56 protein-coding genes are annotated in these 57,671 nt (G+C 37.1%); 21 read left to right on the top strand and 35 right to left on the bottom strand.

The window, feature by feature from the left end; all coding sequences use genetic code 11:
* Nucleotides 1-48: 48 nt before the first annotated feature.
* The gene (gene pheA, locus IEV17_RS07520; protein WP_004661904.1) at nucleotides 49-1,158 is read right to left on the bottom strand and encodes a prephenate dehydratase; all 1,110 of its coding nucleotides are present in this window, start codon (nucleotides 1,156-1,158) and stop codon (nucleotides 49-51) included.
* A gap of 192 nt (nucleotides 1,159-1,350) precedes the next feature.
* Here pheA and IEV17_RS07515 point away from each other — a divergent pair, with 192 nt between their 5' ends.
* Nucleotides 1,351-2,295 (top strand): alpha/beta hydrolase, encoded by a 945-nt coding sequence (locus IEV17_RS07515; RefSeq protein WP_004661902.1) that lies wholly within the window; start codon nucleotides 1,351-1,353, stop codon nucleotides 2,293-2,295.
* An 87-nt stretch (nucleotides 2,296-2,382) separates the two neighbouring features.
* On the opposite strand, the gene IEV17_RS07510 is transcribed toward IEV17_RS07515, so the two are convergent.
* Nucleotides 2,383-3,528, bottom strand: coding sequence for an acyl-CoA dehydrogenase family protein (locus IEV17_RS07510; protein ID WP_004661901.1), 1,146 nt, complete (start codon nucleotides 3,526-3,528; stop codon nucleotides 2,383-2,385).
* 249 nt (nucleotides 3,529-3,777) lie between these two features.
* Between IEV17_RS07510 and IEV17_RS07505 the strand changes: the two genes are divergently transcribed.
* A complete protein-coding gene (locus tag IEV17_RS07505; RefSeq protein WP_004661899.1) occupies nucleotides 3,778-4,773 on the top strand; it encodes a glycosyl transferase family protein in 996 nt (331 codons plus the stop codon).
* Between the two features lie 300 nt (nucleotides 4,774-5,073).
* On the opposite strand, the gene IEV17_RS07500 is transcribed toward IEV17_RS07505, so the two are convergent.
* Nucleotides 5,074-5,346: a YeaC family protein gene (locus IEV17_RS07500; protein WP_004661896.1), complete on the bottom strand. Its 273-nt coding sequence runs from the start codon at nucleotides 5,344-5,346 to the stop codon at nucleotides 5,074-5,076.
* Nucleotides 5,343-6,251, bottom strand: a complete 909-nt coding sequence (locus IEV17_RS07495) for an NAD(+) kinase (protein ID WP_034601775.1) — start codon at nucleotides 6,249-6,251, stop codon at nucleotides 5,343-5,345. Before IEV17_RS07495 ends, IEV17_RS07500 begins: the two co-directional genes overlap by 4 nt.
* A 234-nt stretch (nucleotides 6,252-6,485) precedes the next feature.
* Between IEV17_RS07495 and mrcB the strand changes: the two genes are divergently transcribed.
* Together mrcB and IEV17_RS07485 are read left to right on the top strand one after the other, a co-directional pair.
* Nucleotides 6,486-8,894 (top strand): penicillin-binding protein 1B, encoded by a 2,409-nt coding sequence (gene mrcB / locus IEV17_RS07490; RefSeq protein WP_004661891.1) that lies wholly within the window; start codon nucleotides 6,486-6,488, stop codon nucleotides 8,892-8,894.
* 19 nt (nucleotides 8,895-8,913) lie between these two features.
* Entirely contained in the window at nucleotides 8,914-9,483 is a 570-nt protein-coding gene (locus IEV17_RS07485) for a tetratricopeptide repeat protein (RefSeq protein WP_004661890.1), read from the top strand.
* Between the two features lie 9 nt (nucleotides 9,484-9,492).
* Here IEV17_RS07485 and IEV17_RS07480 read toward each other — a convergent pair whose 3' ends face one another.
* Nucleotides 9,493-10,404, bottom strand: a complete 912-nt coding sequence (locus IEV17_RS07480) for a thiamine phosphate synthase (RefSeq protein ID WP_004661889.1) — start codon at nucleotides 10,402-10,404, stop codon at nucleotides 9,493-9,495.
* A 176-nt stretch (nucleotides 10,405-10,580) separates the two neighbouring features.
* On the opposite strand from IEV17_RS07480, the gene hemP reads away from it, so the two are divergent.
* Entirely contained in the window at nucleotides 10,581-10,751 is a 171-nt protein-coding gene (gene hemP / locus IEV17_RS07475; RefSeq protein ID WP_004661888.1) for a hemin uptake protein HemP, read from the top strand.
* Between the two features lie 76 nt (nucleotides 10,752-10,827).
* Here hemP and IEV17_RS07470 read toward each other — a convergent pair whose 3' ends face one another.
* The 4 genes from IEV17_RS07470 to tfpB all read right to left on the bottom strand — a co-directional run bounded on the left by IEV17_RS07470 (nucleotide 10,828) and on the right by tfpB (nucleotide 15,128).
* Nucleotides 10,828-12,162, bottom strand: a complete 1,335-nt coding sequence (locus tag IEV17_RS07470; RefSeq protein ID WP_004661887.1) for a sensor histidine kinase — start codon at nucleotides 12,160-12,162, stop codon at nucleotides 10,828-10,830.
* A 4-nt stretch (nucleotides 12,163-12,166) separates the two neighbouring features.
* A complete protein-coding gene (locus tag IEV17_RS07465) occupies nucleotides 12,167-12,826 on the bottom strand; it encodes a response regulator transcription factor (RefSeq protein WP_004661886.1) in 660 nt (219 codons plus the stop codon).
* 92 nt (nucleotides 12,827-12,918) lie between these two features.
* Nucleotides 12,919-13,284: a NirD/YgiW/YdeI family stress tolerance protein gene (locus IEV17_RS07460; RefSeq protein ID WP_004661885.1), complete on the bottom strand. Its 366-nt coding sequence runs from the start codon at nucleotides 13,282-13,284 to the stop codon at nucleotides 12,919-12,921.
* Nucleotides 13,285-13,370: 86 nt separating this feature from the next.
* Nucleotides 13,371-15,128 (bottom strand): type IV pilus assembly ATPase TfpB, encoded by a 1,758-nt coding sequence (tfpB, locus tag IEV17_RS07455; protein ID WP_034601299.1) that lies wholly within the window; start codon nucleotides 15,126-15,128, stop codon nucleotides 13,371-13,373.
* Nucleotides 15,129-15,358: 230 nt separating this feature from the next.
* On the opposite strand from tfpB, the gene IEV17_RS07450 reads away from it, so the two are divergent.
* Nucleotides 15,359-16,630 carry an MgtC/SapB family protein gene (locus IEV17_RS07450; RefSeq protein WP_004661881.1) on the top strand — a complete coding sequence of 424 codons (1,272 nt, stop codon included), beginning with the start codon at nucleotides 15,359-15,361 and terminating at the stop codon, nucleotides 16,628-16,630.
* Between the two features lie 8 nt (nucleotides 16,631-16,638).
* Here the strand turns inward: IEV17_RS07450 and tsaA are convergent, their stop codons facing one another.
* Complete coding sequence (gene tsaA / locus IEV17_RS07445; protein ID WP_004661879.1) at nucleotides 16,639-17,355, bottom strand: tRNA (N6-threonylcarbamoyladenosine(37)-N6)-methyltransferase TrmO; 717 nt, start codon at nucleotides 17,353-17,355, stop codon at nucleotides 16,639-16,641.
* A gap of 118 nt (nucleotides 17,356-17,473) precedes the next feature.
* Between tsaA and IEV17_RS07440 the strand changes: the two genes are divergently transcribed.
* The gene (locus tag IEV17_RS07440) at nucleotides 17,474-18,253 is read left to right on the top strand and encodes a ferredoxin--NADP reductase (protein ID WP_004661877.1); all 780 of its coding nucleotides are present in this window, start codon (nucleotides 17,474-17,476) and stop codon (nucleotides 18,251-18,253) included.
* Nucleotides 18,254-18,360: 107 nt separating this feature from the next.
* Here the strand turns inward: IEV17_RS07440 and IEV17_RS07435 are convergent, their stop codons facing one another.
* Nucleotides 18,361-18,921: a TetR/AcrR family transcriptional regulator gene (locus IEV17_RS07435; RefSeq protein ID WP_004661875.1), complete on the bottom strand. Its 561-nt coding sequence runs from the start codon at nucleotides 18,919-18,921 to the stop codon at nucleotides 18,361-18,363.
* Between the two features lie 422 nt (nucleotides 18,922-19,343).
* Between IEV17_RS07435 and IEV17_RS07430 the strand changes: the two genes are divergently transcribed.
* A complete protein-coding gene (locus tag IEV17_RS07430; RefSeq protein WP_004661874.1) occupies nucleotides 19,344-20,201 on the top strand; it encodes a heme oxygenase-like domain-containing protein in 858 nt (285 codons plus the stop codon).
* 112 nt (nucleotides 20,202-20,313) lie between these two features.
* On the opposite strand, the gene IEV17_RS07425 is transcribed toward IEV17_RS07430, so the two are convergent.
* Together IEV17_RS07425 and IEV17_RS07420 are read right to left on the bottom strand one after the other, a co-directional pair.
* Nucleotides 20,314-21,324: a sensor domain-containing diguanylate cyclase gene (locus tag IEV17_RS07425; protein ID WP_005215888.1), complete on the bottom strand. Its 1,011-nt coding sequence runs from the start codon at nucleotides 21,322-21,324 to the stop codon at nucleotides 20,314-20,316.
* A gap of 113 nt (nucleotides 21,325-21,437) precedes the next feature.
* Nucleotides 21,438-22,358 carry a LysR family transcriptional regulator gene (locus IEV17_RS07420; protein ID WP_034601773.1) on the bottom strand — a complete coding sequence of 307 codons (921 nt, stop codon included), beginning with the start codon at nucleotides 22,356-22,358 and terminating at the stop codon, nucleotides 21,438-21,440.
* A 291-nt stretch (nucleotides 22,359-22,649) separates the two neighbouring features.
* Between IEV17_RS07420 and IEV17_RS07415 the strand changes: the two genes are divergently transcribed.
* Together IEV17_RS07415 and IEV17_RS07410 are read left to right on the top strand one after the other, a co-directional pair.
* Entirely contained in the window at nucleotides 22,650-23,195 is a 546-nt protein-coding gene (locus IEV17_RS07415; protein WP_004661871.1) for a demethoxyubiquinone hydroxylase family protein, read from the top strand.
* Between the two features lie 179 nt (nucleotides 23,196-23,374).
* On the top strand, nucleotides 23,375-24,577 hold the full coding sequence (locus IEV17_RS07410; protein WP_004661870.1) for an MFS transporter: 1,203 nt from the start codon (nucleotides 23,375-23,377) through the stop codon (nucleotides 24,575-24,577).
* 16 nt (nucleotides 24,578-24,593) lie between these two features.
* On the opposite strand, the gene IEV17_RS07405 is transcribed toward IEV17_RS07410, so the two are convergent.
* The 3 genes from IEV17_RS07405 to IEV17_RS07395 all read right to left on the bottom strand — a co-directional run bounded on the left by IEV17_RS07405 (nucleotide 24,594) and on the right by IEV17_RS07395 (nucleotide 26,998).
* On the bottom strand, nucleotides 24,594-25,214 hold the full coding sequence (locus IEV17_RS07405; protein WP_004661869.1) for a DUF2238 domain-containing protein: 621 nt from the start codon (nucleotides 25,212-25,214) through the stop codon (nucleotides 24,594-24,596).
* Nucleotides 25,215-25,306: 92 nt separating this feature from the next.
* On the bottom strand, nucleotides 25,307-25,924 hold the full coding sequence (locus IEV17_RS07400; protein ID WP_004661868.1) for a LysE family translocator: 618 nt from the start codon (nucleotides 25,922-25,924) through the stop codon (nucleotides 25,307-25,309).
* Between the two features lie 90 nt (nucleotides 25,925-26,014).
* The gene (locus IEV17_RS07395; RefSeq protein WP_004661866.1) at nucleotides 26,015-26,998 is read right to left on the bottom strand and encodes an ion transporter; all 984 of its coding nucleotides are present in this window, start codon (nucleotides 26,996-26,998) and stop codon (nucleotides 26,015-26,017) included.
* 241 nt (nucleotides 26,999-27,239) lie between these two features.
* Here IEV17_RS07395 and IEV17_RS07390 point away from each other — a divergent pair, with 241 nt between their 5' ends.
* Nucleotides 27,240-28,697, top strand: a complete 1,458-nt coding sequence (locus IEV17_RS07390; RefSeq protein WP_004661864.1) for a DASS family sodium-coupled anion symporter — start codon at nucleotides 27,240-27,242, stop codon at nucleotides 28,695-28,697.
* A gap of 46 nt (nucleotides 28,698-28,743) precedes the next feature.
* Here IEV17_RS07390 and IEV17_RS07385 read toward each other — a convergent pair whose 3' ends face one another.
* From IEV17_RS07385 to IEV17_RS07355, 7 genes are all read right to left on the bottom strand, one after another.
* Nucleotides 28,744-29,244: a hypothetical protein gene (locus IEV17_RS07385; RefSeq protein ID WP_004661862.1), complete on the bottom strand. Its 501-nt coding sequence runs from the start codon at nucleotides 29,242-29,244 to the stop codon at nucleotides 28,744-28,746.
* Nucleotides 29,245-29,254: 10 nt separating this feature from the next.
* Entirely contained in the window at nucleotides 29,255-29,836 is a 582-nt protein-coding gene (locus tag IEV17_RS07380; RefSeq protein ID WP_004661860.1) for a hypothetical protein, read from the bottom strand.
* Nucleotides 29,837-29,891: 55 nt separating this feature from the next.
* On the bottom strand, nucleotides 29,892-32,531 hold the full coding sequence (locus IEV17_RS07375; RefSeq protein WP_004661858.1) for a bifunctional aconitate hydratase 2/2-methylisocitrate dehydratase: 2,640 nt from the start codon (nucleotides 32,529-32,531) through the stop codon (nucleotides 29,892-29,894).
* A 259-nt stretch (nucleotides 32,532-32,790) separates the two neighbouring features.
* A complete protein-coding gene (locus IEV17_RS07370; RefSeq protein WP_004661857.1) occupies nucleotides 32,791-33,150 on the bottom strand; it encodes a hypothetical protein in 360 nt (119 codons plus the stop codon).
* Between the two features lie 103 nt (nucleotides 33,151-33,253).
* Entirely contained in the window at nucleotides 33,254-33,736 is a 483-nt protein-coding gene (locus tag IEV17_RS07365; RefSeq protein ID WP_004661856.1) for a DUF4124 domain-containing protein, read from the bottom strand.
* Between the two features lie 130 nt (nucleotides 33,737-33,866).
* A complete protein-coding gene (locus IEV17_RS07360) occupies nucleotides 33,867-38,372 on the bottom strand; it encodes a translocation/assembly module TamB domain-containing protein (protein ID WP_004661855.1) in 4,506 nt (1,501 codons plus the stop codon).
* A 48-nt stretch (nucleotides 38,373-38,420) separates the two neighbouring features.
* Entirely contained in the window at nucleotides 38,421-41,156 is a 2,736-nt protein-coding gene (locus tag IEV17_RS07355; RefSeq protein WP_004661854.1) for an autotransporter assembly complex protein TamA, read from the bottom strand.
* A gap of 162 nt (nucleotides 41,157-41,318) precedes the next feature.
* On the opposite strand from IEV17_RS07355, the gene IEV17_RS07350 reads away from it, so the two are divergent.
* The 4 genes from IEV17_RS07350 to IEV17_RS07335 all read left to right on the top strand — a co-directional run bounded on the left by IEV17_RS07350 (nucleotide 41,319) and on the right by IEV17_RS07335 (nucleotide 45,012).
* Nucleotides 41,319-42,638 (top strand): MFS transporter, encoded by a 1,320-nt coding sequence (locus tag IEV17_RS07350; protein ID WP_004661852.1) that lies wholly within the window; start codon nucleotides 41,319-41,321, stop codon nucleotides 42,636-42,638.
* Between the two features lie 3 nt (nucleotides 42,639-42,641).
* Nucleotides 42,642-43,277: a 2-polyprenyl-3-methyl-6-methoxy-1,4-benzoquinone monooxygenase gene (gene coq7 / locus IEV17_RS07345; protein ID WP_004661849.1), complete on the top strand. Its 636-nt coding sequence runs from the start codon at nucleotides 42,642-42,644 to the stop codon at nucleotides 43,275-43,277.
* A gap of 172 nt (nucleotides 43,278-43,449) precedes the next feature.
* Entirely contained in the window at nucleotides 43,450-44,535 is a 1,086-nt protein-coding gene (gene trmA, locus IEV17_RS07340; protein ID WP_004661848.1) for a tRNA (uridine(54)-C5)-methyltransferase TrmA, read from the top strand.
* Between the two features lie 249 nt (nucleotides 44,536-44,784).
* The gene (locus tag IEV17_RS07335; protein ID WP_004661846.1) at nucleotides 44,785-45,012 is read left to right on the top strand and encodes a hypothetical protein; all 228 of its coding nucleotides are present in this window, start codon (nucleotides 44,785-44,787) and stop codon (nucleotides 45,010-45,012) included.
* A 46-nt stretch (nucleotides 45,013-45,058) separates the two neighbouring features.
* On the opposite strand, the gene IEV17_RS07330 is transcribed toward IEV17_RS07335, so the two are convergent.
* Nucleotides 45,059-45,796 carry a phosphodiester glycosidase family protein gene (locus IEV17_RS07330; protein ID WP_004661845.1) on the bottom strand — a complete coding sequence of 246 codons (738 nt, stop codon included), beginning with the start codon at nucleotides 45,794-45,796 and terminating at the stop codon, nucleotides 45,059-45,061.
* A gap of 171 nt (nucleotides 45,797-45,967) precedes the next feature.
* Between IEV17_RS07330 and IEV17_RS07325 the strand changes: the two genes are divergently transcribed.
* The gene (locus IEV17_RS07325; protein WP_034601293.1) at nucleotides 45,968-46,510 is read left to right on the top strand and encodes a lecithin retinol acyltransferase family protein; all 543 of its coding nucleotides are present in this window, start codon (nucleotides 45,968-45,970) and stop codon (nucleotides 46,508-46,510) included.
* 21 nt (nucleotides 46,511-46,531) lie between these two features.
* Here IEV17_RS07325 and IEV17_RS07320 read toward each other — a convergent pair whose 3' ends face one another.
* Entirely contained in the window at nucleotides 46,532-46,993 is a 462-nt protein-coding gene (locus IEV17_RS07320) for a nucleoside deaminase (protein ID WP_004661841.1), read from the bottom strand.
* A 317-nt stretch (nucleotides 46,994-47,310) separates the two neighbouring features.
* Here IEV17_RS07320 and IEV17_RS07315 point away from each other — a divergent pair, with 317 nt between their 5' ends.
* Complete coding sequence (locus tag IEV17_RS07315) at nucleotides 47,311-47,568, top strand: YjhX family toxin (RefSeq protein ID WP_004661840.1); 258 nt, start codon at nucleotides 47,311-47,313, stop codon at nucleotides 47,566-47,568.
* A gap of 77 nt (nucleotides 47,569-47,645) precedes the next feature.
* Entirely contained in the window at nucleotides 47,646-48,149 is a 504-nt protein-coding gene (locus IEV17_RS07310) for a GNAT family N-acetyltransferase (protein WP_004661838.1), read from the top strand.
* A gap of 99 nt (nucleotides 48,150-48,248) precedes the next feature.
* Here the strand turns inward: IEV17_RS07310 and IEV17_RS07305 are convergent, their stop codons facing one another.
* On the bottom strand, nucleotides 48,249-48,827 hold the full coding sequence (locus IEV17_RS07305) for a YceI family protein (RefSeq protein WP_004661837.1): 579 nt from the start codon (nucleotides 48,825-48,827) through the stop codon (nucleotides 48,249-48,251).
* Nucleotides 48,828-49,053: 226 nt separating this feature from the next.
* Here IEV17_RS07305 and IEV17_RS07300 point away from each other — a divergent pair, with 226 nt between their 5' ends.
* Nucleotides 49,054-49,464, top strand: coding sequence for an OsmC family protein (locus IEV17_RS07300; protein WP_004661836.1), 411 nt, complete (start codon nucleotides 49,054-49,056; stop codon nucleotides 49,462-49,464).
* A gap of 37 nt (nucleotides 49,465-49,501) precedes the next feature.
* Here the strand turns inward: IEV17_RS07300 and IEV17_RS07295 are convergent, their stop codons facing one another.
* Nucleotides 49,502-50,134, bottom strand: coding sequence for a hypothetical protein (locus IEV17_RS07295; RefSeq protein WP_004661834.1), 633 nt, complete (start codon nucleotides 50,132-50,134; stop codon nucleotides 49,502-49,504).
* Nucleotides 50,135-50,270: 136 nt separating this feature from the next.
* Nucleotides 50,271-52,259 (bottom strand): transketolase, encoded by a 1,989-nt coding sequence (gene tkt / locus IEV17_RS07290; protein ID WP_004661831.1) that lies wholly within the window; start codon nucleotides 52,257-52,259, stop codon nucleotides 50,271-50,273.
* Nucleotides 52,260-52,644: 385 nt separating this feature from the next.
* On the opposite strand from tkt, the gene metK reads away from it, so the two are divergent.
* Nucleotides 52,645-53,811: a methionine adenosyltransferase gene (metK, locus tag IEV17_RS07285; RefSeq protein ID WP_004661829.1), complete on the top strand. Its 1,167-nt coding sequence runs from the start codon at nucleotides 52,645-52,647 to the stop codon at nucleotides 53,809-53,811.
* 50 nt (nucleotides 53,812-53,861) lie between these two features.
* Here the strand turns inward: metK and IEV17_RS07280 are convergent, their stop codons facing one another.
* A complete protein-coding gene (locus IEV17_RS07280) occupies nucleotides 53,862-54,119 on the bottom strand; it encodes a hypothetical protein (protein ID WP_034601292.1) in 258 nt (85 codons plus the stop codon).
* Between the two features lie 244 nt (nucleotides 54,120-54,363).
* On the opposite strand from IEV17_RS07280, the gene IEV17_RS07275 reads away from it, so the two are divergent.
* The gene (locus tag IEV17_RS07275; protein ID WP_004661826.1) at nucleotides 54,364-54,546 is read left to right on the top strand and encodes a hypothetical protein; all 183 of its coding nucleotides are present in this window, start codon (nucleotides 54,364-54,366) and stop codon (nucleotides 54,544-54,546) included.
* Nucleotides 54,547-54,589: 43 nt separating this feature from the next.
* Here IEV17_RS07275 and IEV17_RS07270 read toward each other — a convergent pair whose 3' ends face one another.
* The 6 genes from IEV17_RS07270 to IEV17_RS17180 all read right to left on the bottom strand — a co-directional run.
* On the bottom strand, nucleotides 54,590-55,153 hold the full coding sequence (locus IEV17_RS07270; protein WP_004661824.1) for an FxsA family protein: 564 nt from the start codon (nucleotides 55,151-55,153) through the stop codon (nucleotides 54,590-54,592).
* Between the two features lie 200 nt (nucleotides 55,154-55,353).
* Nucleotides 55,354-55,788, bottom strand: a complete 435-nt coding sequence (locus IEV17_RS07265) for a putative hemolysin (protein ID WP_004661822.1) — start codon at nucleotides 55,786-55,788, stop codon at nucleotides 55,354-55,356.
* Nucleotides 55,789-55,903: 115 nt separating this feature from the next.
* Nucleotides 55,904-56,179, bottom strand: coding sequence for a hypothetical protein (locus IEV17_RS07260; RefSeq protein ID WP_004661820.1), 276 nt, complete (start codon nucleotides 56,177-56,179; stop codon nucleotides 55,904-55,906).
* Nucleotides 56,180-56,203: 24 nt separating this feature from the next.
* Entirely contained in the window at nucleotides 56,204-56,365 is a 162-nt protein-coding gene (locus tag IEV17_RS07255; protein WP_004661819.1) for a hypothetical protein, read from the bottom strand.
* Nucleotides 56,366-56,947: 582 nt separating this feature from the next.
* Entirely contained in the window at nucleotides 56,948-57,166 is a 219-nt protein-coding gene (locus IEV17_RS07250) for a cold-shock protein (protein WP_004661818.1), read from the bottom strand.
* Between the two features lie 396 nt (nucleotides 57,167-57,562).
* Nucleotides 57,563-57,671: cold-shock protein (locus IEV17_RS17180; protein WP_227554461.1), on the bottom strand; the 109-nt coding region annotated here is incomplete at its 5' end.

The raw sequence follows: 57,671 nt of genomic DNA, 5'->3' as shown, positions 1-57,671 counted from the left end.
TTGATATGGATAGATGCTTCATACATCTATCCATAGGATCTAAGAGAATTAAAGAACAGCGATTGGATATGACCCGAGGACACGTAACTCTTTCACCATTGGGCGGATTTCTTCCAATGCCGCCGCAACATTTTCCTGACCGATATGTCCTTCTAAATCGATAAAGAACACGTAAGCCCATTTTTCAGGTAAGGCTGGACGCGTTTCAATACTGGTCAAGCTAATTTTATACTTGGCAAATGGCGCAAGAATCTCCAACAAAGCACCCGCGCGGTCATGCGCAGAGATCAATAACGAAGTTTTATCATTACCACTTTGAGGAATCTTTTCACGACCAATTACAAGGAAACGAGTGGTATTTTCAGGGTTATCTTCGATATTACTGTGTAAAATCTCAAGATTGTACATGCTTGCTGCAATATCAGATGCAATCGCTGCCGAATGCCACTCATTGCGAATACGGCGAGCCGCTTCTGCATTTGAATTCAACGCGACACGCTCTACGCCAGGATAATGGGCATCTAACCATTTACGGCATTGTGCCAAGGTTTGCTGATGTGCATAAATCTGCTTAATGCTGTCTTTACGGGTATTTTCAGATACAAGGAATTGATGATGGATACGCAGTTCAACTTCACCAATCACATTCACGGTCGATGATTTAAAGCAATCGAGGGTATGGTTCACAATCCCTTCTGATGAATTCTCTACTGGAACGACACCATAATGTGCGCTGCCCGCTTCAACTTCACGGAACACTTCATCAATAGTTGGCAATGGACGTACCACAGCATCTTTACCAAAATGCTTTAACACAGCTGAATGGGTATAAGTCCCTTCAGGTCCGAGGAATGCAATACTTTGTGGTGCTTCAAGTGCCAAACATGCTGACATAATTTCACGGAATAAACGTGCCATGGTTGCATCAGATAAAGGACCTTGGTTACGCTCCATGACTTTACGTAATACCTGAGCTTCACGTTCTGGACGATAAAACAGCGGATTTTCTTCGGATGCAAACTTCGCTTTGGCTACCGCTTCTGCAAGCGTCGCACGGCGATTAAGTAACTCTTGGATTTGTTGATCAACACTATCAATATCGTTACGAATTTGTTCTAAATTAAGTGAATTCGATGTGTTTTGTCCATCGTTTACCATTGGAATGCAGCCTCAGCAAAATCATCTATAAGAATGGATTACAATTCATCTGTGAATTGATTATCCGAGCTAGTATAACAACACTTTAAGCTATTAAACACGCTGAGTTTTAACTCTTTTTATTACCAAACTTTATTGATAATGATTTTTATTATATATTGCTAATAAAATTTTAATGTTCTCGAATAAATTATGATTAAACAATTTGGTATTTTGGCTTTTTCTCTACTCATGGTAACACCATTGGCTTTTGCACAACCAACGAGTACCAGTACAAACAAGCCGCCGTTAAAAGCACAAACAAATATTCAGCAAAGCTTTGAAATAACCTCAAAATATACCAAACATGATTATTTGATTCAGATCTCTGTTTCTGCTGGTGAAGCTCCAAAGCAAGGTTTTCCAATTCTGTATGTATTGGATGGTAATGCCACATTTGATAGCGCTGCCAATATTGCTAAATCTATGGGTAGTGCTGCCAATCGTTTAGGTTTGAGTCCAGTCGCTATTGTTGCAATCGGCTACCCGCAGCAAAACAGTTTTGATGTAGAAAAACGTGCTTTAGACTACACCCCTAAAGCATCGGCTGAATTTCAAAAACAAGCCAAGTACACTTATGGTGGCGCAGACCAATTCATTCAATTTATAGAGAAAGAACTCAAGCCTGCCATTCAGACCAAAATTAAAGTGAATACACTGCAACAAAGCTTATTTGGTCATTCTTTTGGTGGGCTATTCGTTTTGCATACCTTTATGACACACCCAGAAACTTTTCAGCGTTATATCGCCGCAAGTCCTTCACTTTGGTTTGATAATTATGCGTTACTCAATCGGCAGGTAGATTGGTTAAATAACAAAGCCAATAAAGTACAAAATACAATGCTTATGGCAACAGTTGGGACACATGAGCGACGTAAAGAAACGCAACCAAATGAAGACTCAACACAAATGCAGTATGATTTTTATCAAAATTTTAATAAACAACGCTCAGAAAATTTTTTATTTTGGAAGTTTCAACATCCAGCAGAGCAGCATTTAACTAATCTCTATGCCAGTTTACCCAAGGCGATTATGTTGGCAGGTTGTATAGATCATAAAAGTTGTTCTGCATTATTTGATGAGCCAGTCACTCCTTGATCTTAAAAACATCACTACAAACAAAAAACTGAATCAAATTTCTTGATTCAGTCTGAAATCATTTACTAAATAGAGATGATTTTTCGCTTAAGACTTACCAATCAACCCACGCGCAACGATTTCTTTCATAATTTCATTGGTACCACCATAAATACGTTGGATACGCGCATCAACGAAGAAACGTGAAATTGGATATTCTGTCATATAGCCATAGCCACCAAATAATTGAAGTAAGTTATCGGCTACTTTCATTTGCATATCGGTACTAAAGCTCTTTAATGCCGCTGCGGTTTCTACATCCAACTTGCCTTCATTATACAAAGCAACGTTTTGGTTATAGAAAGCTGCTGTTGCTAATTCATCAATTTTTGCTTGAGCCAATACAAAACGTGTATTTTGAAATTGAGAAATTGCTTGACCAAATGCTTGGCGTTCTTTTACATAAGCTGTTGCTAAATCAATTGCACCACGGATTGCACCCAAAGCAGTTGAAGCAATTGCAGTACGTTCACGAGGTAATTCTTGCATTAAATAAGCGAAGCCAGAACCCGCATTCCCCAATAATTGGTCTTTAGGTACTTTGACATTATCAAAGAACAATTCAGATGTATCTTGTGAATGTAGACCAATCTTATCGAGGTTAGTTCCCTTCTTGAAACCATCCAAATGTGTGTCAACTAACATCAAAGACACACCTTTAGCACGTGCTTGTGGATCAGTTTTGACTGCTAGAACAACAACGTCAGCATGCTGACCATTTGAAATAAAGGTTTTTGAACCGTTTAACACATAATGATCATCTTGCAAAATTGCACTAGTACGCATTGCCTGTAAATCAGAACCAGCACCTGGCTCAGTCATACCAATCGCACCAACAACTTCGCCAGAAACCATTTTTGGTAACCAATATTGCTTTTGTTCTTCAGTCCCGATATGTTGAATATACGGTGCCGCAATTTCAGAATGACAAGAAATCGCAGTTGATAATGCGCAATAACCCGCACGTGCAGATTCTTCAACTAACATTAATGAATAATGGGTTGGTACACCATAACCACCATATTCTTCTGGTACATCTACACAGAGAAAGCCATTTTCACCCAATGCAGACCAAACTGAACGTGGCATAATGCCTTCGCGTTCCCACTGATCATAATGAGGTGCAATTTGCTCGCTCATAAAACGTTTAAAGTTATCACGGAAGAGTTCCAAATCTGCATCGTAAGCTAACATCATTATTTCCTTTCGCTTTCATTGTTTTTAAAAATTCGATTTGCAGCCATGCTAATGATTTTTAGATTGGATGTCATGTTCCGTTTGCATCAAATCACTAGACTGATTCGGTCAATAATTTTGTTTGCACTCGGCAAAAGCAAACGCTAATTGTTTATTGATTAGACAGCTCCTCATATTTTTTTACGCTAAATACGTCACTTTTATGTCATATTCCTTTTATTGTTGGCGAAGATTTCTCATACGATCATGAATACAAAACGAAATATTTATAAAACTGTAGAACATCCCTTTGCTCAGTATGTTCGTATCTTGGGTAAAGGGAAAACAGGTTCTCGTTCGCTCAGTTATGAAGAAGCCTATCAAGCATTTAGCATGATTTTAAAAGATGAAGTCTTGGATGTTCAGTTGGGTGCATTCTTAATGCTTTTACGTGTTAAGGAAGAATCTGTCGATGAACTGGCAGGATTTGTCCAAGCCACGCGAGATCAACTCAACTTTCAACCACTTGATGTCGATCTTGACTGGTCCTCTTATGCAGGCAAGCGTAAGCACTATCCGTGGTTCTTATTGGCAGCATTAACACTGGCTCATCATGGCTATAGAATTGTGATGCACGGCGCATCGGGTCATACCATTAACCGTGTTTATACCGAACAAGTTTTACAATACTTAGGCTATTCTATTTGTGAAAATGAGCAAGATGTTCGCAAACAACTAGATCAACATAATTTTGCATTTTTGCCACTTGAAGCCATTTCACCAATTCTGAGTGAATTAATCTCACTCCGCAATGTGATGGGCTTACGTTCTCCAATTCATACGCTTGCTCGTCTAATTAATCCGTTTAACGCCAAAGCAACTTTACAAGCAATTTTCCACCCTGCTTATCGGACTTCTCATCAACACACCGCTTTTCGTTTAGGCTATCAAAATAGTTCTGTGATCAAAGGTGAAGGTGGTGAGTTCGAGCGCAACCCTGATGCCAAAACTTTAATTTGTGGGATTAAAAACGGCGAGCTATATGAACACGAGCTACCAAAATTAACACCTGACCGCAGCCCAATTGAAGAAGAACTTGATCTAGCAGTATTTAAAGAAGTTTGGCTCGGTGAGCAAAAGCATGAATACGGCGAAATGGCAGTGATCGAAACGATGGGAATCGCTTTGTATACCATGGGTGCTGTGAATAGTTATGATGAAGCAATGATTAAAGCGAAAGCGCTTTGGGACAATCGGTTTTAAACGAAAAAATAAATAAGGTGATTTTTAAATCACCTTTTCTACAGCTAGAATTAAAGTCCATAGTATAAAAATTAGAAAATTGAGATCGTTTATGAAAGCTTATATTATTCTCAGTATATTACTTCTTACTGGATGCGTAGATAGGCCAGAGTATGTCCAGATAGAGAATAAATGTAATTACAAGATCTTAATAAAAGACAATAAAGGTAACTTAACCTCCCTTTCGCCAAACGAAAAATGTAATAAAAAAGCGATGACTTTATTAAAATCATCGCTTTAAATACTACTTGTAGAAATTAATTAAACAAACCGAATCGGCTTAAATTCAGGCTCATTTTTGTGATGATCATCATCACATTCCTCACCGTCTTCTTTCGTACCACGGTCGATATAACCGCTACGCTGTTCTTTTGGTAAATTTTCCATTTCCCATGCATACACGGCTTGCATACAAATTTCACGTTGCTCTTTGGTCAATGCAATACCATTTGGCCATTTACCAATTTCAACAGCAGTTTTCAGACGCTCAACAATTTCAGGATTTAAAATAGCGAGCATTTGTTCAATATTCATGAGTCATCCTGTTGAAAAGATTCAAAATCTTGATTCCAACCCAGTTTAGTACGGCAAGCCATATAAAAATCATAACCAGGTGGATGTAATAAGCTTAGTTTAAACGGATGTTTACGGATATGCACCGTATCACCTACATTTAATGCAACACTATGTTGTCCATCAGCACTCACCATCGGTAAGACACGATTTTCACGGATGGTGATCTTAATCTCACTTTGCCCACCGACAACGATTGGACGAGATGACAAAGTATGTGGGTGCATTGGTACAAGTGCAATCGCATCCATACTCGGATGCAAGATTGGCCCACCGCCTGAAAGCGAATAAGCGGTCGAGCCTGTTGGTGTCGATACAATTAAACCATCACTGTGCTGACGATAGACATATTGCCCGTCAATACTCAGCTCAAAATCAATCATATGAACCGACTTACCTGAGTGTAACACCACATCATTTAAGGCAATTGCATCATAAATGGTTTCGTTATTGGTACGGACTTCCATTTCGAGCAAGAAACGTCGATCTAGTTGAAATTGACCTTGTAGTACCTGATCCAGTTTAAAAATTGCTTCTGCCGGCTTAATATCAGTTAAGAATCCGAGTCGACCACGGTTAATCCCAATAACCGGTGTATTGTATCTGACTAAAGCACGTGCCGCATGAAGTAAAGAACCGTCGCCACCCACAACGATCACAAGATCCACCACTTCACCTAATAAATTACGACTCACGGTCTGACCATAACTATAAGGTACAAGTTTGGCTGTTTCCTGATCAAAAACGGGATTTAAGCCTAAAGTGATCAAATGATCATGAATTAAACATAACGTTTCTACTACAGAATTCTTATCTGGTCGCCCAATTAGACCAATATTTCGAAAGGATTTATGTGAAATTTGCACGAATAACTCAGCTCCACCGCGACTATTGACTATCATATCATTAACAATCAAATTTTCGTTGATGATTGATTAAAAAGTATAAAAATGTCTATTCGTTGTTTTTTTATACGATTAATGTCAACACCTTCTGAAAGTTTTTATTGCATGTTGCTATTTATTCACAGTTTTATGATTGCAAAATGACAATAAGCTATCGCATCATTACCCACATTGTTTCGGTTTTAACGCAAGTCTATGAAGTGTGAACGTGGTATTGGTTTTCTAGCACTAATTTTTTCAATTTTAGTGATTGGTGTGTTTATTGCCTTTAGTATCTATCTGATCCGTTTGGATAATATTATTCGCAATAAATTTGAAGGTCAGCGTTGGGATATTCCAGCCAAGGTATTTGCTCGTCCATTAGAAATCTATGCGAATGCACCCATTACTCAAGATAATTTTGTCCAAGAATTAAAATTACTGGGCTATAAAAATACCACGAACTATGAAAAATCAGGAAGTTACATCATTCAAGGCAACCAAATGTATGTTCATACACGTGGTTTTGACTATGGTGATAGTAATGAACCTGAACAGGTGCTTGAGATTGCTTTCAATCAAGGTCAAGTTGGTGAAATTCGTTCCACTAAACCTTCTAGCACAGGCATTGCTCGTTTAGAACCTCTATTAATTGGTGGTATCTATCCACAACATAATGAAGACCGTGTCCTCATTAAGCTAAATAAAGTACCAAAAACACTAATTGAAGCCTTAATTTCAACAGAAGACCGAAATTTTTATCACCATCATGGTATTTCTATTCGAGGTACAGCACGTGCCTTAGTCAGTAATGCAACAGGTGGTCGACGTCAAGGCGGCTCGACATTAACCCAACAGTTAGTTAAAAATTTCTATCTTTCACCAGAAAAAACGCTCAAACGTAAAGTCAATGAAGCCCTTATGGCGTTGTTGATTGAACTGCATTACAGCAAAGATGAAATTCTAGAAGCCTATTTAAATGAAGTAAATTTAGGTCAAAATGGTAATTACTCAATTAACGGTTATGGCTTAGCTTCACAATTCTATTTTGGTTTACCTCTGAGTGAATTAAATATTTCCCAACAAGCCTTTTTGGTTGGTTTAGTACAGGGTCCAACTTTATATAACCCTTGGCGTAATCCTGAAGCGGCAAAAAAACGCCGTGATGTTGTATTAAACAATATGATGGTGATGGGCTATTTATCCGAAACAGAATATCAAGATGAAATCTCACGTCCTTTAAATATTGTGAGTAAACCAACTTTAGGGCCTGCAAAATTCCCAGATTTCCTTGATATTGTACGTCGCCAATTACGTACAGAATATCAAGAAAGTGATATTACCAATCAAGGTTTGAAAATTTTCACAACGCTTGACCCGATTGCACAGACACAAGTTCAAAATGCTTTTAAAGACTCTGTTGAACGTTTAGCAAAAGCAAATCCAGCACGTTTGAAAAACTTACAAGGTGCTGTGCTTGTAGCCCATCCTGAGAATGGTGAATTGGTTGCTGCTGTTGGTTCAACTCAAGATTTTACAGGCTTTAACCGTACATTAGATGCTAAACGTCAAGTCGGTTCGTTGTTAAAACCTATTATTTATCTAAATGCGATAGAATCCGGACGTTATACGTGGGCGAGTCCGATTGAAGATAGTGCCGTTAATATTCCAGTTGAGGGCGATAAGAGTTGGACACCAAAAAATTATAGTGGTGGTGAACACGGTGTTGTACCTATGCAACAAGCCTTGGCAAATTCATATAACCTATCTGCTGTTCGTTTAGGAAATGAATTTGGATTATCAGCATTTTCAAATAAGCTAAAACAATTTGGTGTTAGTTCAAATATCCCAGCTTATCCATCTATCTATTTGGGTGCAGTAAATATGTCCCCAATGGAAGTACTTGGCATTTATGGTAATTTTGCAACAGGTGGTTTCAAATATCCTCCTCGCTCTATTCGTACTGTTGTTGATGCAAAAGGACATTTGCTTGAACGTTATAGCTTAAATGTTCAACAAACGATTGATCCTGCTGCTGCCTATATTTTGAACTACGGTTTACAACAAGTTATGCGTTCAGGTACTGGACGATCAGCTTATGGCAGCTTACCTGAAACCTTAAATTTAGCTGGTAAATCTGGCACTACCAATGATACACGCGATTCATGGTTCGCTGGTTATTCAGGCAATCATGTCGCTGTCGTCTGGTTAGGTCTGGACGATAATAAAGTTACTGGTCTCACGGGTTCATCAGGCGCATTACCTGTCTGGACCAATGTAATGAAACAGCTTCGTCAAGAACCCGTCAATCTTCGTCAAACTGACAATGTAGAATGGCAATGGATAGACAGCGCAACAGGTGATTTATCGGCGCAAGGCTGTGATGGTGCAATGTATATTCCCCTACTTCGACAAACTGTACCTCGTCGTGCAACTCTCTGCGGGCAATCACATTATGAGGTTGAACCAACCAATGTGCCATCCGAAGAAGACACTCAGGGGGATCATTACGGTGATGGCAATACCAATTATATTCGAGAAAGTGAAAATCAAATGGACACCGATTTATCCAATCATAATTCTACACGTGTGATTTCGAGCGGTAGTTATAGCGGTGAAAACTAAGTTACAAGGATGATTGGACATGATGAAGAAAATAACGATTGTGATTGGTGTATTGCTGCTTGCAGGTTGTAATTCAGCACCGCCTCCAAATAAAAAAGTGGTAATTAAATTGGGAGAACCGCCAAGTACGTCAAACACGCAGAAAAAGAAAACTGCTCCGCCCGCGTCGAATGTAAAAATTACGCCGTATGAGCAGAAAGAAATAAAGCGTCAAAACGTACAAGTGATTGTACCTGAGCAAAAAGTACAGCAAAAGTTCAATGATGGGAGTCAATTACCAGCATTTAGAACATTAATGCAAAAAACCCAAGTTGCTTATAAGCAACAGCAACTTGCGGAAGCAGAACGTTATGCTCTTCAAGCTCAACGTATTGCTCCCCAAGCGACCGAAACTTATTTGTATTTGGCCCTGATTGCAGACCAGCGCAAACAATATGCGAATGCGGAAGCTTTGGCACGTCGTGGTTTAAGCTATGCGCAAAGTAACTCGATGAAAAAACAACTTTGGTTTATTGTGCTCCGAGCAAGCGAAGCACGTAATCATCCAGTAAAAGCCCAAGAAGCTAAAAAAGCCATTCAAGCGTTATAAAAAGTTTGATCAATCAATTGAACTAAATTGACGAATCCCAGCAAGCCCATAAGCATGATGTTTTTGGGCTTGTTCTAAATCTTCAGGTGCTACACCACCTAAAGCAAAAACTGGAATATCACTTTGCTGAGCTAATGCAGCAAAGTCATTCCAACCCAATACTTTTGCATTTGGATGTGTTTCAGTCGCTTTCACAGGACTCAAAAATACTGCATCACAACCTATATGCTGTGCATGTTGTAATGAAACAGCATCATGACAAGCTGCAATAAAACGTTTACCAACAATCAATTCACCTTTTTTAAGTGCCATTAATTGTGATTGTTTAAGATGAATTGTCTTCACTCTAGACTGTAGAACTATGTTAATATTTTGATAAATATCAGTATTGATTATAATTTTTTGTAATTGTTCATCAGTTAAAAGCTCTAACTGCTGCTCAATCTTTTCAACTTCAGCTATTTGAATGCGCCAATACATTTGAAAGTTATGATGTGGTAAAGCATCAATTTGATCACTGATCTTAATCAAATGAGACCAGATTAAGCGTTCCAGAATTACAGCATTTGCCTTCGGAAAGTTTAAACTCGCTAGTTGATCGCGTTGATACCAAGTCCAAGGTTGATGAATTTGATTGAGCATTTCCTCAGGTACGTGTGCATGAAAAAGATGTAAATTAACAATAACATCTTCATATTCATGACAAATAATATCAAATGCATGCCACTCTTTTAAACCAATGCCTACTTCCTCATAAATCTCTCTACGACAAGCTTGTTCAGGTGATTCCCCTAGTTCGACTTTTCCACCAGGAAATTCATGTTTATTACCTTGATGTTGATCTGCTTGTCGCCAACCCACTAACACTTTAGATTTATGCAATAAAATTGCGATCGCAACGTCAACAATAGCTTTTGCCATAACAGTTTAATATCTCTATTTTTTTCACAACAATTTTAATGAATTTAACAACAATTTCACATGCTAAAAACATCAATAATCAATGATTTTGTAAATTCTTGAAATTTACGTTGACAGGTCTATTCGATAATGATTATCATTTAAATCATTAAAAAACACACCACGGAGCATAACAAATGAACGCACCATTTAACCTATTTACACGTAGTACAGATGCAGCTCAATCATTGCCAATGTTGCATTCCAATAATCTTTTTGCCTTAGGTCGGGAAATACGCATAATGCATGCGGGTGAAGAATACCGCTTGCGTTTAACTCGTAATAATCGTCTGATTTTAACGAAGTAATATAATAACAACCGCATAATAATAAACGTGGGAATAGCAGTATGTCAGCGCGTACTGCTTTTTTTGTTTGATCAAATTAGACCGTATTTAATTGAATACTCACTTTGAGTCCACCATATTCAGATGGTGAAAATACTATTTTACTATGATGTAATTCTATGATTTTTCTGCAAATTGAGAGTCCTAGACCAGAGCCTTGAGTTTTAGTCCCTAAAGCACGATAAAAACGTTCACCCAAGCGCTCAAAAACCTCCTCTTTCAATCCTTCTCCCTCATTCTCTACAATTAGTTCTAAATAAGATTGTTTCTTTAAAGTAATGTAAACATGCCCATTTTCTGGCGTATAACGAATTGCATTATCAACAATATTTCGAATACAAGTAAAGAGTAACTGTTGATTGGCAAGAATTGTGTGATTTTCATTTCCAATAAATTCTAGATGTAACTGAATCGACTTTTGATTAGCAAATAACTCTAAAGCTTGAATAACTTCATCAATAACTGTATGTAAATTGATACATGTTTTAGGCAAATTTTCAGCATGTTCTGGGTCTAACCGCGCCAACAAAAGTAGGTTTTCCAAGGTCTGAATGCCTAGATTTACATCTTGCTGCATTTGTCTAAAATCTGTAGCATGCTCAGGATATTTGCGTTGTAAAAGTTGTAAACGCATTTGAATAGCGGACAAAGGAGAACGTAATTCATGCGATGCATCGGCTGTAAATCGTTGCTCTGCCTGCAACGATTGATCTAAACGGCGCAATAAATTATTGAGTTGCGTTATCATCGGTTGTAACTCTTTTAACTCAACAACACTGGGCTGAATCGGACTTAGATCATTCGCATTTTTTGCTGATATTTTGGTAGATAATTGATGAATAATTTTGAATTGACGTTTAATCAAGAAATGTAAAATAATCCATTGCAGTAGCCACACCAGTATTAAAATGAATGAGTAGCTCATAAAGCTATGAAGTAACTCATTAAACCGCTCATCTAATGCTTGTAATACCATAACCTCTAAATTGGAATTAGGCTCATCGACAATATAACTACGCCATAACTTTTGATCTTGCCAAATCAAGCCATAATGATCAGCAGTTTTAAAGATGAGCTTGTAATACGATTGATCAAGATGAAAATCTTTAGACTGTGTTAATACCTGTTGGTGATTACTCAGACGGTATTCAATATCGAACTGATCACTTAACTCATCAATCTGCTGACCAGAGGTTTTAGTTAAATCAGAGATCAACAACATATCAGAAATCTCATCCATGATTTCATCTTGCACTTGCATGGTTTGATAAATTGAAATCACTACAAATAGTAGCAATGCCATGCAACCTGCAACAATCGAACTGATTAACGAGGTCTTTAGCAGTTTAGTTTGCAAAGACACGACTTTCATAAGCTTATTCCTGATCCATTCGATAACCTAAACCACGAATGGTTTTGATATAGTGCCCACCAATTTTTTTACGAATCTGATATATAAAAACCTCAATTGCATTACTTTCAATTTCGTCCCCCCACGCATAAAGGGATTCTTCAAGTTGTTCCCGAGTTACAATATGATTAGGTTTTAGCATTAATTTATGCAAAATTTGAAATTCTTTAGCAGTTAGATTAATTGGCTGTTCGGCTTTGGTTAGTGTTTTTGTTTGTGGATCAAGCTGTAAATCTGAAAAAATCAAATATTGCCCCGCTCGGGCTTGATGTTGGCGTAACTGAGCACGCACTCGGGCAGACAATTCTTCTAAGTTAAATGGCTTAACCAAATAATCGTTTGCGCCTAAGTCTAAACCTTCGACTCGATCCTGAATATGATCTCTTGCAGTAATAAAAATAACGGGGGTTTGCGCATTTTGACGGCGAATTACTTTAACAATTTCATCGCCAGAGGCTTGAGGTAAACCACGATCTAACAAGAGACAATCATAATGATGTTGTTCTATTGCCAAAATCGCGTGATCGCCACGTTCTACCCAATCCACATTATAACCATCCATTTCTAACCAGTCTTTAATGCTTTCTGCCTGTGAAGCATCGTCTTCCGCTAGTAAAATGCGCATAAATGATTGTTCTCTTTCTATTTTTAGAATTTAATTAAAGGATAAACAAAAAACCACATGAGCGTCATGTGGTTTTTATTAGTAGTTACGATTTAAAACTGAACTTGATCGACATCGACTTCAACACGCTTAGTCGGTTTATAGTCAATATCAATCTCACCAATAATAGTGACTGGCGTTTTAGCTGAAATAGGTTTTCCTTGCCATAGATCATCATCAATATCGACCGTAATCATCCCCGTCTGATCACTAAATTGATACTTCTCATCTCCAGTCGCTTTGACTACATAACCTTTCAATTGCACTGGGGTATCGTCTTTTAACGTCAATGCTTGTTTTACTGTGATTACCTGAGTTGGAGCGAGAGCCTGTTGGTTAACTGCACCACTGTTTGCAATTGCAAATGTTGTGGTACCCACTAAACCAGCAATCACCATAACTTTAGAAAAGATATTCATATTTGATTCCTCATCTTCGTTGCTTGATTTCTATAGAGTCATTAAAACAAATGAAGATGAGGTGAATCTGAAGATCAATAATTTGCTTAACTCAAAGGGACAACACGCAATACTTCTTCTAACGTGGTTGCACCTTCAATGACTTTGCGTGCACCTGCAATCCGCAGTGGCTCAACACCCTCTTTCTTGGATTGTGCTTTCAGATCATTCAGTGTGCCATGAGCACTAATAATAGACTTTAACTCTAAACTTACTGGCATAAATTCATAAATACCTACACGGCCTTTATAACCTGTATGGCGACATGCTTCACATCCAACTGCTTTATACATCGTCGTTGGCATATCCATCATATAATCGAAAGTAAGATGCTCCCACTCTTGTTCATTAATTGCCGTTTCTTGCTTACAAAGCGGGCAAAGTCGGCGCACCAAACGTTGAGCTAGAACACCTAAAATCGTTGCTGCAGTTAAAAATGGCTGTACGCCTAAATCATGTAAACGGGTCAGACTTGAAGGTGCATCATTAGTATGCAAAGTCGAAAGAACCAAATGTCCTGTTAATGCTGCTTGAATCGCCATATTTGCAGTGTCATGGTCACGAATCTCTCCAACCATGATAATGTCAGGATCTTGACGCATCAGTGCGCGAACACCATCGGCGAAACCAAGTTCGATATTTGGATTCACCTGCATCTGGTTAAAACTTGGTTCCAACATTTCAATCGGATCTTCAATGGTACAAACATTCACTTGTTCTGTTGCTAATTGCTTTAAAGATGAATATAAGGTTGTCGTTTTACCTGAACCTGTTGGCCCCGTCACCAAAATAATCCCGTGGCTATGTTGTGTTAGTTGCTGCCAACTCTGTAATAAATGCCCTTCAAAACCCAATTGTTGAAAACTACGTACTAAGACTTCTGGGTCAAAAATACGCATGACCAGCTTCTCACCAAATGCCGTAGGAAGTGTAGAAAGACGTAACTCGGTTTCTTGACCTTTCGGTGTTCGCGTTTTTAAACGTCCATCTTGTGGTTTACGTTTTTCCGCAACATTCATGCGACCTAAAATTTTAATACGGGAAATCACTGCTGTAAGTGTATTGGCAGGCATATTATAAATTGTATGTAATACACCATCGATACGAAAACGCACCTTGCCTTTGTCTTTGCGAGGCTCCAAATGAATATCACTTGCACCCTGCTCAAACGCGAATTGCAATACCCAATCAACGAGTTTCACAATATGCTGGTCATTGGCATCAGGGTTTTGTGTATCGCCTAATTGCAGTAAAGCTTCGACCCCCTTATTGTCACGGTCAAAAGCACTTGTGCCTTGAGAAGAACTCACCGCTCGACTAACTTGATAATATTCAATCAAATAACGTTGTAGCTGTTCTGGATTTAATAGCACAGCTTCAACTTTTTTGGGACTCAAACTTCTTTCTAAATTATTTTTCCATTCCATCATAAATGGCTGATCTGTACCGATTAAAATACGATCAGAGTGAACTTCTACTGCCAAAATATGATTTCGGGCTGCAAACTCTTGAGACATAACACTGGTTAATGCCGTCACATCCGCCTTTAGAGGATCAATTACAAACAAAGGAACATGCGATTTTTCAGCCAACCATAGACATAGACGATTGAGTGTTAAAATGGTTTCTGGATTTAATTGATCTTTCAGATTAAATTTTGCAACCCACTGTAAAGGATGCCACTTCAATTCATCTTTTTGACGATGTGTTGTTTGTACTAATAATTTATCCCGTTCATTGATTCGTCCATCTTTTTGTAATTGTTCTAAGCACCAAAAAATATCGATTTGAAAATTAAACGTCATTGTTATACCCCAAGCTATTTCTATAATATAACAGAGATTTATTGAAATCTCCCAGATCATTTCATGACTCAATATTGATTAAATGCACTTTAAAAAACATATAGATGACTTAGCCATAAAAGCAAAAAGGGTTAAGATAAAGCGATGCATTTATGCAATTTTAAAGTATATAAATTCAACTAAATTTTGCCCAAACAATAACGATGATCCTCTAAGCGAAAGGATATGACATGACTGATTTACTTGATTTATCAATACAAAATACGGCTTTGAGTCAGTTAATGATGATCTTTGCTGTATCGCTCGGTTGTGGATTATTGATCGGCTTAGAACGGGAACAAAGCAAAGCGAAGCATAAGACCAAAACCTTTGCTGGTTTTAGAACCTTTGCAATTAGCTCTCTTTTAGGAACACTGTGCTTTTTATTTAATTTAGAAATAGGAATTACGGGGGCAATTTTAATTGGTGCTATAAGTATTGCATCACTTAAAAGTCAACCCGATGATCCTGGTGTGACTACTGAACTTGCACTCATAATGACCTATTTTATCGGTGCTGTTTGCATATGGAATATCAATTTAGCTGCTGGGCTTGCAGTGACGCTGACCATTCTACTTTTTGCGAAACAATCACTTCACGGGCTCGCAAACCAGTGGATTAATGAAAGTGAATTAAGGGATGGCGTGCTACTACTGGCTTTAATACTGATTGCACTGCCCTTAGTACCTAACCAAGCATTTTGGGGACCAGTATTAAATCCCTATACAATTTTGAAATTATTAAGCCTCATACTATTTGTACAAGCATTAGCACATTTTGCCAAAAGACTTCTATCATCAAAAAATGCAATCGTATTTTCTGCTTTGGCATCTGGTTTTGTCTCAAGCACAGCAACTATCGCAAATCTGGGTATGGAAGTTCGTAACAATGGTGCGAACCCTCATGTAAATGCTGGTGCTGCCTTGATGTCCTGCGTGTCTACGCTTATTCAAATGCTCATTATTGTTGCAAGCATTAGCTTGGCTTGGTTCAAAATCATATTTTTGCCAACTATCATTTCAACCATCGTTCTATCTATTTGGGCTTTATATTTGATGCGGACATCTATTGGCGATGGTGAAACAATCGCAACCAATGATAGCAGCCGCATGTTCAGCTTCAAAAATGCCATCATTATTACTTTTGCCTTATCAGCAATTCAAGCCGCGGTATATGCTCTCAACCTTTGGCTTGGTAGTTCAGGTCTGATTTTAGGTACATTAATCGCATCTCTTTTTGAAATACATGCGGCGATTGCTGCAATCGTTGTCCAAGCAGAGCCTGATACCGTTCAGGCAACAACACTTATGATTGCATTAATGATTGGACTCGCTGCTCATGCTTTAGCGAAAAGTATCAACGCTGCGCTAACAGGAGGGTATAAATATGCTCTTTCTTTTATTCCAGCCCAAATCATACATATGACTGTACTAATTATCATGCTCTGGATGCAACAGCACTAATATGGATGCTAATTGATAGCGTCAAGCTTTAATATGTTGATCTTGTCATCATTAACATTAAAGCTCACATCGAACGTGGAAAACTTCATTTTATAAATTCGACTCGCATCATCATGATAAGCAGGCCGTGGATCTAAAGATAGGACTTGTTCTAACTCGTCAAAGATTTTCGACTGAGTATCATTCTCTTGAATTAACTTGTGCTTAATTGATTGTGCTAATTCGCTCCATAGAACACGCTTTCGAATCGGCTCCTCTTGCGCATAGCCACTGACTGCATTCATCACTGCATCTGAATAATGGATATAAGGTTTAATATCCAAAATTGGAGTTTTATTGAGTAAATCACTTCCCATCACATATATTCGAACACTCTTGGCATATTTTTCAACACGTAAAAAGCGAACGACCGACAAACCTATAGGAGATGGGCGATACATACTCCTCGTTGCAAATACTCCAATTTTTTGATTACCTCCTAATCTAGGCGGACGCACTTGTGGACGAAATTTAGACATTTGATTCAAGGAGTTATCAGTATTTTTATTATCATGGAATTGCCACAATAACCATAAATGACTGAAGTCTTCAATTCCCTCAAATGCCGAAAGATCATTATAAGGTTCTGACAACTCTATATAGGACTCTACCTGCACCAAATTTGGCTGTCGTGGAATACCAAATTTCTCCTGATAAGGAGAATGCATATAACCGATGATCGGCATGACCACAGAATTACTCATCACTTTTTCTTATAAACACAATTAAATATATTCAGTTTATAGAGAATGATTTTAGATTAGAATAGCAATCTGTTTCTTTTAACTGTGATCGAGACCTTTAATGGCTGCTTTTAACGTTGAACGCATTACTCATGTTCACCACTGGAATGACACGCTTTTCAGTTTTAAAACCACGCGCGATACAAGCTTACGTTTTAAAAATGGTCAGTTTGTCATGATCGGACTTGAAGTGAATGGTAAGCCTTTAATGCGTGCGTATTCGATTGCGAGTGCGAATTATGAAGAAGAACTCGAATTCTTCTCAATTAAAGTACAAGATGGTCCTTTAACATCTATTTTACAAAAAGTAGAAGTGGGCGATGAAATCCTTATTTCTAAAAAACCTACAGGTACTCTTGTACATGATGATTTATTGCCAGGTAAAAACCTATATCTGTTATCTTCAGGTACAGGATTAGCACCATTCTTGGCTTTATTACGTGATCCCGAAACATATGAAAAATTTGAAAAAGTGATCATGGTTCATGGTACGCGTTATGTATCAGAGCTTGCATACCAAGATTTAATCTTAAATGAACTACCAAACCATGAGTTCTTTGAAGAATTGGGTATCAAAGATAAATTAATCTACTATCCAACTGTGACACGTGAACCTTTCCATACCCAAGGTCGCGTTACAACCGCAATTGAATCTGGTCAATTATTTGAAAAAATTGGTTTGCCACGTTTCAATCGTGAAACTGACCGTGCAATGCTTTGTGGTAGCCCTGCATTCCTAAAAGACGTTGCAGCATTACTTGATCAACATGGTTTAGTTGAATCACCGCGTATGGGTGTAATGGGTGACTATGTTATTGAACGTGCATTCGTTGAAAAATAAATAGAAACAAACTACTACAAATAAACCGAGGTTATAAACCTCGGTTTATTTTTTATAATAAATATTTTAAAATTCTAAATAAACTATTTAGCAATATTAAATACTAATCAAGCTGCATCTAAATTAATCAATTTTTCAATATAATACCAACACTCTTCTATTTGTGTATGGTCTTTATTTACTTTAGCATAAGCAGTCATACCATCTAAAATATTAATATACATTGAAGTTAGTACATGAGGCTGAAAAACTTTAGCTTTTTCAAAAAAACCTTCTAATAATTGCATTAACCATTCTCTATATTCAATGATTGGTCGAATAATAGACGGATATTGTTGTAATACTTCAAGTGATGCTTTTTGAAACATACAACCATGAAAATCATCGGAATTAAACCAAGCTACATGCCAAAAATAGACTGCCTTAATTTTGCCTAAATAATCATCTTCGTTAAGTATACTAAGTTCTTTTTCAATCGCTTCTTGAATACTCTTATTACGCCTAGACAAGCACTCCTCTATGAGGTTCTCTTTTGAAGGGAAATACTTATAAAAAGTCATCTTGGCAACGCCAGACTCACTGATAATTCGGTCTACCCCTACTGAGCTGTAGTTATAGCGGTTAAAAAGATTCAGAGCCGTTGCAATAATATCTTCTTTTTTTGACATTTTATTATCCTTTTTAAATTTTATCAAAAAGCTTAATTAATTATTTAGACATAGTTAAATGCTGGAAGTTTCTGGCACCTATGTATATTTATATTAAGCGAATTTCTTATATATACCCTCATATAAATTAAGCAAAAAACTTATGATTAACAAGCTTATTTGTAAAAAAAAATTTCTATTTAAAAAAAATTAAAATATATGGTGAATTATATCACCTTTTTACATCAGTTAAGTTAATTAATAATCTTTCTTATTATTTTTTAGATTGTTTAATAAATTGATTTCACAAAAAAATCATTTTATATTTAGGTCATCCAATAAAAAGATATTTGGTTGAACTAATAGTTATTCAAAAGCAACCAAAGCAAATCGACACTATATAATTGGAAAAGCAATAATATTAATTCATTGAGTACAAGACTATGCCAAAAAAATTTGAAAACTTTAACGACCCTAGACAGAAAGCTATAGACGGAATGAAAAATAGTATTTCTGAAGAATTATGGAACAAGAATTTGAATTTTCTGAAAGAGTTAAGAGCAGAGATTTCAAATCATCCTGTTTCAACTCATCCAGCAATTCAGATGCTAAATGATGGTGTAATTGATAAAGAAACATTGAAGCACATTCATTTAGAATATCGTCATGCGATTGTTCAGGTGTTTACTGATGCATTGCTCATGGCACAGTTCCAAACGAAGCAATTAGAGCCGCGTTTGCTATCTGGCTCTAAAATGTATCCTCGCTTCTTACTTAATCTCAATATCTTAGATGAGTTTGGCTTCCGTCCAGGTTTTGATCAGGATGGTTACTATGCTGGAAATCCAGAGTATGCACACTATCCTCTCTTTGAAGATGTGCTGGATGACTTTGAGTTGACTCAATCTGAGCGTAATGATTACCAACCGTCCCTTATTGCTCAACAAGTACGCAACTACTTAGAAAAATCTTTTGACCGTTATCAGGCAGTTTCAGCTCTTCTAGCCGTTGCTGAAGAAGAAGTAATTTTATTTAGCCCAGCTTTACGTCAAGCAACCAATGCTGTTGGATTTGATGTAGATAGTGGATATTACTACGTTCACGGTGTATCGCATGATGAAACAGCCGAAGCTGCTGATGATGATCATGAAGATGATTTATGGTTCGTGCTTGCTCAAGCTTGCGTTGAATCTGATTACAGTGCGATTCGCCAAATGTGCTTAGAATATTGTGACTTATGGCAGCAATTTTGGGATGAACAAATTGCTTATCAATATGGTACATATAAAAAGTTGGCTTAAGCATCAGATGATCGGGCTACAAGATATTTTGTCTTTAGCCCGTTTCACTATAAAAACACATTCATTCTCAATAATTTAATTAATACTAATACAGCAAATTAATCATCAATCGTTAAGATAGCGACAATTTACGTTTTTTCTTTTCACCATACATATTCAAATCAGCAACATCAATCAACTGTTGTAACTCTAAACTGTCATGTGGGTATATTGCTAAACCAATACTCGCACCAATTTTTAGATAAATATTTTCAAAACTAAACGGTTGGCTACATGCATCAACCAAACGCACAGTCATTTGTTTAGCTACATCATAATTTTCTACAGAAGGTAGAATAATCGCAAACTCATCTCCACCCAACCGAGCAACTAAATCATTTTTGCGAATGTTCTGTGAAAGTCGTTTGGCAATTTCAATCAGTGCCGTATCACCATACCGATGTCCAAACTGATCATTGATTAATTTCAAACCATCCATATCTACGATCAAAACGGCCAACTGCTCTTTAAATTGTTTTGCTTCTTGCAATTTCAGTCTTAAAGAATCTAAAAATAATGCTCTGTTTGCTAGACCTGTTAAGTGATCTCGTGTTGCAAGCTTATACAACTCTTGGTCGCTGAATTTTGTAGCATGGTACATTGCAGCCGCGATCAAATCTGACATCAATCCTAGAAGAGATAAATCCTTTTCATGAAAAGCATTTATCTGATCAGAATAAATTTTGATTACACCAATCACCTGCTGTTCATAAAATAATGGTACAACTGCCATCGAGCGCAGTCCGACACGCCGACAAGCTTCATGATTAACTCGAGCATCGGTTTCACTATCACGACAATACAAGGTTGTTTTTTGTGAAATACATAAACCTGATAGGCTCTTATTCAATGGCAGACGCAAACCCAATAGATGCTCAGCTTTATTTGAAACAGCTCGATAGACCATTTCATCGTCTTCAGCCAACTCAACAATTGTTCCTGTTGCAGAAATCACCAGTTTTTGAATTTGATTCGCAACTAGCGTCATTACCGCGTGTAAATCGACACCCAATTTTGCAATAGCAGTTTGAGTTTCGATGACAGACATTAATTGTTTGTTCGATAAGGGGGATTGTTTTGGCATTTTTTGAACAAGCGCAGTTGCATGGCTCAATTGTGCGAATTATTTCTCTTAAGTCAAGTTATTGGTTTAATAGACAAAACTGTCTATTAAACCCAAATAAATAAATAATGTTTTTAAACAGTGTAATACAGCGTACGTTTCTGAGAAAATTTTTCCAGTTGTTTGATGAAACCTTCAAAGTAATTCTTCTCCTTATCTTCAGTACGGTAGCCTGCATATAATGTGCGTCTCAATCCTTGAGGCGACACACAGTCTAAACGACGACTGACAACCCATCCCTTTTGTTCATATTCATTAACGACCCAGTCAGGTAAAGCCGCAATACCACGCCCACTGGCAACCAACTGAATTAACATCTGCGTTAAATCAGTCGTTCGAATATGCTTAGGTTGAATATTTGCTGGAATGAATAAATGCGCCATGATGTCTAAACGATGTTTATCAACTGGATAAGTAATCAACGTTTGTTCAGCCAAATCTTCAACTAGGATTTTTTCTTTACGCACCAATGGATGTGTCGTTGATAGTACCAAACGTGACTCGTATTCAAAAATCGGAAAGTATTCAATCCCTTTGAGTGCAATTGGATCAGCAGTGATTAATAAATCGAACTCAGCATTTTGCAATAATTCATGCGGATTAGACTCAAAACCCGCTGCAAAATCTAAATCGACATCTGGATATTGCTGGCGATATTGATTCAATAAAGGCATCAGCCAGTCAAAACAACTATGACATTCGGATGAAAAAATAATTCTCCCCGTTTGTCCATGCACAATACGAGTAATATCCGTTTGTGCTATCTGTACCTGAGGTAACACATCATCTGCTAGTCGAAGTAAACGCTCGCCGACATTGGAAAAACTTACTGGACGACTACGGCGATTAACAACTTCTACACCATACCAATGATCAAGTTCTTTTAATTGATGAGAAATTGCTGAAGGAGTTAGGCATAGATCTGTCGCAGCCGCAACCAATGAACCATGCTCACGCAGTGCAATTAATGTTTTTAAATGACGAAGTTCTAACACAACGATCACCACAATTGAATTTAATTCATCCTATCATGTTATTCATGAGTGTGTCTCACTATGAATTTTATTTTATTATTGTTTAATGAGATGAAATGTACTCACAATTAGAATCATGACTATATCGATTTAAGCTTATGTTCTTATTTATAAAAATTAGCAAAAGCCAATGACTTAATGCAAATGTGGTGAATCTTAAACGTTTTTTATCAGATAATTCAATTATTTGATTGCTCATAGATACCCAAGCACTGTATATTTTCAAAACAATAATAATGATGAAGATAAACCATGAGCATGTACAAAGAAATTGAAACCCAACTAAGAATCATTCATGCGTGTGAAAAAGGAGCAACTGGGGTTTACTACGGTCATAGACTGATTGCTAAGCTATTTTTTAAAGACATGGTTAAAACGCTAGATGAAATGCATCAACATGAAACTGAACATTTTAACTTGTTCGGCTATTTTTTTGCTCAATACAAAAATGCTGTTGTCTTACCCTCTATACTCTGGTGCGCAGGCGGAATAATTTATGGATTATTGATTGGATTGCTGGGTAGAAATGCAATTTGGATCAGTACTGCAAGCATTGAAAATATTGTAAACAAAGAACTAGATGAAGCTGCAATTTTCTTCAAAGAAAAAGATATTGAGATTCATCATGCAGTATTAGATATCCAAAAAGATGAAATTCATCATCAAAAGATTGCTTCTGAACATGCAGACTTTGCTAATAATTTAGCAAAAATTATCAGTTACTTTGCTCAACAATGTGCATATTTAGCAAAGTTTCTTGCCATTTATCTCAAAATATCTGTTCCAACAAAAAAATAATCTTTACAACTGATAAAGACTATAGAAAATACGATCTCTCAAATTCACTCAATTATTTAAATGTATAGCTGAAAGGCTCTACAAAATCTGACAAATATGCACAATCAATACGATAAGCTTAAGATCTAAAGTATCTTGATGGTTATAATTTAGATCTCTCTATGTTCTGATTAAAACAGTTGTTAAATTTATCTCCTCAACCTAATTTCTCTCTTTTTCTCGTTATTTTCTCCTTGGCAGTTGGTAGTTTCTGTATTGGAACGACTGAATTTGTTGCTATGGGGTTGATTCAAGAAATCGCTACTGATTTAAATGTCAGTGTTCCACATGCAGGCTATTTCATTAGCGCCTATGCGCTTGGTGTTATGGTTGGCGCACCAATTATTGCAATTTTAGGAGCTAAAGTACCGCGTAAAACGCTATTACTCAGCTTGATGTTATTTTATGGTTTAGCAAATGCCGCCACTGCCTTCGCAACAACATCTGAAGCTATGCTGATATCTCGTTTTATTGCAGGCTTTCCTCATGGTGCTTATTTTGGTGTAGCAGCATTAGTTGCAGCCGAATTGGCAGGAAAACAACGTAGAGCGACCGCGATTGCACAAGTAATGATGGGACTCACCCTTGCCAATGTGATTGGTGTTCCTATTGCAACTTGGCTTGGTCAGCAATTTGGTTGGAAATCTGGTTTTGAGTTTTCTGCCGTGATTGCTTTTATTACTTTAATCGGTGTCAGCCTTTTCGTTCCTAATATTCCACTTCAAAAGACGGCCAGTATTAAAGCGGAATTGGCAGGTCTAAAAAACATCAATATGTGGCTAACACTTGCCGTGGGTGCAGTTGGTTTTGGCGGTATGTTCTCTGTTTATAGTTATGTGTCTCCAATTTTAACTGAATATACACATGCCGATATTCGTATCGTCCCGATTGCACTAGCCATTTGGGGCGTTGGTATGGTGATTGGAGGTCTCGTTTCTGGCTGGCTGGCAGATAAAAGCCTATTTAAAACGATGATTGGAATTTTGGTGAGTTCTGCACTCGCCTTTGTACTTGCAAGTTTTATGATGTCTAATCTCTATACTGCGATTACAGCCTTATTTCTAATTGGTTTCACTGTGATTGGATTAGGTGGCGCATTACAAACACATTTAATGGACATCGCAGGCGATGCACAAACATTAGCGGCATCATTAAATCATTCCGCATTTAATTTAGCCAATGCCTTAGGCGCATTTCTTGGAGGATGGGTACTTAGCCATAATATGGGTTGGTTAGCACCGATCTGGGCTGGGTTTGTACTGAGTTTAGGGGGATTAGCAATCTTATTAATTGCTCTGGCTTATGCTAAATACACTCACAAAAATCAATCTGCCGTAATTTAACGGCAGATTGATCAGTTTATCGATATGAACTGATCAATTTATTGAGTTGTTGGTTATGCCATTTAGATAAGAATAACAAGGCTGCAATCACTCCTATTAAGGCAAAGAACATATCAGATTGAGTGTCCCACTCATATCCTTGTGTACCAAGAAACTCTTGCGCACCTTGTCCAAGTGCTAATGCAGCTGCCCATTCAATCAACTCATAAGTCGCACTAATGGCTAGCACAATACAGATCACAATAAAACTAAGCATTTTCCCTTTGGCTAAAATCTGATGTCGAATCAAAATTTCCCGTGCAGCTATGGCAGGCACAAAACCTTGCATAAAATGTCCAATCTTGTCATAAGGATTTCGATCTAAACTGAACCATTGAGCGATCTCAAAACCTAAAGGTACACGTGCATAGGTATATGCCCCACCGACGATTAATACCATTGCATGCAAAAAAATTAGGCTATACAAGAGATTAGTTAATGGAAATCTTGAATAAGTTGCAAATAAGATAGGTAAAACAACGAGGACAGGAACAACTTCCATCAACCATGTCGCTCTATCATACGGCTGTAAGCCAGATAAAAGCAGCAACAAAATTAAAATAATAGCTGCTAAACATAGAATCTTTGGTTGATTCATATCAAACTCTCAAATTAATTTTATTTTTAATTACATTAACATCAAAGCAAAAACATATTCCAGTAGATCGCTTGGTCAGGTCAAACATCGAATTAGAAAAAGAAAAATTTTACGGAATCTATACTTGGCTTTATTATTGAAATGACCAAAAGTAAGGCCATAGATCCATTAAAGAGTTGAACTTTTTTCTGATTATTGACAATCTTTTGTAAGCGCTCACCCATGTATGCCCAAATACCTACACATGGGATACTCACTACACCAAATACTGTACCAATAAAAATAAACTCAGCGAGATGGCTATCTACAGTACTATAAGTTGCGATTGCACCCATCGCCATAATCCATGCTTTAGGATTGACCCATTGAGACAGAGCTGCCCCAATAAAATTTAATGGTTTTTCTGGACGTTCATCAGCTTGTACGCTACCCGCACCATAAATTTTATATGCCAAATATAATAAATAGACAATGCCTATTATTTTAAGTGTTTCATACATCACAGCAGATTGACCTAAGGTTGCACCAATACCGAAACCAACTAAACTGACCATGACTCCAAAACCAAAGCCAATGCCCAAAATATGTGGAATACTCTTTTTAAAGCCAAAGTTTAGTCCAGAAGCAGCTAACATAATATTATTTGGCCCCGGTGTAATGGAGGTCACAATCGAATAAATTACAAATGATAAAAAAGTCAGTAAACTCATAAATTCAGATAAAAAATATTTTCAAACTTGCAGACAATATAGCAGCCAAAAAGATTTTTTTTGATTGATTGTTAAAATAATTCTGCCACCTTACTCCGAAAGCTTCTCACCACAATGTGGACAGAAACGATAAGATTTCTTCTCCTGTTCCTGCTCTTCTAAGAATTTTTCTCTCATCAGTTGCATAATGATTTCATGGGTTTGTTCTTTCGGTAATCCAACCTTTTTACGGATGCGTTCTATTTCGTCTTGATTGTGTAATAAATCTAAACCTTTCGCTTGCAGAACTTCCCGAAACTCCTGCTCAAGCCGTTGATTACGTTGATTCAATTCATTTGCTAAACCTGATGCTAAAATACCCGCGGGTAATGCTGCAATACCAACACCTAAAACAGTAATAAATGCACCAAGTATTCGACCTAAATTGGTCACTGGTGTCACATCACCATAACCCACTGTCGTCAATGTGACTACCGCCCACCACATAGCTTGTGGAATCGAACTAAATGCTTCTGGCTGAGCTTTATTTTCAACGACATAGATTGCTGATGCAGTCATGACAATCATAATCACTAAAATAAAAATAACGGCTTGGAAAGAACCTTTTTCTCGTTGAATTACCCTTAACAATATCTGTAATGAAACAAAATATCGGGTCAGTTTGAGTAAGCGGAATAAACGTAGAACTCGTAAAAAACGTAAATCGATATGAACAAAGAAATTAAGATATGCAGGTAAAATCGCCATTAAATCTATAATTGCCCCGCCACTTTTCATCCAACGAATACGCTGCTTCCATGCAGCCTCGTCTGGATTTTTTTCGACGATACTCCATAATCTTAATAAATACTCTCCACTAAAAATCAGGATTGAGATATTTTCAAATACGTCAAAATAAGGTTTGTACAACTTATAAATTTCATTAATCGATTCAAGGAGAACAGCAGCAACATTACCAATAATGAGAATAATTAATAAATAGTTAATACAAGCACTTATTGTACTTTTGTAGTCATCGTTATGAAGGTTATTATAAATAAAAAGTCGCAACCGTTGCCATGAAAGTTGAGCCATACCGTACAGATCATGATGTAAACTAAGCTAAAAATGTAACATGTTGCTTAACGATTTGATAAGTGATTTTGAGCAAAGACAATAATTTTACTTATCAATCAAAATAACGCTCTATACACAAAATTACCTTTGAACTTTTCTCTTTGGCTTTTAATAATCAATCTTTAATGAAAATTTTTTAAATGCTCATTTATACACAACTATAAATTTTATTAAACCCATGACAACAAGGGGAATTCACGTGGGATTCAAGCCTATTCCAACCCTTATTTCTTTATTCATTTCGCTCCTCATATGGTTCATTATTCCAGTTCCTTCTGGTGTCGATCCGAATGCATGGCATTTGTTAGCAATGTTTGTCGGTGTCATTGCCGCGATTATTGGTAAAGCCATGCCAATTGGTGCAATTGCGATTATTGCTATTACCTTAGTCGCCGTGACGGGTGTCACCAATGATAGTCCTAGCGGGGCTATCCAAGACGCACTCAGTAGTTTTGCTAACCCTCTGATTTGGTTGATTGGTATTTCGATCATGATTTCCAAAGGTTTGCAAAAAACAGGATTAGGTGCACGCTTAGGCTATTTGTTTATCGCGGTTTGGGGCAAGAAAACCATTGGTATTGGGTATAGCATGGTGCTGTCTGAACTGATTCTTGCGCCAGTGACACCTAGTAATACGGCTCGTGGTGGTGGGATTATTCATCCAATTGTACGTGCGATTTCCACCAGTTATGACTCAGACCCAGCCAAAGGCACTGAAGGTCGTATGGGGAAATATTTAGCTTTAGTGAACTACCAAGCCAATCCAATTACTTCTGCGATGTTTATTACCGCAACTGCCCCTAACCCATTAGTGGTTGATCTGGTGGCGAAAGCAACCAACAGTCAGATTTCCTTGAGCTGGAGTACATGGGCACTGGCGATGTTATTACCCGGTTTAATTGCCTTAATCATCATGCCTTTGATTATGTACTGGATGTATCCACCTGAAGTCAAAGAAACACCCAATGCAGCTCAGTTTGCGAAAACCAAGTTAAAAGAAATGGGCCCTGTCAGCAAAAATGAAATCATTATGCTCGGTGTATTTGGGATTTTACTGCTGTTATGGGCGGGTATTCCTGCCATGATCTTTGGCTCAGCTTGGGTGGTTGATCCAACCACAACTGCCTTTATTGGCTTAGGATTGCTGTTGATTACAGGTGTACTGACTTGGGAAGATATCCTGACGCAAAAAAGCGCATGGGATACTATTACGTGGTTTGCTGCTTTGGTGATGATGGCAACTTATTTAAATAAGCTCGGTTTAATCACATGGTTCTCAGGTGTGCTTGAAACAGGGATTGGTCATTTAGGTCTCAGCTGGATGCCTGCCTGTTTATTACTGATGCTCGCCTATCTATATGCACATTATATGTTTGCAAGTACAACAGCACATATCACCGCCATGTTTGCAGCCTTTTATACAGCGGGACTGGCATTAGGTGCCCCACCGATGTTGTTTGCCTTAATGATGGCAGCGGCTTCTAGCATCATGATGACCCTAACTCATTATGCAACAGGTACATCGCCTGTGGTATTTGGCTCAGGTTACACCACATTGGGTGAATGGTGGAAGGCAGGCTTTGTCATGAGTGTCGTCAATATCATCATTTTTGTGGCGATTGGCGGACTTTGGTGGAAAATGTTGGGTTATTGGTGATTAAATATGAGGAACATTCTGTACGAATAGAAATGTTCCTCTAAATTTAAATACCCAAATGTAGAACATACAAACTATTATTGGAATGAATGATCTTCTGCATAAGTTCTGCCAATATTTCAAATTGTCCTATCACGTCACTCTTTTGCATAATGATTTTTTCATAACCTGCTGTTTCTCGTAAAATACGATCAACATTTTCATTTGGGTCAATCACATCATCATATGCATGAACAAAAGTATATATACCTGTTAACGTTAAAATTTTTGGTGATAACTTTAATAGATTAACTAGACTAGAAAACAATTGAAATGCTTCTTTGGCCCCATCTCCATCAATCACTGTTACACCATAATAATTTAACCCAGTATGTTTTATTTTTAAACTTGGATTATATGTAGGTATCCATTTTAAAAAATCATTAAAATAAATAATAAGATCATCATGAATTGAAACATCATAAGAAACCTTACCGACTAGCCTGCAGCAATCATCATAAGAAAATTCATTTTTATTCAATAAAACAAAATCATGTAGTAGTGGCATAAATAGAACCTCAGTTTAAATGGTAGTTTTCTCTATCGATCAAAGCTTTCCACTCTTCATGGCTATAAAGTTTAAGATTCTTCAGTTGAGTACCTACTAATAAAAAGCGATCGTCCCATGTTAATACTTCCCTACTGTCGTCTAATTTTTTATTTGAAAAACAAGGAAATAAAATTGGATTAAAATATATTAATCCAATTTCAAGTAAATGCTTAATCTCTTTCGGGTTCTCAGGTATAGAGTGAAGTACGGGTATATTTTTTATTAATTTGCAAGCAATTTCATGAGGCTCAGAATCTAAATCATCCAAATACCATTTTTGGTCATCACACCTCCATAAATAAGCAGTAAAACCATTTTGCTCAATCAGTAATGTCTCTGTAATTGCATTTGGTTCCTCATACCAAACAGAAAATGCTAAAGTTTTTGTCGGAATAATTGAAAATTTTGGCGGTTTTAAATAAGGATAATCCTTTAACATTAAAGAAAGTAAATCTTTAATTGCTATTTCTAGATCCTCAACCTTCTGCTTTTTATGGATAATGTTAACTAGTTCAGAAATATTATCTTTTATCGTCAAAATACTTTTCATTTTATAAAAAATAAGGGCTGATTACTCAGCCCTTATTTTTAGCTAAATCAACAAATTAAGTCAATTGAGCAGCTTGAATTTTCTTAGTATCAACTTGATCAGCTTCTTTAGTATATTCGCCCATCTTGTCGAAGTTTAAGTATTTGTAGATGTCAGCAGCAGCACTGTCGATTTGCGACGCGTACTGTTGATATTCTTCTGGGCTTGGTAATTTACCAAGAACCGCAGCTACAGATGCAAGCTCAGCAGAAGCTAAGTAAACGTTTGCACCTTGACCTAAACGGTTCGGGAAGTTACGAGTAGAAGTCGATACACATGTAGTGTTCGGTGCTACACGTGCTTGGTTACCCATACACAATGAACAGCCCGGCATTTCTGTACGCGCACCAGCACGACCATAAATGTTATACAAACCTTCTTCCATCAATTGATGCTCGTCCATACGCGTTGGTGGAGCCAACCATAAACGAGTAGACAATGAACCGCTTGGTACTTTGTCAAGTAACTGACCCGCAGCACGGAAGTGACCAATGTTGGTCATACAAGAACCGATGAATACTTCATCAATTTTGTCGCCTTGAACGTCAGAAAGAAGTTTCGCGTCATCTGGATCGTTCGGGCAGCAAAGAATTGGTTCTTTGATGTCAGCAAGATCGATTTCATAAACTTTTAAGTATTCTGCATCAGCATCCGCTTTTAACAAGCTTGGGTTGTCTAACCACTTCTGCATGTTTTCAGCACGGCGCGCCATTGTACGAGCATCGCCATAACCTTCTGCGATCATCCACTTCAACATGGTGATGTTAGAACGTAGGTATTCAGCAACTTTCTCTTCAGAAAGTGTGATTGAACAGCCAGCAGCAGAACGCTCAGCAGATGCGTCAGAAAGTTCAAATGCTTGCTCAACAGTCAAGTCATTTTCCATTTCTGATAAATCGATCTCAAGGATGTTACCAGAGAAGATGTTTTTCTTACCTTTCTTCTCTACAGTTAAGTCACCAGCTTTGATCGCATAGTAAGGAATCGCATGTACAAGGTCACGTAAAGTGATACCAGGCTGCATTTTACCTTTGAACTTAACAAGTACAGATTCAGGCATATCAAGTGGCATAACACCAGTTGCAGCTGCAAACGCAACAAGACCAGAACCCGCTGGGAATGAAATACCGATTGGGAAACGTGTATGTGAGTCACCACCAGTACCAACAGTATCTGGAAGTAACATACGGTTTAACCAAGAGTGGATAATACCGTCACCTGGACGTAAAGATACACCACCACGGTTCATAATGAAGTCAGGTAATGTATGGTGAGTTGTGACGTCAACTGGTTTTGGATACGCAGCAGTGTGACAGAAAGACTGCATCACTAAGTCAGCTGAGAAGCCCAAGCACGCTAAGTCTTTTAACTCGTCACGAGTCATAGGACCAGTTGTATCTTGAGAACCAACAGTTGTCATCTTAGGTTCACAGTAAGTACCTGGACGGATACCTTGACCTTCAGCTAAACCACATGCACGACCAACCATCTTCTGAGCTTGTGTAAAGCCTTTACCAGTGTCAGCAGGTTGTACTGGAGTACGGAATAAAGTAGAAGGTGCGAGACCTAATTCTTCACGCGCTTTCGCAGTTAAACCACGACCAATGATCAAGTTAATACGACCACCAGCACGTACTTCGTCTAAAAGTACAGGCGTTTTAAGCTCAGCTTCTGCAATTTGTGCACCGTCTTTGAATGCAGTAACTTTTGCAGCAGTATGATCAATTTTCAATACAACTTCGTCACCCATGTTCATGTTAGCAACGTCGATTTCTACAGGTAATGCACCTGCATCTTCCATTGTATTGAAGAAAATTGGAGCGATCTTAGAACCTAAGCACACACCACCATCTTTTTTGTTTGGAATGTGTGGAAGTTCGTCACCGAAGAACCAAAGTACAGAGTTAGTTGCAGATTTACGGCTTGAACCCGTACCAACAACGTCACCAACGTAAGCAACTTGGTTGCCTTTCGCGATCAATTCTTTGATTTGGTTTAATGGACCAACTTCACCTGGTTTTTCAGGATTGATACCGTCACGCTCGTTTTTCAACATTGCATTTGCGTGTAATGGGATATCTGGACGGCTCCAAGCGTCTTGAGCTGGAGACAAGTCATCAGTATTCGTCTCACCTGTTACTTTGAACACAGTGATTTTGATTTCTTCTGGAACGTCAGCACGACTCGTGAACCATTCTGCTTCAGCCCAAGATTGTAAAACAGCTTTAGCCGCAGCATTGCCTGCTTTTGCTTTGTCTGCTACATCATGGAATGCATCAAATACAAGAAGAGTTTTCTTTAATGCTTCTGCAGCTAATTCAGCAAGCTCAGCATTGTCAAGAAGTTCAACTAAAGGAGCAACGTTATAACCACCAAGCATCGTACCTAGTAAGTAAACTGCACGCTCTTTAGTTACAAGTGGAGAAGTTGCTTCGCCTTTTGCTAGAGCAGCCAAGAAAGCAGCTTTAACATACGCAGCTTGGTCAACACCTGCTGGAACACGGTTTTCAAGCAAATCTACTAAAAATGCTTCTTCGCCTGCTGGTGGATTTTTTAATAAAGTTACAAGTTCAGCAGTTTGAGCATCATCAAGCGGCTTCGGTGGGACTCCGAGTGCGGCACGTTCTTCAACGTGTTGGCGGTAAGCTTCTAGCACAGTGTTATTCCTCTTTTTTAAAAAATTACTTGTAAGTTCCAGCTTGCTACAAGCTTTACAAGTAATATGGACAGCAAAATTTTACTAGACTTCGCGTTAAAAGTTAATGCAACTACCGTATTTCTACGTGATGCCCATTATTTTATAGCGAAATGTTCGTCTCTTTTGAATACCGCTTTGGTCTTAGATCAAAGCTTAATAAAACAACAAATTACATGCATAAAAAAAGACAACTGATGTTGTCTTTCTAATGAACCTATTAAAATGATTTATACTTTGGTAGCTGGTCATGTGGTGTAGCCAAGCATTGTTCAGTAAATTTCTGTTTCAACTGTTCACGTTCTGCATCAGGGTTCGCCTTCAGTCGATCGATTGGCATTGCATATACCGTTTCAATAATTTCAAAGATAAATTTACGTGTTGTTTCATCTTCAATTTTATCTGCATGTTCTTTTGCTTGCTTTTGTTCAATGCCATTTTGACGGTCCAAAGTAATTGAACGCGCCGCATTGCCCACACTGACACAATAACCATGCCACTGTTCTGCTGGAGTTAATTGTTTTTTATCTGCACAACCAACTAACACCAAACCTATTGCAATCAAAAAAAAAATTTTCATCATCGTACTGCGATTAATTTGATGCACACATCATACTGAAAGTTGTTCATTTTGCAAAAAAGAAGCGTTTAAATTGGTATGAGCTGCAATAAAATAATACAAATCATTTACTGCATCGCATGCTATTACCCATTTTCTGACATTTACCACCTGTAGAAGAAAGATACGTTGTGCCTGCAACTAAATTATAAGGTTTACCTTTCGCATCCCAACATCTTACACCATTGCAATTCTTCACAGGGATCAATGCTTCACTCGCGGCTGTAATGGTTGCATTTGATGTTGCAGTAGTTGTACCTGTTGATTTCGCTGTTTGTGTTGTTACCGTTGGAACATTTTTTTGTTCTTTGTTATTGGCCACGGAAACATTTATCACACTGGGAGTTGTCACTGTTGAATTTATATTTTTTTTAGTTGGATCAAGTTGAGGATCTTGCTTCTGAGTGGGCGGTGGTGTTGCAGAATAAGTCGTTACTCCTTTCGAATCGACCCATTTATAATACTCTTTTGCATTTGCTTGGAATGTAAAGCTGAGCAATATTAAGCCTATAGTTGCCAAAAGTTGACTTAAAGTGACAGGTTTCATCCACTCTCTCCAAAAAATGTCATTAATCTATATATTTTTCAATAGCTTATTTTTATTTTAACATATTTTTAAAAATATCTAGCATAAAAAACCTGCATTATTTTCATAAAACAGGTTTTCTAAAAAAGCTTTAAAAGCGCCAATTATAGAATACGTCAATGGCTCGCTCTAACGATTGACTTGCTTCTAAGTATAAACGGCGATTCATTTGATAACGCAAGGTCAATTTATTTACAGGTGTAAACACGCCTATGCCATAACGAATAAACAGGTCTGGCGTGATATAGCCCGTTAAACTCACTTGAGTGTCATCACCTGTACCCTGTGCATCAAGTGCTAAACCACTGAGACCAAATGTTCGACCAATCTGATTCGTTAAGGCCCGCGTTCCTCCTAAGCCCATACTAATGCCTGCGGCTGCAATAGTATTGTTTACATCAGATTTAAAGCCTTCTGTATTACTTAGGCCGCTACTTCCTTCATTGATACGACCTGTGACCAATGCATTCAATGCTTCTTGTTCAGATAGACCTGCATCATTATAAATTTGAACATTTGGAACGGTTGCTGTCCCAGTCACACGTAAACCAACCATACTACCTTGGACTGATTTATTCGCATCAATATCAAGTGTTGGATTCGCAAGTGGACCATTAAAACGTGCGATTGCTCTGTTTAAATCTAAGCTTTGACCATAAGCTTCAATCTTCACTTTCTGACTTACACCAATAGCACCATTCGCTCGCATTGCAGTTTCTAAACCACGTTGTGATAAGTGCAAGCGACCAACCAATGGAATATTACTTTCAAAACCTTGGAAGATCACTTGATTACCCAATGTCAGTGTCATATCCGCACGAATATCCCATGGTTTAGCTGCTTTCAATGTTGCAAATAAATCTTGTCCTTGCTGTACGACTCGTACATCTGGTGAAATATTTACAACTGGTGCAGTAGTCTCTGGCATAGAAATACGAGCACGTGGTACATCAATCGTTCCTCTTAAACTCAATTGTTGTTTAAATGGGTAAACATCCAAATTTAAATCTGGTTGCACGATTGCGGTAATCATCGGCGCTTGTCGAATTAAAAGATTATCGCCTTTCAAACTAAGCGCGAGATGAGGATCTTCTTTCCAATCGAAGCTACCTTTTAATCGCCCAACCCCTTGTCCACTGTTGAACGCACCATCAATACTTGCTGAATCTTGTCGAATAGACGAATAAAGCTGGATATTATTTAGATTTACAGGCAGTGAAATCATACTAATTGCACCATTTTTTAAGCGCATTTCACCTGTAAATTGTGGTTGAGTCAGTGTGCCATTAATTTTTCCAGCAAGTGCTAATGTACCCGCCATTGAACGTACATCTTTAATAAATGGCTTGAATACTTTGAGTTGTACATCATCAAAAGCAACTTCACCACGCATTGGCATTCCATTTTGAAATGGATTCACGATCACGTTAGCGTAACCTGTACCAATGTCTGGTGTTTTCATATCCACACGGAATAACAAGCCATCATTGACACTTTTCGCAATTAAGCTCAATTCATCATAGGTGACTGTGGTAGCAATATCTTGAGGATCATCAGGTGCAAGACCTATTTCACCTTTACGAGTGACTAAACTTGCATCCAGTTTTGGGCGACTACCTTTAGCCCACGAAGCTCGAGCATAACCATTCAGTTGACCAGTAACTGCTAAACCTTCTGGCATGAATACCGCAAAATCATTTAAATCTAGATTTTTGGTAACAACTGAAAAATTTCCTTTATTTTGGCTAATACGTGCCGATTGATCTAAACAAACCTGACTATGCAGACTTTGCCAACAATGCTGTCCAATATAAAGTTCAGATTGGGCTGTAGAATAAATGATAGCTGCGCTTTGATTTTGTACTAAATCAATACGGCGTGATTTAAAGTGACCTTTTTGTAATTGTCCTAACCATTCATTATTCTGATTGAAACCACCTGCAAGCTGTACATAAAAATTAGATTGGCGATTATTACTTTCAACTTTTAATACATGTGCTTTGCGCGTACCACCCAAGTTAATCGTTGCATTTTCTATTTCACGATTACCACTACGTAAATGATCAACTTTGGCAACTAATAATGTAGGTGTTGCTTCAGAAGTTGGCAATTCACCTTGAATACGTAAAGATCGAATACTCGCCAATTCATTAAATGCAAAATTATCTACGGCAATATTTGCCGTTGCTTTTAAACGTGGTTGTGATTGAACGTTTAAAACGCCGTAGGCACGACCTTGCAAACCTGGATAAAGCTCATACAGGGCTGGAGCATTCAGTTTCACTCTTAAACTTTGTGCATTGCCTGTGGCTTGTAACTGGTTCTGAGCATAGGCAAAAAATAAGTTATTGGCTTCAAACTGTTGTGGTAAAAAGCCTTTCTGATTGGAGTCTAACAATAAAGTAAGATTGCCACGACCACGAACAGGTTTATTATTAAGAAAACCTGCCGCGTTTAAATCCCGAATATCGATGCGCTTAAGCTTTTCAGACCAAACACCTTGTGTTTTAACATGCCCTGAGAGTTCACCTTTAAGAGTTGAAACAAAATACTGTGGTTTGAAGCGTACTAAAGATGCATTGATATCCCAACCAAGTTTATCTTTTAGGTTCACAGCACCTGTAGCAAAAATCTTACCTGCCACGCCATCATGTTTTAACTCATTAATTTTTATATATTCTGGTGTCCCTGCTACGTTGATTTTCAACAATCCATTGCCTTGATTTAATGCATTTAATGAACCGTTGTAATCAACTGCAAAACTTTTAAAACCTCCACCAGACTTCTGATCATTAAACATTAAAGCGGCTGTACTTTTGCCTTTTAATGCAACGGTCTCTATACGATCTGACTGAACAATTTGACCTTTTAAATCAATACGATCAAGTTGAATGATTTGTTGATTCGGTTTTGCAAAACCAGTTGCTTTAATATCGCCATTTAATAGATTAACAGGTGCTGTAGCAACGACTGTTTGTGGATTGAAATTCTCGGCTTTAAGCTGAGCCTGCCACGCTAACTGTTGCTTTTCAGTAGGTAATTTAACTTTTGCTTGCCCAGACAAACTACCTTTCGCAGCCTGATAACGAAAGTTTTCAACATTCAGCAGATTTGATTTTATATCAAGACGGGCATCATATTTACCTGTTGGTAATAATGCTTTCTCATGAGGTTTCACAGTTGTAGAAACATAGATATCTTGTTGACCTTGTTTTAAGGCGATGTCGGTATGACCGTCTTCGCTACTCAACCAACCAATATAAGGGACTGCTCGATCTATATTTTTCCATGCAACATTTAATAGCATCGGCTGCGGTTTGTGATCTTTCGATGCAGCTTGATTGAGTTTAACAGCCCAAGTTTCATATTTATCAAAAGCAAGCTGTGCACTTAAAGCTAAACCTTTTTCCAAAGATCCGGATGAACTTAAATTAGCATCTAAATTAGGTGGTAAAAAATCCTGTGCGATTTGCGGAACAGTTTTATCTTTAGGATTTAAATGATCCAAACGACCTTTAATATCCCATGAAACATGCTCATGCCAATTGACTAAACCTTTGAGCGCAATAGATCCACCCATTAATTGACCATTAAAGTCTTGAATATTCAATTGATTCTTTAGATCTGTCTCCATTAAAGCATTGTATTTACCTTCGGGTATTTGCTCACCTTTCAAATCAGTATCTAGATTTAGAACCAATTTTTGAATATCACCGCTAAATCTTGCAACACCATCTTTGGCAAATAATTTCTGTTCTTGCAACAAAGGTAAATGATAGTTTTTAAAAAGCAGTTCGCCTTGCATCGGTACATGATCGCGTACTGGGTGTATAACAGCCCAACCCGTTAATAAATCTGGGGTCTGGGTTGCGATACCTGCTTTTAATGTATCTAAAGATCCCGCTGCAACAACTTTAATAGTATGAATATTTAAACTTTTTAACGATGGAATAATGAGATCTGCTTTCGCATTAATTGGATATTTACCACTAAAATCCATTTTCCCTGTAGCGTGTTGGACTGCCAAATATCCCATATCCATTTTAGAGTCCTTAAACTCTAATTTGGTTCCAGACCATAGGGCATCTTTCAAGTAAATATCATTAAAACCAACTTTCGATGTTTGAGTTTTAATCTCAAGATGATCAAGAGTTGCTTCATCTACACGTAATACGAATGGAAGTTTGATTGCATCAAAGGCAAATGGTTTACCTGAAGGCGGTTTTTTGTTGATCACTTTCAGATTACGCACATCAGCATGACTTAAATGTATTTCTTTATTTAAGATTGCGCGCCAACCAAGAGATACATCAGCGCGATCCAAAGAAACATCTACAGCTTTTAATTGTACTAAAACATTCTTAAGGATGATTCCTCTGAGTAAATTTCCACCCTCATATTCATAACGAATCATTTTTTGGCTTTGCAGTACCCGATCTAATAAAAAACGACTGCCTTTGTCGGTAGAAATCATAACGATTAAAGAGCTAACCAATAACAAAAGTATGATCGACAAAATTAACGCAACACTTCTCATGATGCGTCGTTCTGATCTTGGTCCAACTGGTGGCGTTAGTTGCGGTTCTACTTCCGTCATAATCAACCTAAAATTGTTTGAGCTTTTCTAAAGGATGTTTTTAAATTATTAAAGCTGTGAGCCGATGAAAAAATGTAATCGGATCGGGTTATTGTCATTGGAAATACCAGATGCCACATCAAGCCGTATTGGTCCTATTGGTGATCTCCAACGGATACCAACACCAATACTGTATTCGGTTGGATTACTAAACTGTTTGTCATATGCATTACCAAAATCAGAGAAAATTGCTGCTCGCCAACCATCTTTAAACTGATAATTGTACTCTAAAGATCCTACGCCTAAAGCTTGTCCACCGATTTTAAAACCGTTCTCCTCTGGCGAAAGACTTTTGTAATCGAAACCGCGTAAGGACTGGTCTCCCCCAGTAAAGAAACGGAGGTTATAAGGCACTTTATTAAAATCATCTGTGAAAATATAACTTGTGTCAGCTCGACCTACAAACTGGTGATTTTCATTTTCACCCAATGAATAAATAAAACGCCATCCACCTGTCAAAATTGCCATATTTGCATTTGATAATAATGACTCTGTCCCTAATTCAAGCTTGTAAGTTTGCTTAAAACCTTTGGTTGGATTCAAGCGAGAATTACTATTGGTCTTTGAAAGTTCATATCCAAATAACAAGGATTCTTGTTCCGAATCAATTCCTGATACTTTAAAAGCGTCAGGTAATTCATTAATATCAATATCACCTTTTTTAGTTAGACGATCTAAACGGTAACGTAAACCAATGATATGTTGCCAATCACCCAAAGGATTTTTAATAACACGTTCACCACCTAAAACAGCAGACTCAACCAATAAATTAATATCTGGGCCAATGTCGTTGCGCTCTTCGCGCTCGTAACCACCCACAAGGTTAAAGTAATCGTTGAGTGGATGTTTATAAGGGATGCTGTATCGCCCATCTATAGATTGACGAATTTGTGACACCTCAATGTTGGCATCAAATGCATGACCATATTTATTCACAATCGCTCGTCTGTATTGACTACGCACACGAGCACCCGTGTCTGTACCATAACCGATACCAGTTTCTAAACTATTCAAACGATCTGCATTAAGCGTTACTACGACTGGAATTTTTTTCTCAATTCTCGTTTGCTCTTCTAATTTTTGACGTTCCTCTTCGTCATCATCATGTTCATGTGATAAAGGCATAGAGCGTGCTAAAGCATAGGCTTGAGGGGCTTGACCTCCAGAAAATTGCGTTTCATCAACGACATCTTGCGTAACTTCTTGTGCAGAAGTTACTTTTTGTCTTGCTAACTCTGCTTTCTGTTGACTATTTAGCAATTGAGATTGTTGAATTTTCTGTTGATCGACTAAAGCTTGAAGATCTGGCGCTAATTCTAAAGTAGGCTGAATTGGGTCAGGTTTAATCGTATCTACCAATGTGTAATTAAAGTAACGTGTATTGGTTAAGTTATTTGCTAAGGCATTTACACGCCAAAATGCATAGTCATCACCCTCTTTCCAAGGTGCCAAACTATCTAAAACTTTTTGAGTTAAAGGCAATGGCTTAGTTGGATCGCTCATACGATACTCAACTTGTTTAAGTTTATATCGCTCACCCGTCTCATATTTTAGATTAATTTCAGCTACTTTTTCTGGCTGGCTAATTTTGACATCATGCAAACGCCAATAACTATCAAAAAAACCGTTATCCGATGCGGCATTCACTATCCTTGTTTTTGTCGTTTCATATTTACCATGATTAAAGATGTCCCCTTTGTCTTGTTCAGGGATCAAGCGTAAAACTTGGAATTGAGGCAAGTTTTCACCCGCACCAGAAAATTCAATATTTTGCTCTTTAATACGGACGGGTTCATTCGGTGTGACAATGACTTTGACTTTATTATCACTTACCCGTTCAAACTTATAAGTAGCATTATAATAGCCTACAGCTTGTGCAGCCTGATTGGTCAACACTCTTAACTGAGGTAAAGCGACGTTAAAGTCTTCAAAAGATTCTTGAGTAAAACTTGATAGTTTTGCTTTTATATTTGCAGCCAACGCAGGAGGTGCGCCAGTTACATCAGCAGTAATACGTGGGATTTTCTCTGCACCCATTAAGTTATCTGGGTGAAAACGATTCCATATTTTTCGAAAGAACCCGACTTTTTCTTTAGGCTGATCACTTTGTGTTTGAAACTCTGGTAATGTTCTACCCGTTTCATTTGCTTCAACGACAATCTTACTGTCGGTTTGAATGTCTTGCATCAGCCGATTAATATCCACTGGAGCCTTAGTAATTTCTATCAGTTCAGGCTGTGAAATGTCATTAACAACTGTTGGTGGGTTTTTTGACGTACTTTCTCGATAAGCTTGGGCCTCATTTTTTGCACTCTCAGCCTCACGAAAAATTTCATTCGCCATTGTTTGATCAACAGGGATAACTGGCAAATTTTCTAAATTATCATCAAGCTGAATCGGTTTTAATTCATTAATCTGATTATTAGACTGCTCTTGCTGTTTCAATGCCAACAAGCTGTCTTGTTCGGCTTGATTAGCAAGAGGCTGATTTGTACTGCTTGATAAAACAGTTGATGTATCCTCAGTACTTTGATCAGATTTAACTTGATTCAAAGACTGTTGGTCTACGGTTTTATTATTTGATGTATTTGATGTATCTGTTAATTGTTCTTGCGCATAAGTAGCTGATATACAAGAAGTAATTAAAAAAGTACTACAAATAAGTTTAGGAAAGCTCTGCATTTTAAATATTAAATGCATAGAATGAACCAACGTTAACTGTTTAAAATTAGCTTTAGATGACATGTAGAACTCTAAACTTATTTTTAATTTATCATTTGTGACTGGTGAAAATACTTCAAATCTTTGATTTTCATCCAATCAAATATGAAAGTATCATACATGCATTTTGTAGCATTTTTACAGTACGTCACATTTTTTTATAAAACACAATGAAGTGAACACACGATGAAACAAGATGAGCGCTTAATGACATCACGTCGGTTTGCACCGATGTTTTTCACTCAGTTTTTTGGAGCCTTAAATGACAATGTTTTTAAGCAAGCTCTACTTTTAGTGATCACTTATGGTTGGATTCAGCAACAAAGTGCTCCCGTCAGTACGCTCAATAATCTAGCTGCCTTATTATTTATCTTGCCTTACTTTTTCTTTTCTGCAACTGCTGGGCAAATTGCTGATAAATATGAAAGATCTCAACTAATTCGCTTTATAAAAATATTAGAAATTATCATTATGTTGATTGGAACCGCAGGGTTCTTGCTTGGAAATTTATGGTTACTACTTTTTGCATTATTTCTGATGGGAACGCATTCAACTTGTTTTGGTCCAATCAAATATGCAATTTTACCAGAAATTCTAAAACAAGAAGAATTGATGTCTGGTAATGCACTTTTCCAATCAGGTACATCGATCGCAATATTATTAGGAATGATTCTTGGAGGTGCAGTCATTGCATCATCGGAAGGAAATTTATTGTGGATTAGTGTCACTGTTGTAATCATAGCTTGCTTAGGCTATTTATGTAGCCGATTTATTTTACCTCAAAAGGTTGCAGCGCCAGATTTACAAATTGACTGGAATTTTTTTCGTACAAGTTTTCAAACTTTAAAATATGCTAAAAGCCTTCCGATCATATTTATTGTTTTGCTCGGTAATTCTTGGTATTGGTTTTATGGCGCAACCTATTTAACTCAAATTCCTCAATTGACCCAACAAAACCTGCATGCTTCTGAAAACGTTGTCAGTCTACTTCTCACCTTTTTCTCTGTTGGGATTGGTGTAGGCTCTTTACTGTGCAGACGTATCGGTGGTACAGAGATCAATATTAAAATGGTACCTTACGGTGCGATTGGGTTAACGATCTTTGCTTTGTATTTAGCAGCGAGCCTCTCTTTTGTTCCTGAGCGAACTGGCGATTTACTGAGTTTAAAAGATATTTTTACCCAAGGCGCCGTGTACTATCATGTCATGCTTGCCGTGACTTTATTAGGTATTAGTGGTGGATTTTATATTGTGCCGCTATATGCAATGATGCAAGCTTACTCACCACGTTCTCACCGTGCGCGTGTGGTAGCCGCAAATAATATTCTAAATGCTGTATTTATGGTTTCTTCTGCAGTTTTCTCAATTTTAATCTTAAGCATTTTAAAAATTGATATTAAAATATTATTTACGATTACTGCAGTTTTAAGTGCAATTTTCTCATTTTGGTTATTAAAGCGTTTAAAACCGTTGTTGGAAAATGCACCCAATACTTTAGAGGATTAATATATGCGTCATTTTACAGGTATCGATAAACTTATTAATTCTTTTGATCAGGCTCTTCGTAGCTTAGTGCCAGGGGCAACTGCTGCTCAACGATCTAATCCAGCAAATTCAGAACCTTCACAATTATGTGTTAGCGATGCTCGCCATGTAGCAGGTTTAATGCGTGTCAATCATAGTGGCGAAGTCTGTGCACAAGCGCTTTATCACGGTCAGGCGCTCACTGCAAAACTCCCCCATGTTCGAGAAGAAATGCAACAAGCTGCGATAGAAGAACAAGATCATCTCGCTTGGTGTGAAGAGCGTTTAAAAGAATTAGACAGTCATACGAGCGTACTCAATCCAATTTGGTATGGTTTATCTTATGGTATGGGCGCAATAGCAGGTATTGCAGGTGACAAATATAGCTTAGGTTTTGTCGCTGAAACGGAACGTCAAGTCAGCCAACATCTACAGGAACATATTCAACAACTTCCATCTCATGATGATCGTTCACGTAAAATTTTAGAACAAATGAATGAAGATGAATTACACCACCGCGAGACAGCCTTAAAGGCTGGAGGTGTTGATTTACCTGTACCTGTGCGTATTACCATGACAGCTATATCAAAATTAATGACTAAAACCAGTTATTATTTATAGGCTTATATTAAAAACTGAATCAAAGCAGGTAGTAATACATTAAAGCCTGCTTGGTTTAAATTAAATACTTCTTTATTTATGATTCACTCTTATATTTCATATAACAAAACTAGGTCGATCTTAATTTTTTTGATACCATTCGGCTTTAGATTTCAGCTGTAGCTTTCTTTTTATGACCGTATCTTATCAACAGCAACTTCAAGAGAAAGTTGAACGCATTACCACACAATTCGCTCCGTTCAATCCCCCAACTTTAGAAGTGTTTCAATCACTTGAACAACACTTTCGTATGCGCGCAGAGTTTCGTATCTGGCATACCGAAAATGATTTGTTCTATGCCATGTTTGAACGTGCTGAAGATGGTAAACAAAAAGAAGTTATACGAGTTGATGAGTTTCCAATTGCAGATCGCAGTATCAATGATTTGATGCCACGTTTATTAGAAGAATTAAAAGCAATTCCTATTTTATCACAACGTATTTTTGAAGCTGATTTCCTCGCCACATTGAGCGGAGAAATGTTGGTGACTTTAATTTATCATCGCCGTTTAGATGTAGATTGGGAAATCGCTGCGAAAGCTTTAGCAGAAAAGCTGAAGATTAAAATTATGGGGCGTAGCCGTGGCCAAAAAGTGATTATTGGTGACGACTACGTAGTTGAACAACTCAATGTTCATGGTCGTACTTTTAAATACAAACAAATTGAAAGTAGCTTTACACAACCCAATGCACAAGTGTGCCAACATATGTTGGAGTGGGCATGTGATGCTGCTGAAAGCTCTGAGAAAGACCTATTAGAATTGTACTGTGGTAATGGCAACTTTACTTTACCACTCTCTTTAAAATTTAAACGTGTCCTTGCAACTGAACTTGCTAAATCTTCAGTCTACGCAGCGCAATGGAATATTGAGCAAAACCAGATTGAGAATATTCAGGTGGCGCGTTTATCTGCCGAAGAGTTTACTCAGGCGTATCAAGGCGAACGTGAGTTTAGACGATTACAGGAAGCTGAAATCGACATTCAGAGCTATGACTTTGACACGGTATTTGTTGACCCACCACGTGCGGGGATTGATGATGAAACCTTGAAGTTACTACAAGGCTTTGAGCGTATTCTCTATATCTCATGTAACCCAGATACCTTACATGACAACTTAAAAACCTTAGCTCAAACACATCGAATTGTGAAGTTTGCGATGTTCGATCAATTCCCTTTTACTCATCATGTGGAATCTGGTGTATTGCTCGAAAAGATTTAAACAAATTATTGCAAAGTAACTATTAAAAATAGAGAGTTTTCATAACTCTCTATTTTCATTTAAAGTTTTTACTAGAAAAAATGATGTTTTTCAAAGATCAAGTCATTCAACTGTCATAATTTCGTTAGAAACAAAAAGAATCATCGAAAAAACTGAAGTTCAACTGCTGCTTTTATCACTTAAGCTGACTTGTATTTTATTTTAAAGTGATTATATTTCGATCTATGTTAGGTTGTATATGAAGGCTCTATGAGTTTTTGGCAAAAATTGTTTAATGCAGATCAGCAATATAATGAACACAAGAACCAAACCTCTTGCGTTGAAAATGATTGTTCTTGCAAATCAAATGAACAACTACTGGATGCTTTAGTCAAAGCGACAGATGAAGATGTGATTAAAGGTATAAAGAAAGTCCTCATTTCCCGAGGCTATAGCCGCAAAGAGCTTCTTGCACTTATCAAGACGCCAATTCAATAAAAATAAGCGCTTCTCATCTTCTAATGCTTAGAAGATGAGAAGTTGATTAATTACAATTATCTTGAGCAATTTCACCAACGATTGGACCTAAATTAAAAGTCTTGTCATGACGTTTAGTTTCAGATGAATATAAACTTGAAATTGAACCATCCAAATATAACGCATTATCAATTTTTAAATTTTGCTTGAAGAATTGCGCAAACTGATAAAAATTGACTCGTTGTTGTGAAATCACAAAGTACACTTGATTGTTTCTAACACCTACTCCATTTCTTATTTTTAGAGAATTTGAATCGGCTAAAAATTGGCTATTTACTTGGCCTTTATAAACCAGGATTGGTCCAGACTGCGTAGCAAAGCGTGGCTTAAATCTCATGGATTTATAATCTGTCGTTGTTTTAATTACAGCATATTTATCATTCCATGCAAGCACACCATTTGGTTGCATAAAAAAATTACCAAATCCTTGCGCTTCATTGAGTTCAACAATTTCTTTACCCTCTTCAGCATATAAACCGACAGGTTGAAAATCAGGGTGATACATACCTGCGTTCATAGCAAAACTTAACTGTTCACATGTTGGAAGCATTTTTTGAATATGAGCAAATTTTTGATAATAACGAGCATTCTTTGGATCTTTTAGGAAAAGTCTGAGTTGCTGTAAATGGTCTACTTTAATTACATCATATGAAATATTGTCTACTTTAATTATTTGATGCTGCATCGCATAAACATGAGACATACCAATACTGACCAATGAGGCTATAAACCATTTTTTTAACATAATTTAATATTGTTCAAATCGACTAACCTGATTGTCCCATAATGTATTTCAACATAAAAAGAATAGATACAATCTCCACACATAATCGTATAAATGAGTCTTTAAATGCACTCGATAGATTCATATTTTTTGATTAAAATACATCTGTATATACAATAGTCTCGTATGAGTATGCAGCAAACACAGCGACATTTCCCTCTCGGTGCACACCTAATTGTTAAACACTTTGGTTATAGTCATCACGGTATTTATGCAGGTCGTGGACGAGTTATTCATTATTCAGGTTTTGCCCATATTTTTAAAAAACGTCCAATTGAGATGACCTCAATTCAGCGCTTCGCTCGGGGAAAACCGATTTATACGAGAAATTATAATTCCCCTCGTTACAAGGCGAAAGCGATCGTTCGTCGTATGCGCTCGCGTATGCATGAAAATCATTACCATTTGATTATCAATAATTGCGAACACTTATGTACATGGGCGATCACTGGAATTGAATCGAGTATTCAAGTTGAGCGTATGCAACGGCGTTTAGCAACGATTGGTTATATTAGCTCGATCATGAGTTATATGAATAGCATCATGTTAACGATTGCGACGGCTTGTTTTGCCCTCGTGTTATATATCAAAATGATGCTACGTCGGCAGGCAAAAAGATCAGTTCCTGCATATTTATCATTGAAGGATAAATACAATAAAAATAAAAGTATTTAGTTTTCTAATTTGCTCATAGATTTAATCAATCTGTTTGTTTCGCCATACTTCATATAAATCATGGTTATGATTTGGTTTTACTTGAACAAAAGTAAATTCTTGCTGACTCTCAGGTGGTACTCGTAATATTTGAGCAATATGTTCAGTAGACAAACCAAATGGCTCTGCATCTTGATTAGAAAATGCATAAAATACACAATTAATTCCCGCCATACGCATTGCAGCTAGACACATTGGACAAGGTTGCCCACTCGCGTAAACAACACAGTTTTCAAGATTTGGACTGGCTAAAGCTTTTCCTGCTTCACGTAATGCTGATAATTCTGCGTGTGCAGTAGGATCGTTGGTGAGTTTAATTTGATTCACACCAGTAGCAATCACTTTGCCATCTTTTACAATCACTGCCCCAAAAGGACGACCACCTGATTTTGCATTTTCTAATGCTAGATCTACTGCTTTCTGTATAAACTTTTGATCATCCATCTTTGGCTTATCCTAATAATCAAATTTAAGTGATACGTTTCAATGCCTTTATTATAAATTAATCAATAAAATCAAAACAATTATTGTCATCAGCTTATTGAAAATCAAGCAAATTTCACATAAATATTTACTTTTCTTTTAATCAATTATATATTTCCCATATAAATTTTTTATCCAATCTACATTGAGAATTTTATGTTGGAGATAGCAGTAATCTGATAACCATATTTCAATCGCACATTGAAATGGGTTATCAACGCGAATTTTCGGGCTAAAAGCCTAGCTTTGCTTTTGATTACTTATATTTGGATTCCAACATGAACCTATCCAAGTCTGAACAAAGGACTTTACACGTCTTAGCAAAAGGCGGAAAAATCGTAAAACTCAAAAATGAATCAGGACAACTCATCGCTGTAGAATGTTATAGCCGTGAAGGTTTTGTCTTATCTGATTGCACACTCGATGTTTTTCGAAAACTTAAGAAGAAAAGATTGATCAAATCACAGGAAGGTCAATCCTATCAAATCAACTTGAATGGGCTTAGAAACGTACGACCTCAACTCGACAATCAATAAATATCGACTATCACCTGATGAAGCTTAAAAGTCATTTTTCTTCATCAGTAATTTTAAAAAATCTTAGGTAATTAAAAATGAATATTTTAATCCGTGATGAACAAAACACTGACATCCAAGCAATTTTTGATTTAACAAAAAAAGCTTTTAATGATGTAGAACATACTAGCCACACAGAGCAATTTATCGTCAATGCGCTTCGTGAATCCAAGCAACTTACTGTCTCTTTAGTTGCTGAAACTCAAGGGAAAGTCATTGGTCATATTGCATTTTCACCTGTCTCTATTTCCGATGGTACGACAAACTGGTATGGCTTAGGTCCTATTTCCGTTCTTCCTGAATATCAAGGAAAAGGTATAGGCTCTAAACTTATGAAAGAAGGTTTGAATAGGATCAAGGCACTGAATGCAAAAGGATGCGTATTACTCGGTGATCCTAATTATTATGGCAAATTTGGGTTTAAGGCTGATGCTAGATTGATCTTAGAGGGTGTTCCAGCAGAGTATTTTCAAATTCTTGCTTTTACCTACATACCAAATGGCTATGTCATCTATTCAGATGCATTTAATGCAACAAAATAATAGTTGTAGAAAATCGTATCTGATCTACCACTAAAAAATTAAAAAACTCACGCCATAGATAGCGTGAGATTTTTTAATAAATAATTGATTTATTAAATATTACTTCGCAGCAGTTGCTTCAGTCGTAATATTCACAGTGATCTTATCTCCAACATTTGGCACGTAGTTACCGATACCAAATGCAGAGCGGTTAAAACTTGTTGTTGCATTGAAGCCAATCGCGGGTACTTTCGCCATTGGATGCTCGCCTTGTTTATTAAGCACAGCATCCAAAACCACAGGTTTAGTCACACCTTTTACGGTCAAATCACCTGTAATTTTAAAGTGCTTTTTGTCCTTAGTCTCGACTTTGGTACTTTTAAAAGTAATGTTTGGATATTTAGCAGCATTAAACCACGCTTCCTCCTGGAACTCCTTATCCAACGCAGGTACATTGGTATTTACACTGCCGATTGGAATAGTGACCTCAACAGATGAATTTGCTGGCTTGGCATTATCAACTTTAATCACACCCTGAATATCAGTAAAGTTCGCGCTTGGTGTAGAGAAACCAAAATGGTTCCAGCTAAACACGGTGGCGGTATGGGTTGGATCAATTTTATAGTCAACTGGTGCAGCCAAAGCGACTGAACTTGCGATGGCAACTGCTAAACCGAGGCTTAATGTTTTAAACTGCATTTTTCGTATCCTTGTTTGATATGTTGTTTAGTTTATAGATCACATAATTTTATTCACCATTCTTTATAAAACGATATGTTTCACCAGTGCAACAATAAAAGCGTTACAGTTGTTATGTAAAGCGAATATCATAAGACTATTCGGTACTATACATATCGTCGCCACAATGACATCATCAATTGACATACTTTTATTCAGATTTTAAAGATAAACAACAAGGTAGAATATGACACATACTGTTCAGGCCCAAAATACCACAACCCCTTATCGTGTAACGCTTACAGACTCTTCTGGTCATACCTGGTATGCAGATGAACCAACAGACAAAGGTGGTCAAGACTCAGCACCAAATCCAATCCAACTGGTACTTTCTGCTTTAGGTGCATGCACAACCATTACACTGGAAATGTATGCAAACCATAAAGGAATTAAACTTGATCATGTGCAGGTTGATTTGGCTTTAAACCCAAATAGTGAACCTGAATCAGGTCAAAACAATATTGAACGCAAGATTATACTAAAAGGTGAATTTACTGAAGAACAGCATAAACGCCTATTAAAAGTTGCGGAAAGCTGTCCTGTTCATAAATTATTAACATCGAATATTTCGATTCAGAGTGAATTAAGTATTGGGTAAGAGATATAAATATGGTCTTTATGTTAAAGACCATATTTTATAAAAAATTAATCTTGAACTGATAATTCAGTTCCTGACATTCAAATCCCTCCAACATCTTCCGAGGAATAATCTGTTTTGCTTCTGGGCTTATAATCATATAAATTAAGTCATACCAATTCACTTCATTCTTGTCATCTGGACAGTAAAACAGCTCTAGTTCCTGATCTAGCTTAATATATTTTTCACCAATACTTCTTAGCTCATAACCATATTTATTGGTTAAAAGTATATTAACCAGTTCTATAATTTTAGACTTATACTGTGGAAAAAACTCTGGTCTTTCAAAATTCTGGACCATCTCTAAGCTTGCTATTTTCAAAAATTGTGTTTCATATTCATTAGTACAATCGAGACCAAAAAATCGCCAAGCGGATAAATTTTCGAAATCTTTCAAACTCTGAATTAAAGATTCAGTATATTTAAATAGTTGATATTTACATAAATTCTGTTTTGGGTCTTCTGTGAAAAGAATTTCTGAGTCAAAAGCTATACCAAGTTCAGCCATAGCACTTTGTTCAAATAAAGCATTCCTAAGTTTTAAACGCCAGTCATCAAACTCAAAATAATAAGTACGGTTAGCAGCAATTCTACAAATCATTGAAAATAAATGTGGCGGTATATCATTCATAATAGTTTTATTTAGCCTATAAAAAATTAAATATTTAATAATTACTTTAATTATATATCAACATTGATTCGAGAAACTAAATTTACACATGTAAAAAAGCGCTCCTATTGGAACGCTTCTTATGCCACTTAAATCATTAAGCGGTTAATTCTTTAACCGCAGCAACAACTGCTTCAGTGGTGATACCGAAGAATTGGAATAAATCTTTTGCAGGCGCAGACTCGCCATAAGTGGTCATACCAATCACCTTGCCGTCTAAACCAACAAACTTCCACCAGTAATCCACATGAGCCGCTTCAACCGCTACACGCGCACGAATCTGTGCAGGTAATACCGCTTCACGATATGCAGCATCTTGTTTCATAAATTCTTCTGCACATGGCATAGACACGACACGCACACCATCAAGTTGTGCGTATGCTTCCATTGCCAATGAAACTTCAGAACCTGTTGCAATAATGATTGCTTTTAACTCACCTTTTTCTTCTGCAAGTACATAACCACCTTTTGCAGCGTTTTGAATTTGAGCTTCATTACGTGCTTGGAATGGCAAGTTTTGGCGAGAGAAAATTAATGCGGTTGGACCATCTTTACGTTGTAGCGCAGATTTCCAAGAAATTGCAGCTTCAACTGTATCGCATGGACGCCAAGTATTTAAGTTTGGCGTACCGCGTAACGATGCAATTTGTTCGATTGGTTGATGCGTAGGGCCATCTTCACCTAAACCGATCGAATCATGTGTATAAACATGAATCACACGTTGCTTCATCAATGCTGACATACGTACTGCATTACGTGCATATTCCATAAACATTAAGAATGTTGCAACATAAGGAACAAAACCACCGTGTAAAGCCACACCGTTCGCAATTGCAGTCATACCGAATTCACGAACACCGTAATACACGTAGTTACCCGCTGGATTTTCTTGTACGCCTTGGCAACCTTTCCAAAGTGTTAAGTTAGAGCCAGCCAAGTCAGCAGAACCACCTAATAATTCAGGGAGTAATGGACCGAATGCCTGTAAAGTATTTTGGCTTGCTTTACGAGTTGCAATGGTTTCAGCTTTTGCATTTGTTTCAGCAATAAATGCATCGGCTTGTGCTGCAAATTCAGCAGGTAAATCACCATTGATACGACGTAACAATTCAGCCGCTTCAGTTGGATATTTTGCTTGGTATTGAGCAAATAATTCATTCCAAGCTGTTTCAGATGTTTGACCTTTTGCTTTTGCATCCCAAGCTGCATAAACATCTTCAGGAATAACAAATGCGTCTTCTTTCCAGCCTAATGCTTCACGTGTTAAAGCAATTTCGTCTTTGCCCAATGGCGCACCGTGGCAATCTTCTTTACCTTGTTTATTTGGTGAGCCTAAACCAATAATCGTTTTACATATAATGATCGTTGGTTTATTGCTTTCAGCTTTCGCTTCAACAGTTGCTTGACGAATCGCATCAGCATCATGACCATCTACGCGAAGCACTTGCCAACCATAGGCTTTGAAACGTTGTTCAGTATCATCACTGAACCAACCTTCCACTTCACCATCAATCGAGATACCATTGTCATCGTAGTATGCGATCAACTTTCCAAGACCTAAAGTACCTGCAAGTGAACATACTTCGTGAGAAATACCTTCCATCAAGCAACCATCGCCAAGGAAACAGTAAGTGAAGTGATCAACAACATTTAAGTCATCTTTATTAAACTGGGCAGCCAACGTTTTTTCAGCCAAAGCGAAACCCACTGCATTGGCAATACCCTGACCTAATGGGCCAGTTGTGGTTTCAATACCAGGTGCATAACCTAATTCTGGATGACCTGGAGTTTTAGAGTGTAATTGACGGAACTGTTTTAAATCTTCAATAGATAATTCATAACCCGTCAAATGCAATAACGCATATTGCAACATTGAGCCATGACCATTCGATAATACGAAACGGTCACGGTTCGCCCATTGAGGGTTACTTGGGTTATGATTTAAAAATTCGCGCCAAACTACGTCAGCGATATCTGCCATCCCCATTGGAGCACCAGGATGCCCTGAGTTTGCTTGTTGCACAGCATCCATAGCCAAGACACGAATTGCATTTGCAATACGACGTTCATTTAAAGGGGTTGTCATAAGTCAGAATCCGATTAAATCAAATAAGATGAGAGAAGATGAGAAATCATCTTTCAAAAACTGCGACTATTGTCTTAAAAAAACAAGATGGGGTAAAGTGCAATACACGATATTTCTTATATTTTGATCATTCAAATACAATTCTTTATATAAATGCTCACCATCTAAACAACCACTAAAATGCATTCATTCCAATATGAAAATTTATAATTCAGAAAAACTTTATTAATTAAAGCATTAATATTAGTTTTACTGATACACATATCAATAAAAACACAATGAAAATGAAATAAATTCATGCATTTTAGTCAGCTTATGCTAGTCCTATCCGCCAAGTCGATGTAACATACTCTGTCTTTTTGAAAATAACCATGATAGGACGTTCATGCGCGAGTATGCTGTTTTTACTTCAGAATCTGTAAGCGAAGGTCATCCAGACAAAATGGCTGACCAAATTAGTGATGCTATTTTAGATGCAATCCTAAAAGAAGACCCGTATGCGCGTGTCGCTTGTGAAACATTAGTAAAAACAGGTGCGGTTGTTCTTGCTGGTGAAATTACAACGACAGCAAATGTCGACTTTGAAGCAATTGTGCGTCAAACTGTAAATGGTATTGGCTACCATCACTCTGATTTAGGTTTCGACGGATCAACTTGTGCCGTGATCAATATGATCGGTAAACAATCTCCAGAGATTGCTCAAGGTGTTGATCGCCAAAAGCCCGAAGATCAAGGTGCTGGCGACCAAGGCTTAATGTTCGGTTATGCAAGTCGTGAAACTGATGTACTGATGCCTGCACCAATTTCTTATGCGCACCGTTTGATGGAGCGTCAAGCTGAATTACGCCGTTCAGGTGCTTTGCCTTGGTTACGCCCGGATGCAAAAAGCCAAGTAACATTTGCTTATGAAAATGGTATGCCAGTTCGTCTAGATGCTGTGGTACTTTCAACTCAGCACGATCCTGAAATTAGTCAAGCTAACTTAAAAGAAGCTGTGATTGAAGAAATCGTAAAACCGATTATTCCTGCTGAAATGTTCCATGCGGGTACAAAATTCCATATCAATCCAACAGGTATGTTTGTGATTGGTGGTCCAGTTGGTGACTGTGGCCTGACTGGTCGTAAGATTATTGTCGATACTTATGGCGGTATGGCACGTCATGGTGGCGGTGCTTTCTCTGGTAAAGATCCATCAAAAGTTGACCGTTCTGCAGCCTATGCAGGTCGTTATGTTGCAAAAAATATTGTTGCAGCCGGCTTAGCAGATAAATGTGAAATCCAAGTCAGCTATGCAATTGGTGTTGCTGAACCAACTTCGATTTCAATCAATACTTTCAATACAGGTAAAGTATCAGACGAATTAATTATTCAATTGGTTCGTGAGCACTTTGATTTACGTCCTTACGGTATCACTCGTATGCTGAACCTAATTCAGCCAATGTATAAGCAGACAGCTGCTTATGGTCACTTTGGTCGTGAAGGTTCAGATTCTGCATTTACTTGGGAAAAGACAGATAAAGTCGAAGTTCTTAAAGATGCTGCGGGACTATAAGTTTATCGCTCATAAAAAAGTTCGCAAATTGCGAACTTTTTTATTTGTTATTATTTATTAGATTCAGCACTATCTTGTTTAAACATTTCAAATAAAGAACTTGTCTGAGTTGGTTGATCTTCCTCATGATGTAATGAATATACATGTACCATCTTAATTACAAGTACAACTACAAAACACGCAGCTACACAGAACATCCATAAACCATAAGGACTTCTAATATGCTGAGAACCACAATAAGGGCATTCCTTATCTGTTGAAGCGACTACCTTGTCACAACATGCGCAATGATATTGATATAACATCATTCCTCCTTCCACTTACTATTTTTTTATTTTCTTTTTACAACAATTTCTTTCGTCACACTTTTATCCTATGAGAAAAAAAATCAGAATTCAATCTAGTTTTAAAGGCAATTCATTCAAATTAACAATTCTCTTGGATACATTGTAAAGAAGATATACAAAGCTAGATTCAACTAACGCTCAGTATTATTTTGATCTTTCACATAATTTGTTAAAATATATCTTTCAAATCATAGATGACATCAATATGGCTCAATTGATCAATAAAGGTGGATTTCGTGAACGAGCTAATCGAAGTCGTTCATATAAACAATCTGAAAATGAAATAACAAATCTTCCTCCTACCCACTATCAACCTCAGAGCAAAGAACAACAAACACCAGACAAAACAGAATCTAAACAAGAGCAAAGTATAAAAAATGAAATATAAAAAAGCACATCAACTAGGATGTGCTTTTTAAGCGTATCAACAACTAATTAACATCTTTGAATTCAATCTTCTTTTGATCAGGTTTAACTTCTCTCGCTTCGCCATCAATAATGGTTGAGTCACGATATTGACCACCACCTTGTTGTTGATTCTGCATGTCCTGCATTTGACGCATGAGATCAGCAAATGGATTCTGACCAGCAGCATTACCACCCATTCCACCCATCATTTGATCCATCATAGCCTGTTGACGCTTTGCCATTGCTTTCATCAACATATTTCTAAATGCTGTTTGAACTGCAGGAATTAAAACTAATACAGCCAATACATCAGAAATTAAACCAGGAATCATCAACAAGAAACCCGACATTGCAATTGCTAATTTCTTAGTAACAGCAGGATCAGCTCCAAGTTGACCTGTCATCTGCATTTGTTGCAATTGCGGCATAATATTAGATGTACTAGAACGAACGAGATTCAAACCCACGAAAAAAGTTATAACAAACCAAAAGAATACGTACCACATACTCCCAACAAGGTCGCCCACGCCGATCCATACTAATATCTCAGCAATTGCGCCAAACACTACGATAAGAAGTAGATTCATGTCAAAGTTTCGTCTATCTCAAAAATTAGAAAATAAATACAGTGATTATACTTTTGGTCAAAGCCAAAACGGAAAATATTACTGCAATACTATAATTGATGGGTACAAAAGTAGATTTATCAAGGTCTATTTTTCATTTAGATGAGAAAAGCTTTCAAATTGATGAATACCAATTTGAAAGCAAAGACTTATTTTATAAATTAACCACAATTAGCACTAAGGATTTTTTTAGATTGCGGATCAATCGTTACCGTCACTCGATTTTCACGGTAATCCATCGTTACTGGCTGATTTGGTCCTACACTGCGCACAACTTCGGACTTGGTTTTTTGCTTAATTTGCTGTTCGGTTAAACCAGTCTGCCCTACAAGTTTTTGTGCTTCATCAGCAACACATTTACTTTGATTTGCACGGAAAAATGCCCATTCCTCAATCACTTGCCCATTAGGTAATTTACAATATCCAGCCTGACCATTTGCCTCATTACGAATCTCAAGCTGGCCTCCTTGTTCAACGCAGTATTGACTTGCAGGATTTGCCATACCAATTTTAGGTGGAGTAACATCTTTGCTGGGTGTTGAAGAACACGCTGTTAATGAAGTAATTGCTAAAGCTAAAAATAGAATTTTTTTCATAATTTGAAATCTTGCAAAAATTTAAAGATAACAAATAAATCAAAATATTATGTCTATTATTTGAAACAAAAACTCCAATCTCAGATCAACAATAAATAATAGATAAGTCTATAAACTATCGGTTTTTTGTCATTTGATAGGCTTCCTGAGCAATCGCCAATCCAGCCTTTTTAGCAGCATCAGATTCTTTCGCACCACTCGTTTTCTCTTGCATGCTTTCCTTAGATGTATTTGGAGTATAGGCTTGCGGAATATTTAGCTTACTTCCTATTCCACTGCAAGGTTTTGCTTGATAAGTGACGGCACCTTTTATCGTACATTTGTATATTTCCCCAGCAACAACCGTATTACTAACAACCGTTAAAAGTATCAAAACTAAATTTTTTTTCATTTATAAGCCCCCCTAATTTCAAAATTATTGAATAATGATATATTCAACACGAATAGCCTCATCAATCAAATACTGATCCTTAATCACATAGAAATAAGGTTTGTGTTCAAGCCACTCATCGATTGCTAAAATCGCATTTGTATATCCAGTCAGAGCTGAGAAATCTTTTATTTCGATGTCATCCATAGGCTTACCCTTTTTTCTTAAGCCTAGCATAGAGTGAATATTTAGATATAGTTTAAAACTCAATCTTAATAGTCATTTTTATTGATGTTAAAATATAAAGATTATTAAAATTTTATAACTAAATTATTTTGAACATTAATATTATCAAATATTTAAAAAATAATAATATAAACCACTCAACAGAGACTTAAAGCTTACTGAGCAATTGTTATTAATAAAAAAGCACCCTAAGGTGCTTTTTTCACTAGAAGCTCGTTGCGATCAAAACTACGAAACTAAACAACAACGTACCTATAGATCGTTTACAATGTACATGAACTTCTTGCTCAAACCCTTGAGTCAATTGCTCTAAGTTTTCCATAACTTTGCGCTCATTTAATGTACGGCAATTGTTAATTTGCCTAAATAATCCACTAGTTAAAATTAGCAAAAAGTCTAATAACATGCTAGGGCAATTTTTTAACCAAAAGGTTAAATTGTGACAAAAATAGGTACATTACAAGAAATAATGATGATTAAAATTTATAGATTCTATCCGAAAATTAAAAAAGCTCACTATTGTGAGCTTTTTTAATTAGATGTTTAGTTTTGAGCAATTACTGTAATACCAGTTGCTTGAGGTCCTTTTTTACCATCAGCAATAGTGAATGAAACACGTTGCCCTTCGTGTAAAACCTTAAAACCGTTACTTTGGATTTCACTAAAATGAGCAAATACATCTTGCCCAGAATCCGCATGAATAAAGCCAAAACCTTTAGTTTCATTGAACCATTTAACTGTACCAGTCACAGTGTTAGACATATACTTAACCTATTAGAAATATTTGGAATGCTTAGTAGCAAGTAACTTGGAATCATAAACTCTGAGATTAAATCTGATAACACGAAAGGTTTATCTAAACTACGAGATGAAAGATTTTCTGAATCAACAGTGTTATTCTTCTAGTTATTATTCAATATACACCACTTTACTTTTTCGGCACAAACATTATCTAACTCTAGATGAAAGATTGGAATAAATTAGTTATTTTACTAAAAAATCCTCTTAAAAAACAACCTCTTTCAGCATTTCAAAAATTGTAAAATTTCATTTATTTCAATCAAATAATTATATTTAAAAATTATTTTGATGCTTTTCTCGCACATAAAAAGCATCAAAAAAGCCCACATATGTGAGCTTTTTTTACTGGTCTAAAAATTAGATAACAGTGATGAGAGTTGCTTGTGGTCCTTTCTTACCTTGACCAAGTACGAAAGAAACGCGTTGGCCTTCTTGTAATACTTTAAAACCTTTGCTTTGGATTTCG

This window comes from Acinetobacter modestus (assembly GCF_014636095.1).
GTDB classification, from domain to species: domain Bacteria; phylum Pseudomonadota; class Gammaproteobacteria; order Pseudomonadales; family Moraxellaceae; genus Acinetobacter; species Acinetobacter modestus.
Note: the sequence above shows the minus strand (reverse complement) of the source record. Positions and strands in the feature narration are given on the sequence as shown.

Excerpts from the sequence above, each read along its gene's own strand:
- pheA (WP_004661904.1), bottom strand. The coding sequence starts at position 1,158 with ATGGTAAACGATGGACAAAACACATCGAATTCACTTAATTTAGAACAA.
- IEV17_RS07515 (WP_004661902.1), top strand. The coding sequence starts at position 1,351 with ATGATTAAACAATTTGGTATTTTGGCTTTTTCTCTACTCATGGTAACA.
- IEV17_RS07510 (WP_004661901.1), bottom strand. The coding sequence starts at position 3,528 with ATGTTAGCTTACGATGCAGATTTGGAACTCTTCCGTGATAACTTTAAA.
- IEV17_RS07505 (WP_004661899.1), top strand. The coding sequence starts at position 3,778 with ATGAATACAAAACGAAATATTTATAAAACTGTAGAACATCCCTTTGCT.
- IEV17_RS07500 (WP_004661896.1), bottom strand. The coding sequence starts at position 5,346 with ATGAATATTGAACAAATGCTCGCTATTTTAAATCCTGAAATTGTTGAG.
- mrcB (WP_004661891.1), top strand. The coding sequence starts at position 6,486 with ATGAAGTGTGAACGTGGTATTGGTTTTCTAGCACTAATTTTTTCAATT.
- IEV17_RS07485 (WP_004661890.1), top strand. The coding sequence starts at position 8,914 with ATGATGAAGAAAATAACGATTGTGATTGGTGTATTGCTGCTTGCAGGT.
- IEV17_RS07480 (WP_004661889.1), bottom strand. The coding sequence starts at position 10,404 with ATGGCAAAAGCTATTGTTGACGTTGCGATCGCAATTTTATTGCATAAA.
- hemP (WP_004661888.1), top strand. The coding sequence starts at position 10,581 with ATGAACGCACCATTTAACCTATTTACACGTAGTACAGATGCAGCTCAA.
- IEV17_RS07470 (WP_004661887.1), bottom strand. The coding sequence starts at position 12,162 with ATGAAAGTCGTGTCTTTGCAAACTAAACTGCTAAAGACCTCGTTAATC.
- IEV17_RS07465 (WP_004661886.1), bottom strand. The coding sequence starts at position 12,826 with ATGCGCATTTTACTAGCGGAAGACGATGCTTCACAGGCAGAAAGCATT.
- IEV17_RS07460 (WP_004661885.1), bottom strand. The coding sequence starts at position 13,284 with ATGAATATCTTTTCTAAAGTTATGGTGATTGCTGGTTTAGTGGGTACC.
- tfpB (WP_034601299.1), bottom strand. The coding sequence starts at position 15,128 with ATGACGTTTAATTTTCAAATCGATATTTTTTGGTGCTTAGAACAATTA.
- IEV17_RS07450 (WP_004661881.1), top strand. The coding sequence starts at position 15,359 with ATGACTGATTTACTTGATTTATCAATACAAAATACGGCTTTGAGTCAG.
- tsaA (WP_004661879.1), bottom strand. The coding sequence starts at position 17,355 with ATGCCGATCATCGGTTATATGCATTCTCCTTATCAGGAGAAATTTGGT.
- IEV17_RS07440 (WP_004661877.1), top strand. The coding sequence starts at position 17,474 with ATGGCTGCTTTTAACGTTGAACGCATTACTCATGTTCACCACTGGAAT.
- IEV17_RS07435 (WP_004661875.1), bottom strand. The coding sequence starts at position 18,921 with ATGTCAAAAAAAGAAGATATTATTGCAACGGCTCTGAATCTTTTTAAC.
- IEV17_RS07430 (WP_004661874.1), top strand. The coding sequence starts at position 19,344 with ATGCCAAAAAAATTTGAAAACTTTAACGACCCTAGACAGAAAGCTATA.
- IEV17_RS07425 (WP_005215888.1), bottom strand. The coding sequence starts at position 21,324 with ATGCCAAAACAATCCCCCTTATCGAACAAACAATTAATGTCTGTCATC.
- IEV17_RS07415 (WP_004661871.1), top strand. The coding sequence starts at position 22,650 with ATGAGCATGTACAAAGAAATTGAAACCCAACTAAGAATCATTCATGCG.
- IEV17_RS07405 (WP_004661869.1), bottom strand. The coding sequence starts at position 25,214 with ATGAATCAACCAAAGATTCTATGTTTAGCAGCTATTATTTTAATTTTG.
- IEV17_RS07400 (WP_004661868.1), bottom strand. The coding sequence starts at position 25,924 with ATGAGTTTACTGACTTTTTTATCATTTGTAATTTATTCGATTGTGACC.
- IEV17_RS07395 (WP_004661866.1), bottom strand. The coding sequence starts at position 26,998 with ATGGCTCAACTTTCATGGCAACGGTTGCGACTTTTTATTTATAATAAC.
- IEV17_RS07385 (WP_004661862.1), bottom strand. The coding sequence starts at position 29,244 with ATGCCACTACTACATGATTTTGTTTTATTGAATAAAAATGAATTTTCT.
- IEV17_RS07380 (WP_004661860.1), bottom strand. The coding sequence starts at position 29,836 with ATGAAAAGTATTTTGACGATAAAAGATAATATTTCTGAACTAGTTAAC.
- IEV17_RS07370 (WP_004661857.1), bottom strand. The coding sequence starts at position 33,150 with ATGAAAATTTTTTTTTTGATTGCAATAGGTTTGGTGTTAGTTGGTTGT.
- IEV17_RS07365 (WP_004661856.1), bottom strand. The coding sequence starts at position 33,736 with ATGAAACCTGTCACTTTAAGTCAACTTTTGGCAACTATAGGCTTAATA.
- IEV17_RS07360 (WP_004661855.1), bottom strand. The coding sequence starts at position 38,372 with ATGACGGAAGTAGAACCGCAACTAACGCCACCAGTTGGACCAAGATCA.
- IEV17_RS07355 (WP_004661854.1), bottom strand. The coding sequence starts at position 41,156 with ATGTCATCTAAAGCTAATTTTAAACAGTTAACGTTGGTTCATTCTATG.
- IEV17_RS07350 (WP_004661852.1), top strand. The coding sequence starts at position 41,319 with ATGAAACAAGATGAGCGCTTAATGACATCACGTCGGTTTGCACCGATG.
- coq7 (WP_004661849.1), top strand. The coding sequence starts at position 42,642 with ATGCGTCATTTTACAGGTATCGATAAACTTATTAATTCTTTTGATCAG.
- trmA (WP_004661848.1), top strand. The coding sequence starts at position 43,450 with ATGACCGTATCTTATCAACAGCAACTTCAAGAGAAAGTTGAACGCATT.
- IEV17_RS07335 (WP_004661846.1), top strand. The coding sequence starts at position 44,785 with ATGAGTTTTTGGCAAAAATTGTTTAATGCAGATCAGCAATATAATGAA.
- IEV17_RS07330 (WP_004661845.1), bottom strand. The coding sequence starts at position 45,796 with ATGTTAAAAAAATGGTTTATAGCCTCATTGGTCAGTATTGGTATGTCT.
- IEV17_RS07325 (WP_034601293.1), top strand. The coding sequence starts at position 45,968 with ATGCAGCAAACACAGCGACATTTCCCTCTCGGTGCACACCTAATTGTT.
- IEV17_RS07320 (WP_004661841.1), bottom strand. The coding sequence starts at position 46,993 with ATGGATGATCAAAAGTTTATACAGAAAGCAGTAGATCTAGCATTAGAA.
- IEV17_RS07315 (WP_004661840.1), top strand. The coding sequence starts at position 47,311 with ATGAACCTATCCAAGTCTGAACAAAGGACTTTACACGTCTTAGCAAAA.
- IEV17_RS07310 (WP_004661838.1), top strand. The coding sequence starts at position 47,646 with ATGAATATTTTAATCCGTGATGAACAAAACACTGACATCCAAGCAATT.
- IEV17_RS07305 (WP_004661837.1), bottom strand. The coding sequence starts at position 48,827 with ATGCAGTTTAAAACATTAAGCCTCGGTTTAGCAGTTGCCATCGCAAGT.
- IEV17_RS07300 (WP_004661836.1), top strand. The coding sequence starts at position 49,054 with ATGACACATACTGTTCAGGCCCAAAATACCACAACCCCTTATCGTGTA.
- IEV17_RS07295 (WP_004661834.1), bottom strand. The coding sequence starts at position 50,134 with ATGAATGATATACCGCCACATTTATTTTCAATGATTTGTAGAATTGCT.
- tkt (WP_004661831.1), bottom strand. The coding sequence starts at position 52,259 with ATGACAACCCCTTTAAATGAACGTCGTATTGCAAATGCAATTCGTGTC.
- metK (WP_004661829.1), top strand. The coding sequence starts at position 52,645 with ATGCGCGAGTATGCTGTTTTTACTTCAGAATCTGTAAGCGAAGGTCAT.
- IEV17_RS07280 (WP_034601292.1), bottom strand. The coding sequence starts at position 54,119 with ATGATGTTATATCAATATCATTGCGCATGTTGTGACAAGGTAGTCGCT.
- IEV17_RS07275 (WP_004661826.1), top strand. The coding sequence starts at position 54,364 with ATGGCTCAATTGATCAATAAAGGTGGATTTCGTGAACGAGCTAATCGA.
- IEV17_RS07270 (WP_004661824.1), bottom strand. The coding sequence starts at position 55,153 with ATGAATCTACTTCTTATCGTAGTGTTTGGCGCAATTGCTGAGATATTA.
- IEV17_RS07265 (WP_004661822.1), bottom strand. The coding sequence starts at position 55,788 with ATGAAAAAAATTCTATTTTTAGCTTTAGCAATTACTTCATTAACAGCG.
- IEV17_RS07260 (WP_004661820.1), bottom strand. The coding sequence starts at position 56,179 with ATGAAAAAAAATTTAGTTTTGATACTTTTAACGGTTGTTAGTAATACG.
- IEV17_RS07255 (WP_004661819.1), bottom strand. The coding sequence starts at position 56,365 with ATGGATGACATCGAAATAAAAGATTTCTCAGCTCTGACTGGATATACA.
- IEV17_RS07250 (WP_004661818.1), bottom strand. The coding sequence starts at position 57,166 with ATGTCTAACACTGTGACTGGTACAGTTAAATGGTTCAATGAAACTAAA.